The sequence below is a fragment of the Neolewinella agarilytica genome (assembly GCF_900110645.1).
In the GTDB taxonomy this organism is placed as follows: domain Bacteria; phylum Bacteroidota; class Bacteroidia; order Chitinophagales; family Saprospiraceae; genus Neolewinella; species Neolewinella agarilytica.
The window spans coordinates 1-57,671 of sequence record NZ_FOFB01000003.1 but is presented as its reverse complement, the minus strand read 5'-3'; the positions used below and the strand labels follow the sequence as shown (position 1 = coordinate 57,671).

The 57,671-nt window shown below is 52.7% G+C and carries 49 protein-coding genes (1 of these 49 running past the window's edge); 38 read left to right on the top strand and 11 right to left on the bottom strand.

Annotated elements, in window-relative coordinates; translation table 11 throughout:
* From BM123_RS03725 to rlmB, 9 genes are all read left to right on the top strand, one after another.
* Positions 1-33: the 3' portion of a hypothetical protein gene (locus BM123_RS03725; protein ID WP_090165482.1), read on the top strand. It extends 360 nt beyond the left edge of the window; only the last 33 of its 393 coding nucleotides appear in the window; the start codon falls outside the window, past its left edge; its stop codon occupies positions 31-33.
* Between the two features lie 62 nt (positions 34-95).
* Complete coding sequence (locus tag BM123_RS03720) at positions 96-1,475, top strand: sigma-54-dependent transcriptional regulator (RefSeq protein ID WP_090165481.1); 1,380 nt, start codon at positions 96-98, stop codon at positions 1,473-1,475.
* A 109-nt stretch (positions 1,476-1,584) separates the two neighbouring features.
* Positions 1,585-2,004, top strand: a complete 420-nt coding sequence (locus tag BM123_RS03715; RefSeq protein WP_090165480.1) for an element excision factor XisH family protein — start codon at positions 1,585-1,587, stop codon at positions 2,002-2,004.
* On the top strand, positions 1,992-2,333 hold the full coding sequence (locus BM123_RS03710) for an element excision factor XisI family protein (RefSeq protein WP_090165479.1): 342 nt from the start codon (positions 1,992-1,994) through the stop codon (positions 2,331-2,333). The genes BM123_RS03715 and BM123_RS03710 overlap by 13 nt, the downstream gene beginning before the upstream one ends.
* 9 nt (positions 2,334-2,342) lie before the next feature.
* Positions 2,343-3,626, top strand: a complete 1,284-nt coding sequence (locus BM123_RS03705) for a sensor histidine kinase (RefSeq protein ID WP_090165478.1) — start codon at positions 2,343-2,345, stop codon at positions 3,624-3,626.
* Positions 3,627-3,732: 106 nt separating this feature from the next.
* Positions 3,733-4,242 carry a lactoylglutathione lyase family protein gene (locus BM123_RS03700; protein WP_090165477.1) on the top strand — a complete coding sequence of 170 codons (510 nt, stop codon included), beginning with the start codon at positions 3,733-3,735 and terminating at the stop codon, positions 4,240-4,242.
* Between the two features lie 176 nt (positions 4,243-4,418).
* Positions 4,419-5,630, top strand: coding sequence for a hypothetical protein (locus tag BM123_RS03695; protein ID WP_090165476.1), 1,212 nt, complete (start codon positions 4,419-4,421; stop codon positions 5,628-5,630).
* Positions 5,631-5,662: 32 nt separating this feature from the next.
* Positions 5,663-7,120 (top strand): hypothetical protein, encoded by a 1,458-nt coding sequence (locus BM123_RS03690; RefSeq protein ID WP_090165475.1) that lies wholly within the window; start codon positions 5,663-5,665, stop codon positions 7,118-7,120.
* A gap of 120 nt (positions 7,121-7,240) precedes the next feature.
* Positions 7,241-7,990 (top strand): 23S rRNA (guanosine(2251)-2'-O)-methyltransferase RlmB, encoded by a 750-nt coding sequence (rlmB, locus tag BM123_RS03685; RefSeq protein ID WP_090165474.1) that lies wholly within the window; start codon positions 7,241-7,243, stop codon positions 7,988-7,990.
* A gap of 96 nt (positions 7,991-8,086) precedes the next feature.
* On the opposite strand, the gene BM123_RS03680 is transcribed toward rlmB, so the two are convergent.
* Positions 8,087-8,593: a hypothetical protein gene (locus tag BM123_RS03680; protein ID WP_090165473.1), complete on the bottom strand. Its 507-nt coding sequence runs from the start codon at positions 8,591-8,593 to the stop codon at positions 8,087-8,089.
* 238 nt (positions 8,594-8,831) lie between these two features.
* Here BM123_RS03680 and der point away from each other — a divergent pair, with 238 nt between their 5' ends.
* A complete protein-coding gene (gene der, locus BM123_RS03675; RefSeq protein WP_090165767.1) occupies positions 8,832-10,136 on the top strand; it encodes a ribosome biogenesis GTPase Der in 1,305 nt (434 codons plus the stop codon).
* Between the two features lie 156 nt (positions 10,137-10,292).
* The gene (locus BM123_RS03670) at positions 10,293-10,973 is read left to right on the top strand and encodes a uracil-DNA glycosylase family protein (protein WP_090165472.1); all 681 of its coding nucleotides are present in this window, start codon (positions 10,293-10,295) and stop codon (positions 10,971-10,973) included.
* Positions 10,974-11,080: 107 nt separating this feature from the next.
* Here BM123_RS03670 and BM123_RS03665 read toward each other — a convergent pair whose 3' ends face one another.
* Positions 11,081-11,278 (bottom strand): hypothetical protein, encoded by a 198-nt coding sequence (locus BM123_RS03665; RefSeq protein ID WP_139211750.1) that lies wholly within the window; start codon positions 11,276-11,278, stop codon positions 11,081-11,083.
* A gap of 71 nt (positions 11,279-11,349) precedes the next feature.
* Between BM123_RS03665 and bcp the strand changes: the two genes are divergently transcribed.
* From bcp to BM123_RS03585, 16 genes are all read left to right on the top strand, one after another.
* Positions 11,350-11,811 carry a thioredoxin-dependent thiol peroxidase gene (bcp, locus tag BM123_RS03660; RefSeq protein WP_090165470.1) on the top strand — a complete coding sequence of 154 codons (462 nt, stop codon included), beginning with the start codon at positions 11,350-11,352 and terminating at the stop codon, positions 11,809-11,811.
* 12 nt (positions 11,812-11,823) lie between these two features.
* Positions 11,824-12,468 (top strand): LysE family transporter, encoded by a 645-nt coding sequence (locus tag BM123_RS03655; RefSeq protein WP_319922090.1) that lies wholly within the window; start codon positions 11,824-11,826, stop codon positions 12,466-12,468.
* Between the two features lie 133 nt (positions 12,469-12,601).
* Positions 12,602-13,957 (top strand): ArnT family glycosyltransferase, encoded by a 1,356-nt coding sequence (locus BM123_RS03650; RefSeq protein WP_090165468.1) that lies wholly within the window; start codon positions 12,602-12,604, stop codon positions 13,955-13,957.
* 86 nt (positions 13,958-14,043) lie between these two features.
* A complete protein-coding gene (locus BM123_RS03645; RefSeq protein ID WP_090165467.1) occupies positions 14,044-14,505 on the top strand; it encodes a hypothetical protein in 462 nt (153 codons plus the stop codon).
* Between the two features lie 147 nt (positions 14,506-14,652).
* On the top strand, positions 14,653-15,645 hold the full coding sequence (locus tag BM123_RS03640) for a M28 family peptidase (RefSeq protein WP_090165466.1): 993 nt from the start codon (positions 14,653-14,655) through the stop codon (positions 15,643-15,645).
* Positions 15,646-15,794: 149 nt separating this feature from the next.
* On the top strand, positions 15,795-17,636 hold the full coding sequence (locus BM123_RS03635; RefSeq protein ID WP_090165465.1) for a stage II sporulation protein M: 1,842 nt from the start codon (positions 15,795-15,797) through the stop codon (positions 17,634-17,636).
* A 270-nt stretch (positions 17,637-17,906) separates the two neighbouring features.
* The gene (locus tag BM123_RS03630; protein WP_090165464.1) at positions 17,907-19,211 is read left to right on the top strand and encodes a citrate (Si)-synthase; all 1,305 of its coding nucleotides are present in this window, start codon (positions 17,907-17,909) and stop codon (positions 19,209-19,211) included.
* A gap of 76 nt (positions 19,212-19,287) precedes the next feature.
* Entirely contained in the window at positions 19,288-19,677 is a 390-nt protein-coding gene (gene gcvH, locus BM123_RS03625; protein WP_090165463.1) for a glycine cleavage system protein GcvH, read from the top strand.
* A gap of 5 nt (positions 19,678-19,682) precedes the next feature.
* Entirely contained in the window at positions 19,683-20,126 is a 444-nt protein-coding gene (locus BM123_RS03620) for a VanZ family protein (protein WP_175489236.1), read from the top strand.
* 20 nt (positions 20,127-20,146) lie between these two features.
* A complete protein-coding gene (locus BM123_RS03615) occupies positions 20,147-21,079 on the top strand; it encodes an energy transducer TonB (RefSeq protein ID WP_090165461.1) in 933 nt (310 codons plus the stop codon).
* A gap of 135 nt (positions 21,080-21,214) precedes the next feature.
* Positions 21,215-22,360, top strand: a complete 1,146-nt coding sequence (purK, locus tag BM123_RS03610) for a 5-(carboxyamino)imidazole ribonucleotide synthase (RefSeq protein WP_090165460.1) — start codon at positions 21,215-21,217, stop codon at positions 22,358-22,360.
* A gap of 403 nt (positions 22,361-22,763) precedes the next feature.
* Positions 22,764-22,955, top strand: coding sequence for a cold-shock protein (locus BM123_RS03605; RefSeq protein ID WP_090165765.1), 192 nt, complete (start codon positions 22,764-22,766; stop codon positions 22,953-22,955).
* A gap of 355 nt (positions 22,956-23,310) precedes the next feature.
* The gene (locus BM123_RS03600; RefSeq protein WP_090165459.1) at positions 23,311-25,893 is read left to right on the top strand and encodes a DUF5686 and carboxypeptidase regulatory-like domain-containing protein; all 2,583 of its coding nucleotides are present in this window, start codon (positions 23,311-23,313) and stop codon (positions 25,891-25,893) included.
* A gap of 34 nt (positions 25,894-25,927) precedes the next feature.
* On the top strand, positions 25,928-26,245 hold the full coding sequence (locus BM123_RS03595; protein ID WP_217642086.1) for a hypothetical protein: 318 nt from the start codon (positions 25,928-25,930) through the stop codon (positions 26,243-26,245).
* Between the two features lie 622 nt (positions 26,246-26,867).
* Positions 26,868-27,332 (top strand): hypothetical protein, encoded by a 465-nt coding sequence (locus BM123_RS03590; RefSeq protein WP_090165458.1) that lies wholly within the window; start codon positions 26,868-26,870, stop codon positions 27,330-27,332.
* 583 nt (positions 27,333-27,915) lie between these two features.
* Positions 27,916-28,263, top strand: a complete 348-nt coding sequence (locus BM123_RS03585; RefSeq protein WP_090165457.1) for a nucleotide pyrophosphohydrolase — start codon at positions 27,916-27,918, stop codon at positions 28,261-28,263.
* A 134-nt stretch (positions 28,264-28,397) separates the two neighbouring features.
* Here BM123_RS03585 and BM123_RS03580 read toward each other — a convergent pair whose 3' ends face one another.
* The 7 genes from BM123_RS03580 to BM123_RS03550 form a co-directional block, all read right to left on the bottom strand.
* The gene (locus BM123_RS03580) at positions 28,398-29,009 is read right to left on the bottom strand and encodes a hypothetical protein (protein WP_090165456.1); all 612 of its coding nucleotides are present in this window, start codon (positions 29,007-29,009) and stop codon (positions 28,398-28,400) included.
* 49 nt (positions 29,010-29,058) lie between these two features.
* Entirely contained in the window at positions 29,059-29,925 is an 867-nt protein-coding gene (gene tatC / locus BM123_RS03575; protein ID WP_090165455.1) for a twin-arginine translocase subunit TatC, read from the bottom strand.
* Between the two features lie 228 nt (positions 29,926-30,153).
* A complete protein-coding gene (locus tag BM123_RS03570) occupies positions 30,154-31,026 on the bottom strand; it encodes an SDR family oxidoreductase (protein ID WP_090165454.1) in 873 nt (290 codons plus the stop codon).
* 87 nt (positions 31,027-31,113) lie between these two features.
* Positions 31,114-32,979: a tRNA uridine-5-carboxymethylaminomethyl(34) synthesis enzyme MnmG gene (gene mnmG, locus BM123_RS03565; protein ID WP_090165453.1), complete on the bottom strand. Its 1,866-nt coding sequence runs from the start codon at positions 32,977-32,979 to the stop codon at positions 31,114-31,116.
* A gap of 327 nt (positions 32,980-33,306) precedes the next feature.
* Entirely contained in the window at positions 33,307-34,389 is a 1,083-nt protein-coding gene (recA, locus tag BM123_RS03560; protein ID WP_090165452.1) for a recombinase RecA, read from the bottom strand.
* 314 nt (positions 34,390-34,703) lie between these two features.
* On the bottom strand, positions 34,704-39,563 hold the full coding sequence (locus BM123_RS03555) for a T9SS type B sorting domain-containing protein (RefSeq protein ID WP_090165451.1): 4,860 nt from the start codon (positions 39,561-39,563) through the stop codon (positions 34,704-34,706).
* A 216-nt stretch (positions 39,564-39,779) separates the two neighbouring features.
* A complete protein-coding gene (locus BM123_RS03550) occupies positions 39,780-40,244 on the bottom strand; it encodes a TonB family protein (RefSeq protein ID WP_090165761.1) in 465 nt (154 codons plus the stop codon).
* Between the two features lie 99 nt (positions 40,245-40,343).
* Here BM123_RS03550 and BM123_RS03545 point away from each other — a divergent pair, with 99 nt between their 5' ends.
* The 9 genes from BM123_RS03545 (at position 40,344) to BM123_RS03505 (ending at position 52,506) form a co-directional block, all read left to right on the top strand.
* Positions 40,344-42,050, top strand: a complete 1,707-nt coding sequence (locus tag BM123_RS03545; RefSeq protein WP_175489235.1) for a SulP family inorganic anion transporter — start codon at positions 40,344-40,346, stop codon at positions 42,048-42,050.
* 272 nt (positions 42,051-42,322) lie between these two features.
* Positions 42,323-43,666, top strand: coding sequence for a fasciclin domain-containing protein (locus tag BM123_RS03540; RefSeq protein WP_090165449.1), 1,344 nt, complete (start codon positions 42,323-42,325; stop codon positions 43,664-43,666).
* 191 nt (positions 43,667-43,857) lie between these two features.
* Positions 43,858-44,328 (top strand): LSm family protein, encoded by a 471-nt coding sequence (locus BM123_RS03535; protein ID WP_090165448.1) that lies wholly within the window; start codon positions 43,858-43,860, stop codon positions 44,326-44,328.
* Between the two features lie 3 nt (positions 44,329-44,331).
* Positions 44,332-45,711 carry a transcription termination factor NusA gene (nusA, locus tag BM123_RS03530; protein ID WP_175489234.1) on the top strand — a complete coding sequence of 460 codons (1,380 nt, stop codon included), beginning with the start codon at positions 44,332-44,334 and terminating at the stop codon, positions 45,709-45,711.
* Positions 45,712-46,042: 331 nt separating this feature from the next.
* A complete protein-coding gene (infB, locus tag BM123_RS03525; protein WP_090165447.1) occupies positions 46,043-48,967 on the top strand; it encodes a translation initiation factor IF-2 in 2,925 nt (974 codons plus the stop codon).
* Positions 48,968-49,162: 195 nt separating this feature from the next.
* Positions 49,163-49,837 carry an SOS response-associated peptidase gene (locus BM123_RS03520; protein ID WP_090165446.1) on the top strand — a complete coding sequence of 225 codons (675 nt, stop codon included), beginning with the start codon at positions 49,163-49,165 and terminating at the stop codon, positions 49,835-49,837.
* Between the two features lie 125 nt (positions 49,838-49,962).
* Positions 49,963-50,508 carry a GNAT family N-acetyltransferase gene (locus BM123_RS03515; RefSeq protein WP_090165445.1) on the top strand — a complete coding sequence of 182 codons (546 nt, stop codon included), beginning with the start codon at positions 49,963-49,965 and terminating at the stop codon, positions 50,506-50,508.
* Between the two features lie 57 nt (positions 50,509-50,565).
* Positions 50,566-51,018, top strand: coding sequence for a D-aminoacyl-tRNA deacylase (gene dtd, locus BM123_RS03510; protein ID WP_090165444.1), 453 nt, complete (start codon positions 50,566-50,568; stop codon positions 51,016-51,018).
* Positions 51,019-51,069: 51 nt separating this feature from the next.
* A complete protein-coding gene (locus BM123_RS03505) occupies positions 51,070-52,506 on the top strand; it encodes a T9SS type A sorting domain-containing protein (protein WP_090165443.1) in 1,437 nt (478 codons plus the stop codon).
* 2 nt (positions 52,507-52,508) lie between these two features.
* Here the strand turns inward: BM123_RS03505 and BM123_RS03500 are convergent, their stop codons facing one another.
* Both BM123_RS03500 and BM123_RS03495 read right to left on the bottom strand, forming a co-directional pair.
* Positions 52,509-53,315 (bottom strand): tRNA pseudouridine synthase A, encoded by an 807-nt coding sequence (locus BM123_RS03500; RefSeq protein WP_090165442.1) that lies wholly within the window; start codon positions 53,313-53,315, stop codon positions 52,509-52,511.
* Between the two features lie 110 nt (positions 53,316-53,425).
* Positions 53,426-53,950, bottom strand: a complete 525-nt coding sequence (locus BM123_RS03495) for a hypothetical protein (RefSeq protein ID WP_090165441.1) — start codon at positions 53,948-53,950, stop codon at positions 53,426-53,428.
* Positions 53,951-54,215: 265 nt separating this feature from the next.
* Here BM123_RS03495 and BM123_RS03490 point away from each other — a divergent pair, with 265 nt between their 5' ends.
* The gene (locus BM123_RS03490) at positions 54,216-55,598 is read left to right on the top strand and encodes an NAD(P)/FAD-dependent oxidoreductase (protein WP_090165440.1); all 1,383 of its coding nucleotides are present in this window, start codon (positions 54,216-54,218) and stop codon (positions 55,596-55,598) included.
* A gap of 51 nt (positions 55,599-55,649) precedes the next feature.
* Complete coding sequence (locus tag BM123_RS03485; RefSeq protein WP_245748414.1) at positions 55,650-57,530, top strand: 4Fe-4S binding protein; 1,881 nt, start codon at positions 55,650-55,652, stop codon at positions 57,528-57,530.
* Positions 57,531-57,671 lie beyond the last annotated feature (141 nt).

Below are 57,671 nucleotides of genomic sequence, written 5' to 3'. Positions count from 1 at the left end.
CCTCCGCCGCCACCACCAGGGATAAATAAGTAGTTACCTTAACGATTGCATTAAGCCGGGGCATACCTTAGCCTGCCCAAAACCTTAGCCATCAAATGAATCACGCCATCCTGATTATCGACGACGACACCATGGTCGCCACCAGCCTCGAACTTCTTCTGAAGCGGGCGGGCTACCGGGCGTTCAGCGTTAATTATCCGGATGATGCCCTTCCGGCGGTAGAAGAGCACAAGCCTGCCCTGGTCTTGCTGGATATGAACTTCAGCATCGACACCAGCGGCCGGGACGGCATGAGCCTGCTACGCAAATTGCTCGCCGCTTACCCTCGCCTGCCCATCATCCAGATGACCGGCTGGGCAACCGTTCAACTCGCCGTGGAAGGAATGAAAGCCGGAGCGCGTGACTTCATCGCGAAGCCCTGGGACAACCGGGAATTACTCAATGCCGTGTCGATTCAGATCGACAAGCTGCCTCCGGGTTTCGGGCATGGGGGCGCAGCCGCAGGTGCGACGGAAGGCTCGGAGAAAGCAGGGGAAGTTGACACTTTCTCGGGCATAATCGGGCAGTCCGAAGCTCTGAACAAAGTCCTTGATCAGGCGCGGCGCGTAGCCGCCACCCAGGCCTCCGTGCTCATCACCGGAGAAAGCGGAACGGGTAAAGAGCTCGTCGCAGAGGCCATCCACGCAGCGAGCCGTCGAGCGGGTAAGCCCTTCGTCGCCGTTAACCTCGGCGGGGTACCCGCCGGGCTGTTCGAGAGCGAACTCTTCGGCCATAAAGCCGGTGCTTTTACTGACGCCCGGGCCGACAGAAAAGGCCGCTTCGAAATGGCCGAGGGCGGAACCCTCTTCCTGGACGAAATCGGAGACCTCGCCCCCGCCGCCCAGGTCAAACTACTACGCGTATTACAGGAACGACAGTATGAGCGGCTGGGAGACAGCCGCGTCCGTAAAACCGACGTACGCATCCTGTCGGCCACCAGCAGAGACCTCCAATCTATGGTCACCGCCGGCACCTTCCGCGAAGACCTCCTCTACCGGATCAACCTGATCCACCTCCACCTGCCGCCGCTGCGCGAGCGGCCCGAAGACATCCCCCTGCTGGCCGAACACTTCCTCATCAGTGCCCGTAAGCGCTACGAACGGCCGAAGCTAAAGCTAGGTCCCGACGCCATAAAATGGTTGCGCCGGCAGCCCTTCGCCGGCAACATCCGCCAGTTACAAAACCTGATGGAGCGCACCGCTATTCTGGCTCCGGCGACTGTCATCCAGGTCGAAGACCTGGACCGTAACACCAGGCCACAGCCCACCAACGAGTCCGCCACCCCCAGCGGCATGACCCTGGAAGAGATGGAGATCAAAATGATCAAGGCGGCCCTGGGCCGCAGTGGTGGCGAAATTGCCGCTACGGCGCGGGAATTGGGACTTACGCGGGCTGCCTTATACCGACGGCTGGAGAAGTATGGGATTGGGACGTGAGGGAACCTATAGAATGCAGTATCTTACGACGGCAAGCAAACTACAGCAGTGAATATTTACTAATCCCGAGCAGAAAGGTTTTTCCTTTCTTTTCACTGACTACATTTTCATGCCTAAAAAGGACACCTATCATAATCAGTTTCGAAGAGCTTTAGAAAAAGATGGGTGGAAGGTGACCCATGACCCCTTCTATCTAAGAATTGACAGTAAGGGCGTTTACATTGATTTGGCGGCCGAAAAAAGTGAAGGAGAAGTAACTAATACTCCTCTAAAAATCGCTGCCGAAATCAAAAACTTTATCAGTCTCAACGACATGAGCGAGTTGGAAAAAGCATTAGGACAATATATGATGTATGAAGCCGCCCTTGATATTTCAACAGAAACACGAGAGCTCTTCCTGGCCATTCCAGATTTCTTCTATGAAGAAATAACCCTGACCAAGCTTTATTCATCAGTTATAAATAACCTTAAAGTAAGAATTGTTGTTTTCAATGTCGAAGAAGAAATAATCACGAAATGGAGAAAGTAACACAGCTCAAAAAGCAACTGCGCAAATACTTGCAGGACTGGGTAGACTACCATCCGGACGAGCAAACCGGCGTGCCACTTTCAGTGGTAGAAAGTGAGTCTGATGGGCACTTCTTCTTATTGGAATATGGTCAGGGTACGGAAGGTTGGGTCCACTTCCTGATGGTACACCTGCAAGTAACGGACACGGGTAAAATAGTTTTACTTCAAAATAATACTGATATTGAACCTCTCAGGGAGTTAGAAGAATATGGGGTTATGCCCAAAGATTTAACTATTGGCTGGGCTACTGAAAAGAAAGTAGGCACAGAACAACAAAAAGCCGCCTAACCTTCCCCATTGTCCTCTTCTCTAAAATACATCCTCTATTTAGCCGCCATTCACCTGGCCCTGATCATACTGGTCTTCAACCAACTGAAAGGGTATAAATACATGGTATTTGTCGGGGAAGCCGCTTTGATGCTGTCAGCCTACATTGCTTATCGGATTTTCCGTTCCTTAATCTCGCCCCTTCGTCTGCTGGCACGTGGCGCGGATGCGCTGGCCGACCAGGACTTCACCGTCAAGCTCATGCCCACCGGCAGCCTGGAAATGGACCGCATCGTGAACATCTATAACCGGATGATTGATCAACTGCGGGACGAGCGGGTAAGTAGCCGGCAACAAGAGGAATTCCTGGACCGGCTGCTGGCCGCAGCGGAGATCGGGGTGGTGATTCTCGACTTCGACGGGGAGGTAGAAAGCATGAACAACTGGATGGAAAAGCTCTGCCGCGAAGAGGTCTTTCGCACGGCTGTCCTGGAACCTTCTTTGCACCTGCGTCCGCGCCAGAACAGTACTGCGGCCATTGACACTTTTACCGGTCCCGGCAACCGCCGTTACCACGTAGAGCGGGCCACTTTTGTGGACCGGGGGTTTGAACGGGGCTTCCTGGTGGTTCAGGATGTGACCAGCGAAATCATGGCCGCTGAGCGGGAGGCCTACGGCAAAGTCATCCGGATGATGGCCCACGAAGTAAACAACTCCAATGCCGCCGTAGTGAGTGTGCTCCGCAGTCTGCTGGAAGCCGCCACGGAGGAAGAAGAAGGGCTGGGGCAGTTGAGCAAAGACTACCTGCCGGCCGTCATCAACCGGGCGGAGAACATGACGTCCTTCATGCGGCATTTCGCCAAGGTCGTCCGCCTGCCGCCGCCCGATAAAAAACGGATCGACCTTAACGCCATGCTCCACCGTACTGGCGAGGTAATGGAAACTGTGCTGCGGGAAAAGAACATTGACTTACGCTATGATCTTCACCCCGATGGGGTCTGGGTAAAGGCAGACGCCGCTCTGCTCGAACAAGTCGTCGTCAATGCACTCACCAACGCCCGGCAAAGCATCAACCAGGACGGCAACATCCGCATTTCCTCCAGTGCCTTTCCGAATGGATTCATCATCGCTGATGACGGCCCCGGAATTCCGGAGGAGGTTGCCGATAAAATATTCACCCCTTTTTTCAGCACCAAGCCCACTGGCCAGGGCGTAGGCCTTACCCTCACCCGGGATATTCTGGAAGCCCACGACGCCAGCTACCAACTCCAGACGGAAGCCGATGGATGGACGAGGCTGCGGGTGGAGTTTTAAAGTGGGAAGAGGTTTAACCGTAGAGTGTACCGCTAAATGAGCCCATCATCCTGTTTGTGGCAATAGGTTAAACTTCCCTCTGGCTCGTATGTTCCGTCTCCAAAACATGAAAGACGCAAAGTACCCCAGATCCTTCTCCCACATCGGGATAACCGTTCCGGACATTCACAAGGCGGTTGATTTTTACCAAAACGTTATGGGATGGTACGTGGTGATGAAGCCATCCACCGTTCACAAAGAAGCAGAAACTGCCATTGGGCAGATGTGCATCGATGTTTTCGGGCACGACTGGGAAACGTTTGAAATTGCTCACCTATCGACTTCCGACGGTATCGGAATCGAACTATTCTCTTTTCCCCACGGCGTAAAAGAAGCTCCTGAATTTAACCCTTTTAATACCGGGCTCTTCCATTTCTGCGTACAAGACCCTGACATTGAAGGCCTAACGAAGAAAATCGTTGAAGCAGGAGGAAAGCAAAGAATGCCGATCCGAGAGTACTACCCTAACGAAAAGCCCTACAAGATGGTGTACGTCCAGGACCCTTTCGGAATAGTTTTTGAAATCTACACCCACAGCTACGAACTAACCTATTCATCTGGAGCCTACCAGGAATAAAGAGACCTGGCAAAGCGCCGAATTTAACAAAGTGCTATCGCCTACCCACCCCACCGGTTCATTTGTATTCGTTACTCCTCCTTATTTCACATCTGCCCAAATCCAGGGGAATCGCTTTTGCCAATCATTTACGTCCGTCCCCGTTAATCCCCCCAGAAATCTATCTTTGCGGTCCGATGAGCAAAAGCTACCAACTCCACCCCGTTACTGGTTTCAAGCAATTCCACGCTGTGCTGGACGAAGTCTATCGTGGCAATAAGCAGTACATCTATCCACTGCGGACGGACATTGAGGGCATCCTGAGCGACAAAAACAAGTCTTTTACGGGAGACAACCTGCGGAAATGGGTCGTGTTGGCTGACGGAAAGCGGCCGGTAGGCCGCATCGCAGCCTTTATCGACGAAACGCGAAACGAAGAACTGGACATCCCCGTAGGTGGTATCGGTTTCTTTGAAAGTATTGAAGACGATGAAGTGGCCGAGCTGCTGTTCTCCGCCGCCGAGCAATGGCTTACGGACAAGGGGATGAAAGCCGTCGACGGACCGATCAACTTCGGCGAACGGGATAAATTCTGGGGCCTGTTAGTGAGGGGTTGGTACCGCCCACTCTATCAGGAGACATATAACCCGCCCTACTACCAGCGGATGTTCGAAGAGCGCGGCTACCGGGCCCATGAACAGTGTCTGACGATGCGGGGCATCGTTTCTGAATTTCCCGGCGACCGACTTGCGGGCCTGGCCAAGCGCGTCCGGGATCGCTACGGGCTGTACACCAAACAGATCGATAAAAACAACCTGGTGCAGAGCTCGCATGACTTCGCCCAGGCCTACAACTCGGCCTTTAACCACTGGCCCTACTTTCAGCCGCTGAGTGGCGAAGATATCCTTCCCACCTTCCAGCAGATGAAGCCCATCATGGATCCTCACCTGACCTGTCTGGCCTACGATAAGGACGACCAGCCGATCGGGCTGGCGGGCCTCATCCCCGACATCAACTGCTTCATGCAGGGCGTGAACGGTAAGATGGACTGGAAGGGCCTGCCCCGCTTCCTCTACCGGCTCAAGTTTCAGAAGAAGCCGCGCAACTGCAAGGGAGTCGCCTTCGGCATCGTGAGTGAATACCAACGAATGGGCGTGTATCCGCTGATGGTGGATGCCATGTTCCAGAGCGGCAACCGTCACACCAGCCGGACCTACCGCTACGTTGACATGGCCACCATCCGGGGCCACAACGAGGTGATGGTTAAAACCTGCCGGAAGATGAATACAGACATTCACCGGGTGCACCTCGCTTACCGGAAGGCGCTTACGCCGGACGCCAGCTGGGAGGCTTTCGAGCAGATGGATGTTTCGGGCGTGGAGATGGGGGAATACAAGTCTAAGGGCTAGTTCACCAACTCCCCAGCTTTTATATTTGCTTTATGCAAGACAGCAAAGTAGTGCGGCAAATTGCGGCCATGGATGGCCGGGAGCGCGAGCGCCTGCGGCAGTTCGTGGCCAGCCCCTACTTTAACCGGCATGAGGCGACGGAACTGCTGCTTAGTTTCATTCTGAAGGAACTGGGTAAAACACGGCCGAAGCTGGACGAGGCGCGGGCGCAGGATGCAGTGAAGGTTGCGGGCAGCGGGCAATCGCTCTCCAGCCTGCAGTCATCGCTCATGAAGCTCGTTAATCGCTTCCTGGCCGTAGAGCAATTGCAGAGCGAAGCCTTCCGCGAAGAGGTCCTCACGCTGAAGCGCACGAAGGAACTGCAGCGTTTTCGTCTGCTCGAAAACCGGGGTAAACGGCTGGATCGCATGGTAGAAAAACACCAGTACCGCGACGGCGACACCCACCTGGCCGCCTATGAATGGAAGGCCATCAATGGCTATTATCAGGGTAACCTCAAGCGCTCAGACACGCGGGAGATGCAGGCCATGCTTGACCATCTCGACCGGTTTTTCATCGTAGAAAAACTTCGCCACGCCTGCCAGCTCACCGCTAACATGATGGTGATGAATACCCATTATGAGTTCCTACTGCTGGAGCCCGTGCTGGACTTTTTGAACGGAGAGGCAGGCAGCCAACTACTCAACGAAACGGTAGAACCCAGCATCGACTGCTACTACCACATCCTGATGAGCCTGCGGGAGCCCGACGACGTAAGCCACTACGAACGGATGCGCTTTTACCTCGATGAAAGCTTCGACCGCCTACCCTACGACCACCAGAAAGACCTCTACGGCTTCGCGTCCAACTATTGCATTCAGCGGATTATGACCGGACACGCAGATTATCGCGTGGAGCTTTTGAGCCTTTACCGCCGGGGGCTGGACACGGGCATCATTTACAATAAGGATATCATCAGTGAGTGGGACTATAAAAACATCGTAACCCTCGGCTCCGCCACCGGGGAACACGAATGGACCGAGCGCTTCATTGAAGATAACCGTGAGCGCCTGCCCGAACGCGAACGGGACAATGCCTACGCCCTCAACAAAGCCCAATTCCTCTACAGTCTCAAGCGCTACGACGAAGCGACTGACCTGCTCATCACCGTTTCCGACTCCGACGTAAAGGTGCACCTTGCCCGGGTGCTGCTGGAGGTAAGAATCGCCTACGATCAGGCGGACCAGGAATACGCCCTTAATTTGCTGGAGACCTTCCGTCTTTATGTCCGTCGCAATAAGAATATCAGCGTTAAAGACAAGCGCAGCTATACCAACTACGTCCGCTTTACGAAACAACTCGTCAACCTAAAACATCAGGCCGACTTTATGGACCGGAAGAGCTACGACAAGAAACTCTCCTCCCTCCACCAAACCATCGGGGAAACGGATCCGCTGGTCGCGAAGCAGTGGTTAATGCGGGAGAGTGTGGGGGTAGACGGTAGTCGGTAGTTTGGTAGACGGTAGTCGGTAGTTTGGTAGTCGGTAGTCGGTAGACGGTAGAATCCTTCTTTTTACATTTCTACCGTCTACCGTACTACCGTCTACAACTCTACAGTCTACCTTTGCCCCATGGCAAGAGAAAGAGAAGATCTCATTTATGGTCGCCACCCGGTGCTGGAGGCTTTACAGTCTGGTAATCCGGTCGACAAAGTTTTTCTGCAGCAGGGAACCCGGGGCGAATTCGAGAAAGAGTTACGCAATCTCTGTAAGACGATGGAGGTCCCCTTCACGATCATCCCCCAGGCGAAGCTGCAACGGATGGTGAGAGGTAACCACCAGGGCGTGGTGGCCCAGTTAGCGGCAGCTGCCTACCAGAAAACGGAGAACCTGCTTCCCATGATCTACGAGCAGGGAGAAACGCCCCTGTTGTTGTTGCTGGATGGTGTGACGGATGTACGCAACCTGGGGGCCATTGCCCGCTCGGCCGAGGTATGTGGCGCTCATGGCATCATCATCCCCCAAAAGAATAGTGCCGGCCTGACGCCGGACGCCGTAAAAAGCAGCGCCGGGGCGCTGCTGCGACTGCCGGTCTGTCGCGAGAAAAGCCTGGTCAACACCGTAGAGACCTTACAGATGAGTGGGGTAAAAGTCATCGCCAGCGACCTGAAAGCCGATAAAATGCTGCACGAGCTGGAGCTTACCGAACCGCTCTGTATTGTGATGGGAGCGGAGGGGGAAGGTATCTCCACGGGCGTAGCCCGGGCGGCGGATGAGACCTTCAAAATTCCGCAGGCGGGCACACTCAACAGCCTTAACGTGAGCGTGGCGGCAGGAATTCTGCTTTATGAGACGATGCGAAAGCGGATGGGGCTGGGGTAGTAGTGTAGTAATGTAGACGGTAGTAATGTAGTGGCTACCGCAATTGGAAGGAGGGAGAATGTGACGGGTTGCCGCATGTGGGAGGGCGGGAAAAGTTCACCACTCAATACCGTACTTTTTGATGACGTGATCGATCTGTTCAGCATCCAGGTAGCGGCAGCGGAAGGCGCGTTTGCCGTTCATGTATTCCTTGAATGGAATTTTATCCCGCAGAAAAAAACTGGTTAAGCGCCTTATCTCTTCTTCTTTGAAGACAAAAGGGATTTTCACCTTCCTCGGAAACTTGTTAAAAGTAATCCAGGAATTATAAGGGCTGTCAGGTTTAGCGTTCTCAGGTGTTCTGTAGTGTATCTCAAGATCCCGCCAGGTGTACGACTCGTACACCTGACGCCGCCGGTAAGGGTCCCGGACGGTCACTCGTCCTCCTGAAAAGACAATACTTCCCTGTGCTCCAGTCACCCATTCGTCAGGTGAGCGCAGCGCATGGCTGAATACGGCTGTTAACCGCCCTATTGATTCCTGCAAGGGGTTGGCGTATACCGAACCATTCCACCAGGCCTTCCACCCAATGGGGGCATTACCTTTCCTTTTGTCAGAAGACATCGGTGAAGGTTTAAGAAATATACCCTGGAGTTCGTATTTCATGAAGTGACAAAAGTGTAGCTAATGTACTAAGCGACGGGCCTGTTCCCTCCCTGCTATCCAACAAACTTTTGCACCTGCGGCCGCGCCTCTGCTGAACTTGCCGGAAGTGCCCCTCAATTCCCTGCTGCTTAACCCGTACCTTTGCGGCCGCAACCAAGGGAGTCTCCCGGTGGTTGTATTTTACCAAGCCTTTTACATTATGGATATCGTAGCCATCGTCGGCCGGCCGAACGTCGGAAAATCAACGCTTTTCAACCGATTGATCGGGGAAAAAGTCAGCATTGTCGATGACCAGAGTGGGGTGACCCGCGACCGGCAGTATGGACAATCTGACTGGAACGGTAAAGAATTTGCCGTGGTAGACACCGGAGGCTTCGTGCGCAACAGCGACGATGTTTTCGAGGCTGCCATCCGTGACCAGGTAGAAATCGCTATTGACGAAGCCACCGTCATTATCTTTATGGTAGACGTAGCTACTGGTCTTACGGACCTCGACGAGCAAGTAGCCCGTATGCTTCGTAAGGCAAAGAAGCCCGTCATTCTTGCCGTCAATAAAGTGGATAACCACGCACGGCAGCTGGAGGCCAACGAGTTTTGGTCTCTTGGTTTTGAGGAAACCTTCTTCCTCTCTTCCGTTACCGGCTCTGGCACGGGCGATTTGCTGGATGCGGTAGTGGAACACGTTACTAACCACGTGGAAGAACCGTCGACCATTCCTCAAATTGCCATCGTTGGCCAGCCTAACGCTGGCAAATCAAGCTTCGTCAACGCCCTGCTTGGCGAAGAGCGTAATATTGTGACGGACATCGCCGGCACCACCCGCGATAGCATCAACAGCTACTACAATAAATTCGGGCACGAATTTAATCTGGTCGACACGGCCGGCATCCGTAAGAAAGCCAAGGTTTACGAAAACCTGGAGTTTTACTCCGTCATGCGCGCCATCCGCGCCATCGAAAAAGCGGACATCATTGTGCTAATCATTGATGCGACCGACGGGGTGGAAAGTCAGGACCTCGCCATCTTCCGGATCGCTCAGAAGCGAAACAAAGGAGTGGTTATTGCCGTCAACAAGTGGGACCTGGTAGAAAACAAGGAGACCAATACGGCCCGGGATTTCGAGAAGACGATTACCGAAAAATTCGCGCCTTTCAACGATCTCCCCGTCATATTTATGAGTGTGCTGGAGAAGCAGCGGATCATGAAAGTAGTGGAAGCCATCGGGCAGGTACACGAAAACCGAAGCCGCCGCATCCCTACCAGCCAGCTTAATGACGTTATGCAACGCGTCATGAGCCGCTATGCCCCCCCCAGCTACCGTGGCCGGGAGATTAGCATTAAGTACGTCACTCAACTGCCGATAGCTTACCCGGCCTTTGCTTTCTACACTAATCATCCGCAGCACATCAAAGAAAGCTATAAGAACTACCTGGAGAATAAAATCCGGGAAGAATTTGACTTTACGGGCGTGCCGATTTCTTTGTTCTTTAGGAAGAAGTAGGGTTGGTTCTTTAGTATTTTGGAGCTACCGCGCGTCGGAGGCGTCGGAGGCGTCGGAGGCGAACAACGTAAATTGGCTTTAAACTAAGCACACATTGCCATCTGTAATACGCGGCAATGCCAAAGAACCAAAAGACTAAAGAACTAAACTAACAGCATGTCCTTCTCTCAATCCGTCCTGGATTTCCACTTCAAAACCCTGACGCCCGACTGGAAACTCCCCAAAGGCGTGGAGCTTCTTTTCCCGTTCGACGGAGAAGACACCCAGGCCTGCATGACGGCCTTTTACGAGAAGTATTTTGACGACGACAATCCCAGAATTTTCGTGGCGGGCATCAATCCTGGCCGCTTCGGTGCCGGTGTGACGGGTGTTCCCTTTACCGGACCCAAGATGTTAAGAGAAGAATGTAGCATTGAGCATCCTTTCACCAGCCGGCCGGAACTGAGCGCGGATTTCATCTATCGCTGGATCAATGCCATGGGCGGACCGGAAGCCTTCTACAAAGACTTCTACATCACCTCGGCCTGCCCGCTGGGCTTTGTCAAAAACGGTAAAAACTACAATTACTACGACGATAAAAAGCTGGAGAAGGCGATCCGTCCGCGGATCATCGAGAACTTCAACACCCAACTGGCTTTTGGCAGCAGGACGGACTTTCTGCTCTGTCTCGGAGAGGGAAAAAACTATAAATTCCTGAAGGCGCTCAACGACGAGCAAAAATGGTTCGGGGAAGTCATTCCGCTCTCCCACCCGCGTTTCGTCATGCAATACAAACGCAAAAGCCTGGATACTTACCTGGAGGATTATGTGGCGAAAAGCCAGCGGGCGCTGGGGTAGCCTGGTGGTCCTTGTAGTCTGGTAGGCTGCCGCATGTTGGAGGCGTTGGAAGCGAAAAGTAAACGCTTTCTGTATAGCTCTGAATTTCTTATTAAACGCTTAGAGCCTTACACCCGGAACCGGCTCCTGAGCAGTAAATAAATGATTGGGCCGAATAGTGGCAGCAGCAGAACGGCGTAGAGCATACCGTTGCCCAGGCCTGCATTGGCGCGGTCGGCGATGTCCTTACGGGCAATCCGCAGAATTGGCCAGTAGATGGCTACCGCAACGGCAAGAATACAGAGAAGAATGAGTGTATCTTTCATATCGGGTAAAGTTACAACGATGCTGACGGGCGCCTCGTTCAACTACTCTGCCACTTCTTCGTTTAGTGGGCATGACAAGCTTACAAAAAGGCGATGCCGCCCCCGACTTTTCCGGTACCCTCCACGATGGCAGTACCGTTTCTCTGGCTGATTATGCTGGCAAGAAACTCATCATTTTCTTTTATCCTAAAGACGACACGCCCGGCTGTACGGCCGCGGCCTGCTCCCTGCGTGACAACTTCGGGGAACTAAAGGCAAAAGGTTATGAACTGCTGGGCGTTAGCCCTGACAAGCCGGCGAAGCACCAGAAATTCATTGACAAGCACTCCCTGCCGATGCCCTTGCTGGCCGACGAAGAACACAAAATGATGGACGCCTACGGCACCTGGGGGCCGAAGAAATTCATGGGCCGCGAATACGATGGTGTGCTACGCACTACCTTTGTGATTGATGAAAACGGCATAATTGACCGGGTGTACACCAAGGTAAAAACCAAGGTACACGCGGAGCAAATTATGGCCGACGAAGCGTAACCTACCTAATTAATCTCCCCAATCGGTCAACTAAGCTTTATACTGGAAGGTATCCGTGCCGGTCTGCTACTGGCACTGCTGGTGGGGCCACTGCTGGTACTATTATTGCAAATGAGTTTGCGGCGAGGCACACTGGCAGCCTTCACCGCAGCTTTAGGTATTTGGGTAAGTGACATCTCATTGATTGCCGTCACTCATTACGGAATTGGTGGCCTCTCTTCTGTTCTTAACACCAGTTACTTTGAAGAAATGGTGGGATCCATCGGCAGTGTAATTCTGCTGATCACCGCTGCAATTATGTGGTTCAGGGACCCGCCGGACTTGTCAGAGGAACGGGAAATACCCAGCAAAAGAGGGCTCTTAAGTGCCTTTGCGCAGGGCTTTGCGATCAATACTTTCAACCCCTTCACCATCGGCTTTTGGTCCTTGTTCACCGTTACCCAGGTGCACGATCGGGGCCTCAACGACGCCAATGCCTGGGCCATTTATGGCGGCATATTACTGACGATCGTTATTACCGATTCCATCAAGGTGCTGGGCGCCCGTAAACTGCGGGACATGCTTACCCCGAGGGTCATTCTGCAGGTACAGCGCCTGGGGGCGCTGGCGCTGGGGGCATTTGGAGTCGTGCTGGGGGTAAGGGTTTGGTTGGGGTAGCAATACGTTGTCAAATGGGGCGCGGGACCGCAGGTGCAGGGGAAGAGGTCTTTAAAAAGCAGTGCCTGAAGTACCACCCCCTCCTACTACCTTACCTGTTTTTTGAGCCAATTGCTTTAAATTAGTTGGGCGAATGACCTCCAAAGCCCTGTTCCTCCTACTAATTCTTATTGCCAGTATTTTCTGCGCCATCAACATCGGCTCGGCGGAAGTACACGCCTGGGACGAAGCCCGCCGCGGCATCAATGCCCTCAGGATGCTACAGACCGCTGACTGGTGGAACTACCGTTTTCTGGACCAGACTGACAGCTTCAACACTAAGCCTCCCCTCTTCACCTGGGTACTGGCCTTAAGCTTCAAATGGTTTGGAGTAAATATCTGGAGCCTTCGGTTGCCCTCTTTATTTGCGATGCTCGCCTATCTGACCTACCTGTGGTTATGGATAAGAAACTGGCAAAACGGCCAGCTAGCTAACACAGTCCTCGGCATCCTGATTTCCGTCAATGGCATCATTGGCTTCCACGTCGCTCGTGCGGGAGATACGGACATGCTCTTCCTCCTCTTTCTTACCATTGGGCTGGGCGAGCTTTTCCGGTATCTCAACGAAGCAAAAGCCATTCGGCTGTATTATGCGCTCGGAGCAATCCTGTTGGCTTTCCTCACCAAAGGAGTAGCCATCGCACTGATTATCCCCGGTGCAATGGCCTACGTTTGGCGAAGAAGAGCGGTGTGCCAACAAAAATTTCGCCCAGTCTTACTCGTGCTCGGAACTGCCATTGCAGCGGGTTTTCTGGCTTATTTACTCTGCAGCCAGTTTGGCCTGGCAACTGATTATGCGAACGGGCAAAAAAACCTGTGGCAAGCCATGTTCCTGACCGACGGAGTAGAGCGCTTCAGCAACTCCGAATTTGAATCTGGTTATCATTGGGATTTTCTCCTGGTAGCCCTCGACCTCGGTTTCGGTCCGTGGATCTACCTTTTGTATGCCGCACTAATTCTCCTTCCAATCACCATTGGCTGGAAAGCCTTCTACCGTTGGGTGAAAAAAGACGAGCTTCTCGTTTTTAGCTTCCTCCTTTTTTGCTCGGTCGGGTTTCTGTTGACGATGAGCCAAAACAAACATCAATGGTACCCCGCTCCGGTTTATCCCTTTTTAGCCTACGCCTTGGCAAGGGCTATTCATTTCCTGTTTGAGTGGAAACGTTTTTTGGTTTATCCCATCTTATTGATATGGCTGGTGCTCATCGGTTTTAAAGTCAGGCACCACTATCATGACCAAGACGCAATAAGACCACTAACGAAAAGCTGGGAAGACGAGCTGCTGAACAACGCCTCCGTAGCGGTACCCAACAATGTTCCCCAGCAACTACTCTTTCATTTGTACCTCCGTAACCCCAGACTCCAAATCGTAACGGGAGAGGCGTCAGCCGACCTATGGTTACAAAAAGGAGATTGTCAGGATAAAATCCTGGGCTATTGCCTCGAATAAGTCCCTGCTCTTTATTTTAACACCCTCTTATGCATCCACTTATCCGTTTTCACGTTCCTATCTTTGCAAACTCAAGCCAAACTACTATGCGCACGCTGCTACTTACCCTTGCCTTTGTTTTCGTTGCCGGAGCCAGCCTTCAGGCACAAGACACGAATCTTTGGAAGACACTCTCCAAAATTACCTACGAGAAAAAGTTCGATGAGCTACTCGGCTTCAAGGTGGATGTGCCCGTGTTCAGCGAAGGCATTCAGGCGCTGGAAGGAGAGATGGTGGAAGTAAGTGGCTACATCGTTCCCGTTGAAGGATATAAGAGTCATACGGAGTTTGTCTTCAGTGCTTACCCCTACAACATGTGTTTCTTCTGCGGCGGGGCTGGCCCCGAGACAGTGATGGAGGTCACCAGCACCGAACCTGTGAAGTACAGCACCGAGCGCATCAAACTACGCGGCAGGCTGGCGTTGAACAGTGACGACATCAACCGACTGATGTATGTGCTGACGGAGGCGACGGTTATTAAGGGTAGCGACGAAGGGGCGGGGAAGTAGGTCCTTTTTTCGGGTACAAGTACAGATGTACCCGAAAACCAAACCTTCGTATCTTGGGTACATCTGTACTTATACCCGAAAACCATCTGACTTCCCCCTTTAGGGTACAACTGTAGATGTACCCGAACCGCCCAAACTCCTTTCCCCTTGCGCCCACATTCAGCCTTCCGCCCATTACTTAGCCTCCTGTTTATCCTTCTGCTTACCGCCTGTGGAGAGGATGCTGCCGTAGACACGCCCTCTGCACCTGCGGCCGCGCCTGCGCCAAAATCAGAAGCCAAGCCCGTACCCGCCTTCAACCGCGACAGCGCCTACGCCTACGTCGCCCGCCAGGTGGCCTTCGGCCCCCGCATGATGAACACCCCGGAGCACGACGCTACCGGGGAATGGCTCGCCGGCAAACTGAAAGAATTCGGCGCCGTCGTTGAACTGCAAACCTTCACCGCCAACGGCTACAAGGGCACCAACATCATTGGTCGCTACAACCCTCAGTCAACTGACCGGCTTCTGCTGGCCGCTCATTGGGACACCCGCCACGTAGCCGACAGCCAACTCGAAGACGACCCCACCGCCATCGTCATGGGTGCCGATGACGGTGCCAGCGGCGTCGGCGTCCTCCTCGAAGTAGCCCGGCAACTCGGCCTCTCCACTCCCGATATCGGCGTCGACATCATCTTTCTCGACGCAGAAGATCAGGGCGACTCCGGTAATGCTGACAGCTGGGGCCTCGGCGCCCAGCACTACGCCAAAACCGTGAAAGCCCCCAAACCACGCTACGGCATTTTGCTCGATATGGTCGGCGCACGCAACGCGCGATTCGCCATCGAAGGTTACTCCAAAACCAACGCTCCCGAAGTGGTAAAGAAAGTCTGGAACATGGCTGCAGGAATGGGCTTCGGAAGCTATTTCCCAAAGGAAGACGGAAGCCCCGGAGTAACTGACGACCACTTTTTTATCATGCGGGATGCAGGCATCCCCATGGTGGACATCATCAATCACCGCCCCGAAACTCAAAGTGGTTTCGTCGCCCACTGGCACACCGGCGATGACAACATGGATAATATCGACAAGCGCACCCTACGCGCCGTCGGCCAGGTCGTCCTCGCAGTAGTCTATAATGAGGCGGCCGGGAAGATATGAGAGTGAATGCAGGAATGGTCGAATGAAAGAATATGACGTACATTCACTTATTCATTCTCTCATTCTCTCCTTCCCCCATTCTCTCATTCTCTCCTTCCCCCATTCACTCATTCTCTCCTTCCCCTATTCAATAATTCACCCATTCGTACATGCGGGAAACCGAATTCATAGAAAAGAACCAAAAGAAGTGGAAACGCTACGAGCGTGCCCTGGACAACGACGAGCAGGACCCCGAACTGCTCAACCAATTGTACGTCCACACCACGGATGATCTTTCCTACTCCCGCACCTTCTATCCCAACCGTTCGGTTCGCGTTTACCTCAACGGACTGGCACAACGGACCTTTCTGCACATTTATCGGGGCCGACGGGGAGAAACCAGTCGCTTTTTCACCTTCTGGACGGACGAACTACCCCGGGTAGTTTTCGCCCAACGCCTCCCGCTCCTGATCTCACTGGGCGTTTTCGTCTTGGCCATGCTCATCGGCATTGTGAGTTACCGCATTGATTCGGGCTTCGCCGAAACCATCCTCGGGGAGTACTACATGGACATGACCCGGGAGAACATCCAAAGCGGAGACCCGATGGCAGTCTACAAGCAGATGTCTCCCTTCAACATGTCTTTACGGATCACGTTGAACAACATCTTCGTAGCCTTCATGACCTTTATTGCCGGGGCTTTCTTTGCCGTTGGCACCATCGTACAGTTGATCCGCAACGGGGTTATGCTGGGCGTTTTTCAGTATTTCTTCTACGATCAGGGGATTTTTCAGGAAAGCTTCCTCACCATCTGGATCCACGGTGCGCTGGAGATCAGCAGCATCGTCATTGCCGGCGGAGCCGGACTGGCCATGGGCCGGGGCTTGCTTTTCCCGGGCACCCACTCCCGGCTAACGGCCTTCCGCAACTCCGCCCGCGACGGGCTCAAGATCATGCTCGGCACCGTGCCGCTGTTCATCATTGCTGGCTTTCTCGAAGGCTACCTCACCCGGCATACGGAGCTGGCCGATGGCATTCGGGCGATGTTCATCATTCTCTGTTTCGCCTTTATTCTCTGGTACTACGTATTCTACCCGCGCCGCGTTGCGGCGAGGCCGCGGCTGGAGGAAGAAGCCGTTGCCAGAGTAGCAAGGGTAGACACGGAGAAGGTGAAGCTGAAACAGATCCGTACATCAGGAGACAACCTCACGACCGTCTTCAGCATGCTGCGTTCCAATGCAGGCTTACTCTTCGGCGGTATATTTGTCATCACCCTGGGTTTCTGCTTACTCTCTTTTTACTTCTACGGCTCCAACTCCAGCACCCGCTATATTTTTGACGGCAGCTTCCTGGGAGATTTTCATAACGTACATGAGCTGACCACCAGCTTTTCCCGGGATCGTGGTTTTCTTTATCTGCTACTCGTGGCCGCTGGATTTTACGGATTGCTTCGCTTATCATTCGAAATCTTCTGGAAGTCAACTGACATCGAGCTGCTTCCCGCCAGTTGGCGATCCGAAGCCTTCCTCTATCTGGTTTGCACAGCCATCGCCGTAGGCTTTGCATTCAGCGGAACCATTGCCGGGCTGTTTGCCTTTCTCCTACTCCCCTTTCTGATGACCTTCGCCTATGCGGGCTATTCCGGGCTAGCGTCTCCGCAGGAGACTTTTAAGTTTGTGTACACCAACATTCTCTCGGCCTATTCCAACTTTTTGCTCATCATCATTATGGCAGTACCCTGCATGTGGCTGCTGGACACCACAGTAGGCAGCCTCATTTTTGCCTTCCTCGATTGGATCTTTTATGCCGACAGCATCACGATCGACAACGCCAACGTTGTCTTGCAGGCCATTAGCTACTGGTTCTTGTTTGGCATCGTATTCTGCATTTGGGCGCTGTCCTTCTCGCTGAACTTCTATCACCTCCGGGAAGTGGAAAGAGCTGATGGACTATTGGAACGCATCGAGAGTGTTGGGACTAAGCGCCGCATCCGGGGGATGGAAATGGAATGACCTGTGCTAAAAGAGCTCCTTTTGGGGCGCCCCGCGCAGGTGCAAAGGGAGTTTGTAGCTGGCAATGAGCACCCTACAAACAATTATTTGGCAACAGCAAGGATTTTCCAGCTGAAAAGTACGTTTAGGCGACGTAAAATCACGTTATTTGCTCGCTGTTAAGTAATCCTCGAACCGAAGGTGCCCGTTGGCGTTACCCAAGGTAAGAATGAATGTAAGTGCATTCACTGACTAACCAACAAAACAAAGCTTTTAAAGATACCCGATCAGATGGAATCCCTTAAGAAAAAATTTGCCGCTAAGGCACTTGCCCTTTACACCGAAATGCGTGCTATTAATAAAGAGCACGGTGAACGAAAAATGGACGAGGTAGTGTTGCGGCAAATCACCGGAGGTGCCCGCGGCATAAAAATGATGCTCTGGGAAACCAGCCAACTCGATGCTAATGAAGGCATTCGTTTCCGGGGTTATTCCATTCCTGAAATCAAGAAGCTATTGCCCTCCGGCCCACAAGGAGAGCCAAAGCCCGAAGGCTTATTCTGGCTCATGCTCACCGGAGAGATTCCAACCGCAGAAGAAGTAAACGACCTGACTAAAGACTGGCAGAGCCGCTCCGATCTTCCACAGCAGGTTATGACCAGTCTTGACGCGCTACCCGATGATGCTCACCCGATGACACAGTTCACGATCGGCATCATGGCTATGCAGTCTGACAGTATTTTCAGCCGTCGCTACGCCGAAGGCATGAGTAAAACTGATTACTGGGATGCCTGCTACGAAGACAGCATGAACCTCATCGCCCGTCTGCCCCGCGTAGCGGCCTACATTTACCGCCGGTCATTCCACGGCGGAGATCATATTCCGGCCGACAAGAGCCTCGACTGGGCAGCCAACTTCGCTCACATGCTGGGCAACGACGATGAAGACTTCCGCAGCCTCATGCGTCTTTACCTCACGATCCACGCTGACCACGAAGGTGGTAACGCTTCAGCGCACACTGTCAATCTCGTTGGCTCTACGCTTAGTGACCCCTACCTGTCTTTCAGCGCAGGCATGAACGCCCTGGCCGGCCCGCTTCACGGCCTGGCCAACCAGGAAGTCATCAAGTGGATCTTCGAAATGATCGAAAACCTCGGTACCAAGACGCCCACCAAAGAACAGATTGCCACCTACGTGCAGGAAACGCTGGACGCAGGTAAGGTTATCCCGGGTTACGGCCACGCCGTTCTTCGCGAGCCTGACCCCCGCTTCACGGCGCAGCGTCGCTTTGCTGAAGAGTACATCAAAGGCAGTGACCTGATCGAAACCGTCTGGAAGATTTTTGATACCGTTCCTCCCATGCTTCAGGCACTTGGCAAAGTCAAAAACCCCTGGCCTAATGTTGATGCTCACTCTGGCGCCTTGCTCGTTCACTACGGCATCAAGGAATACAGCTACTACACCGTCCTCTTCGGTGTGAGCCGCGCCCTGGGTGTACTCGCCGCGGGCATTTGGAGCCGCGCACTGGGAATGCCGCTGGAGCGACCAAAATCCGTTACCAGCGACTGGATCAAGGCTCAGCTCAAAGACGCATAATTTCACCGTCAGGATTTGCGGCGGCTGCTTACCTTACCGCCGCAAATCCTAACCGTTTTACCATATTCTAACCATAATGAACGTTCCAGACCATCTCTTCTACACCGAAGAACACGAGTGGGTCCTGATTGAAGGAAACACGGCCACCATCGGCATCACCGACTTTGCCCAGGAAGCCCTGGATGAGCTCGTCTATGTTGAAGTAGACACCGTTGGCGAAGATCTCGACCGTAATGACGTTTTCGGCACCGTTGAAGCCGTCAAAACAACCAGTGAGCTCTTCCTCCCCCTACCCGGCAAAGTCCTCGAGTTCAACAGTGAACTCGACGAAAACGAAGGGGACAACCCAACGCTGGTCAACGAAGACCCCTACGGCAAGGGCTGGATCATCAAATTAGAGCTGGCTGACGCTGATGATCGCGACGGACTACTCACCGCGGAACAATACCAGGAACTTATTTCCTGATTTTTTTGCGCACTCCCCCACCAAAAACAAAAAGCGAGGCATCTAGCCTTAACAACCGCCGTTTACAACGGTTTGCGGCGGTAGCATACGGTCTTTTGCTGGCTTATGTTAGTCTTGCCCCTGGCACGAAACTACCGGCAATTCCCGACTGGAGTACGCTTTTTTCGCCCGACAAGGTCGCTCATTTTGGTGCTTACGCCATTTTTGCGTTATTATTGTCGGTCTTATACTCCGAACGCGGAGCAAAAGGCATCCTTTTCGCTGTTTTCATCGCTGCGGCCTACGGCACTTTGATGGAGTTTTTACAGGCAGTGGCAGGTACCGGAAGAAGTTTTGACCCCGTTGATATGGTCGCTAATCTACTCGGCGCAATACTCGGCGGTTTGCTCTTTTTCCTTTTCTATTATTTCAAAAATAAAATCTCTGCTCCGGCGGAGATTAACGAATAACTTTTTTAAACCCGATAGTCATGGATATCTCAATCTCGGGAGGTGCACTGGCTATCACTCTGGCAGTAATGCTCGCCGCTTTTATCGGCATGATCTTCTTCATGAGATCTGTCTATAACAAGCGAACCGAGAAAGCGCTCCAGGGTGATTACCAGGAAGCTGACAACGCTAACAAATCTTACATCGCTAACCGTGCGAAGTACGAACGCTTAGACGTTTTTGGCCTCAGTTCCACCTTCTTCAACTTTGGCCTGGCGCTTGCCGTCGGTGTCTCACTGCTAGCCTTCGGCTGGACGCAGTACTCCAAGGAAATTTATATTCCCGATGGCGCTCTCGAACTCGAAGAAGAGATCGAAGTAGAGCCGCCACGTACTGCAGAACCACCCCCACCACCACCGCCGCCACCACCGCCGGTGATTGAGGAAGTTCCCGAAGAAGAGTTGATTGAAGAAGATCCACCGAAATTCGAGGATATGACTGCGGAGGAAGATATGGCTAATAATGAGCCACCGCCGGAAGTGAAGGAAGAGAAGGCTCCGCCTCCACCCCCACCACCACCGCCACCACCACCAGCTCCGAAGGTGGAAGAGATCTTTAAGGTCGTAGAGCAAATGCCGCTCTTCCCCGGTTGTGATGACCTGGGCAGCTACGCTGAAAAGAAGGCTTGTGCTGACAAAAAGATGCTCGAATTCATCTACGGTAACATCAAGTACCCCGCCATTGCCCGTGAGAACGGTGTTGAAGGTATGGCCGTTGTTTCTTTCGTTGTAGAGAAAGACGGTAAGGTAACCGATGCTAAAGTAGTGCGTAACCCCGGTGCAAAAACCGGTGAGGAAGCATTGCGTGTAGTAGAACTCATGAATACCAAGGGCCTGAGATGGACGCCTGGTCAGCAGGGTGGACGTAACGTACGCGTACAGTTCAACCTTCCCGTAAAGTTCAAGCTCGAGTAATCGCGCTTAGCTGATAAAAACAGAAAGCCGGTGTTTCCCGAAAGGGAGGCGCCGGCTTTTTACGTTGGCCCGTATTGGCCAATCTTTATACCTTCGCTACTATCATACTCTCACTACTACCATACTACAAATACTATGTCTTTCCCTCGTTTAGGAATTCTTGGCGGCGGCCAGCTCGGAAAAATGCTCTGTCAGGCCGGTGCGGATTGGCACCTGCCCATTCATGTCCTCGACCTGAACCATAGCTTCCCGGCCGCTAATTACGCCACGAAGTTCACCTCCGGTGATTTCCGAAACAAACAGGACGTGCTGGAATTTGGCCGCAGGATGGACGTTGTCACCATTGAGATTGAGCATATTGATACTGCCGCTTTGCACCAGCTCGTGGAAGAAGGGATTAAGGTATACCCCCAGCCACACATCATTGACCTGATCAAAGACAAAGGGCTGCAGAAACAGTTCTACGCCGAAAACGACATTCCTACCTCTGACTTCAGGCTTTACAATGATGCTTCGGAAGTATCGTCCGCAGTAGCGGCGGGCCAGCTGGCCTTGCCCTTTGTGCAAAAAGCGCGAACGGGAGGTTATGACGGTCAGGGCGTTGCCGTGATCCGGAATTCGGAAGACTTAGAGACGAAGTTACTCGACGTTCCCTGCCTCGTGGAAACGATGGTTGATATTGACAAAGAGTTAGCCATCATTGTTGCCCGCTCGCCCTCCGGCGAGATGCGGGTGTTCCCGACAGTAGAGATGGAATTTCACCCAACTGCTAACCTGGTAGAGTTTCTCGTTTGCCCCGCGGCCGTAGACAGTGACACCGATGCGCGGGCTGCGGCGCTTGCCCGGCAGGTAACGGAGCAGATGGGCATTGTTGGCCTGCTGGCCGTTGAGCTATTCCTTACGCCGGAAGGAGAGATTCTGGTAAACGAAGTCGCACCGCGGCCGCACAACAGTGGCCACCACACCATCGAGGCCTGCGTTACCAGCCAGTATGAACAACATCTCCGGGCCGTATTGGACCTTCCGCTGGGGGCTACGGACCTCCTTCGTCCGGGGGCGATGATCAATTTGCTCGGTGCAGAAGACCATAGCGGGCCAGCCGTGTATGAGGGTTGGGAAAAACTCCTGAGCCTCCCCGAAGTATACCCCCACCTCTACGGCAAGGCAGATACCCGCCCCTTCCGGAAGATGGGCCACGTAACCGCTCTGGGTGACACCGTAGAGATGGCCCGCCAGCGGGCCGCCGCCGCCAAGGAGGCCGTACGAATCATAAGCCGATAGCTCCTCCCGGAAATAACTGCATGATTTTCTTTTACTCGGAGTACCCCTTTCCCGCCGGAAACGCTGGGGATGGGCGGGGAATGCCGTATGAATAGGACCAATAACAAGCATGATTCAGGGGCGCTGCCGCAGGTGCGAAGAGAGCGTTGAGAAAGCAGAGTGGGATCATTCAGGGCGCTGAGCGCCCGTTTTCCAGAACAAATGAGAATTATTTTCATTTTTTTTCTACTCCACTTAAAACCAGCTAAATCTGCTATAAGTCAACAAACAAGGGGTCTTTCAGACGATTAATGAATGTTCGAACATCTTTTATTCGTGACAAACGATCCCGCCCGGCGTCAAAAAAACCAACGCTGGGTTTAAAGAAGTATCTTTGCCCGCTAAGTTTTTAAATTTTTCCATTATGAAAGAAGGAACAGTAAAGTTCTTCAATGAGACCAAGGGATTTGGTTTCATCGCCCCGGATGACGGCGGCAAAGACGTTTTCGTTCACGCCAACGGCCTGATCGACGACATTCGCGAAGGCGACAAAGTAAGCTTCGAAGTAGAAGAAGGTCGTAAAGGCCCTAATGCTGTCAACGTAAAGGTTGTCTAAGTTTAACTTAATCCAAGAATAGAGAAGGCCGGCTTTCGGGTCGTGCCCCATCTTTTCGCAAGACGGTGCCTAGTAGCAGCAATCACTGATGGCAAGCACCAGCCATCCGGTTACCTCCAAGGTGATATGCCCGGAGTAGTTCTCTTCTCCCCCCCTTCCCCCAAGCGCTTTTGCCCTTGCTTTGAAAATTACCTTTTCCCCTTTAACACGCTCCCCTCCCCCGCCAGTCCATACGACTTTACGTCTGATTTCTGCTCCCTTCGTCGATCCTGGCAGGGTTTACTTATAAAGTTTGGTTAAGAAATGGTGCAGGTCGCGCAGGTAAGACTAATTTGGTGGCCTTAAGCCACTTCCCATGCGATTCCTTACCCTGCTTTTATTAACCTTTCTCTGCACCTGCGTCAGCGCCCAAAGCCTCTCCGGCAGAATAACGGACGCCGAAACCGGAGATCCTCTGCCCTTCGCTTCCATCTACGTACAGGAAACCCAGAGCGGGGCCGCCAGTAATGCTGACGGCTACTTCCAGGTAAAACTCAAGGGCGGAAACAACACTGTCGTATTCCAATACCTGGGTTACCAGACCCAGGTGAAAAACATCTCGGGAAGCCGTACGATGGACGTTAAGCTCGTGAGTGAGGCTCTGGAACTGCAGCAGGTAGAAATCATTAGCGGTGGCGAAGACAAAAGTTACTCCGTCATCCGCCGGGCGATCTCTAAAGCAGACTATCACCGTAATCAGCTGGACAGCTATACCGCAGAAGTGTACATTAAGGGCACCGGGAAGGTCAACAAGATTCCAGGGCTGATACGCGCGATGGTTTCAAAAGAAGACAAAAAAGAAATTGATGAAACCCTGAAGCGGCCGTTCACCTCAGAATCCACCAGTAAAGTAAAGTACACCCGGCCGAACAATTATGAGCAGGAGGTACTCTCTAAACTTGAAGTAGGCGAGTCCGACTTTGACGCGGCCCAATATCTTTTCACCTCCTTTTACGATCCGCTCGTGGCAGGAGAGATCATCAGCCCACTTAATCCCAAAGCCTTTGGCTATTACAAGTTTGAGCTCGAAGGTGTTTTTGTTGACCGGGACGAGCTGATCAATAAGATCAAGGTTATTCCCCGCAGCCGGGGGGAAGATGTGTTTGAAGGCTACGTTTATATCGTGCAGGACGATTGGTCATTGCACAGCCTGGACCTGACAACCTATAAACTGGGGTTTCAGATCGACATTACCCAGAACTTTGCTGAAGTGGAAGAGCACGTCTGGATGCCCGTAACGACAACCCTCGATGCCGCAGGACAGATCTTTGGCGTTGCCTTCGAGTATCACTACCTCAGCACCGTAAGCGACTACCAGCTGGAGCTCAATGAAACGCTCGGGGGATACGTAGAGGTTATTGATGAAAAGACTCAGCCAGAAATTGCCCGGCGAACGAAAAAAGCTACCGAAGTATCCGATCTGGAAGCCCGGCTGGCGGACGGTGGTGAAATTACCCGGAAAGACCTGAGAAAGCTCATGCGGTCCTATGAGAAGGAAGAGCGGGAAAAATCCGAAGAACCGGAAGTTGTCAGTAATTACAGCTATAAAGATGACAGTACGGTCACCATTGTGACGGACACGGCTGCCTGGGCTAAAATTCGTCCGGTTCCGCTAACGGATCAGGAGAAACTCGCCTATTTCATTTCGGACAGTCTGGAACAGGTTGACCGGATCGCCAAGGTCGAATCCACCAATAGTGGAGAGTCAGAAATAAAGATCAAAGCGCCGGGAGATACCGGGAAGAAGAGAAAGAACCCTCACCTCCGGACCAGCTTTTTCCCCGATCCTTTTTTCAACCCCGTTGAGGGATATGCCTTAGGGGGAAGAATCGGCTTCAGAAATACCCGTAAGAAATACAGAATCGGCATTACGCCCCGCTACGGCCTGAGTTGGGAGCGGCTAAGTTTACAGGGAGACCTGAAAATTGGCAGAAGCGGAGGCGACAATAACGAGCCCAGGTTTCAGTTAACGGGCGGCCGCTTCCTGCGGCAGTTTGACAGCCGTCCGGCCATTGAGCCCTGGATCAGCACTTACACCAACCTCTTCAACGGGAAAAATTTCATCCGCCTCTATGAGCGCTCCTACGGGCAGTTTGACTACCGGAAGAACTATGGAGATGCTTTCCGGGCGGAAGTAACCCTGGCCTACGAAGATCGCAGGGCTGTAAGCAATACGAGCCAGCAGCGCTGGTTTGCCAAAGGGGAAGGAGCTTACGCCGCTAATGCACCCCTCAACGCCCAGTTGGGGACAGTAACGAACGTAAGCCCGGCCGCCACTGCCCGGCTCGGCTTCAGCTGGCGCCCGGGCCTCAGGTACCGGGTAGAAAACGGTAAGAAAGTGAAGATCGAATCCTCGGCCCCCACACTCTCCGCCAACATCAGAGCGGGACTGCCCGACATCGGAGAAAGTACGGCCGACTTCACGCTCCTGGAAGCGGCTTACCAGCATCGGTTCGACGTTGGCCGCAAAGGAAAAGTTGACCTGTTGATCAAAGGAGGTGCTTTCCTCAACAACGCCTCGGTTGACTTCCCGGACTTCCAGCACTTCTCCACCTCTGAAATTCTGCTCACCTCTCTGGACCCTATCGGCAGCTATCGCCTGCTGCCCTACTATCTGGAGAGCACCTCGGAAGAGTACCTCGAGTTTTATGGCCACTACCAATTCCGGAAATTCTTATTAACCCAAATCTGGAAACTCCACCTGCTGGGGCTAAAGGAGGATCTTTTCGTCAATTACCTGCATACACCTACCTCAGACAATTACACAGAGGTAGGCTACTCGATCGATAACATCTTCCGGATTTTCCGGCTTGAATTCGTAACGAGCTTTCGAGACCTTAAATATGATGATTTTGGCGTACGCCTAAGTGTTGCCAGTACTTTCGGGCGAAGCAACTAATGGCCTCCGTCAGCAGTTGTCAGGGTACATTATCATGGCAAGGAAAGGAAAAAATTATACGGACCGGATGAAAGGGCCGGTGGGTGAATGTGAACTTTGTACGCGGCAAAAGCCGCTGACGGAGCATCACCTGATTCCCCGCGCAGTTCACGGAAAAAAGTACTTCCTGAAATTATTCAGTAAGGAAGAAATGACCCATCGGCGTATTCGTATTTGCCGGCAGTGCCATAAGGGAATTCACCGGATCATCCCGGATGAAAAAGAGCTTGCCCGAAACTTCAATACTAAAGAAAGCCTTTTAGCGGATGAGCGGATTATCCGCCATGTGAGCTGGGTCGCGAAACAGCGGTAATGACAGGGCAATAGCAAGCTCCACGCAGGGACGCTACGAAGCCCCTTGAGCCAGGCTAAGCGGACCTCAAAGCGTCCCTGAAAGGACCTTCGAGCGTCCGCGTTATCCGAGTTTGCAATTGCCCTGGCGGTAATGGCTTTTGCCAGAACGCAAGTGTTCAATAAGAAAAGGCGAGCCTACCTGAGTAGACTCGCCCGAACATTAACCAAAAACCCAGCAAAAGACATGACCTTAGTTCTTGAGCATACCGTTTCACCAGGTGAAACGCTCGCAACGGAGGTATAATCGTCACTCGAAGGGCAGTTACTACAAGGAGCAACCACCTCGGTCTCACCGGGTGGTATGTTCGTTGTAGTAATTCGCTCGTCCCTTACGTAACTATGTTTTGGTTGTTAGAGCCAATAGCATTTTATTGCCTCTATTAATAAATAGCTTCTGAGGATAGGAATGTTCGGCCTGCACGCAAAAATTGAAAAGCAATTACAAACATGCCCGGGAGCCTTTACGTAATAGGACCAGACAACTCCGTGGAACTCCCCTTATCTTACGGGTAATCAAGTCGGCAGATACGGGTTCTACTCCGGTTGTCACATTAACCATTAACTACAAAAATTTTACCATTATGAAAGACACACTTCCTGCCATTAAAAAGAAGATCATTGCTCACCTTCTTGCTGAAAAGCAAGCTTCTTATGATAACATGATGAGTATGCAGAACTCGGAAATGTCCGGAGCTAAAAAAGAAAGTGAAGCTGACGGAGGTATGCTCAATGACGGCAAAAAAGATCAGGCGATGAACCGGATTGAAGCAAGGGCTTCCACCATTGACGCACTACAACGAGATATAAATGTCCTCAACGGTTTGGGCTCAATTGACCCTAATGAGGAGATCCAGTTGGGGGATGTCATCCAGACAGACAAAGGGAACTTCTTTGTAGCCGTTGCCGCGGATGAATTTCAGATAGACGGAACTTCCTATCGTGGTATTTCGACGGACAGCCCACTCTTTAAAGAGCTACAGGGTAAAACCGACGGAGACAAAGTAGAGATCAACGGTAATAGTTTTCAACTAATTTCCTCTTTCTAAGCAGTTTAGAAGCGATAAAAAAAGCCCCTCCGGAACCATAATCCGGTGGGGCTGCATCATAATCTCACGAAAAAATCTTAGATTGAAATTTGCCGGAGCGATGTTTCCGGACTATCTTTCGAATATCTTTAGTGCTTTTGTTTTGATCCCATGAATGTATTACAGCCGGTTCCCGATTGGGACCGGCTTTTTTATTGGGTGTTCTCAAAGTGTGTGCGTGTGTGAAAAAGGGGTCGTCCCAATCGAAAACCGGGACGACACCACTTACAAATCATAATCCCATGAACATAAATCTTGTCATGATGAAGCACGTTTACTCCCTCTGACATTACAAATGTGCATCCATTAGCTGCCGACAACAAGGACACATTTGCTTATTTGTGAAATAAAATACTTCATTTTCCAACATAAAATCCTGAAAAACAGAAAGATAAATACCAATAAGTGAATAAAAATAAGCAACACATTACGTTTTTCAGCTATGGATAAAGGCTTGTTTTTCTCTAAACCCATCCAAACTCCTTGCCATTTTATCGATTTTCGCTAAAATTCGATTTACTTAGCCCCACTAAAATCACCACCAATGACACTCGCCAAGGCCCAATCCACTGTAGATCATTGGATTAATACCGTAGGCATACGCTACTACGACGAACTGACCAACACGGCCATCCTGATGGAGGAAACGGGTGAAGTAGCGCGCTTAATGGCCCGGATGTATGGGGAGCAGTCTTTTAAACGGCCAGAAGACGCCGCCAGCGCTCCGGCCCAACTAGCGGACGAGATGGCGGACGTTCTATTCGTCCTCATCTGCCTGGCCAATCAAACGGGCGTGGACCTGGAGGATGCGCTAAAGAAAAACCTGGAGAAGAAAACGAAGCGGGATAGCGAACGGCATCGGAACAACCCAAAACTGAAGGATCATTCGTAGTCCAATGCGTTGTTATGGTACTGTTTCAGCTTCTGGCATCAGAAGTATGGCTCTCAAAAGCAAGTAGGAACGAAACAATTCTGCCACCTCCCCCTTTCGGCAGCCAACAAGACCAGAAGCACCACCAGACAACCTTACCGGTTCTTCGGCCGCCGGCGCTTATTGCCACGTGCCATCATACCGTGCCCCTGCTTACCCATTCGCTGAGCGGCTTTGACCTGACCGGACTGCTTGAGCGCCTGATCCATCATATCAATTTGTTCCCGGATTTGCGGGATCTTGATGTTGGCCTCCTTAGCCTTGGCGAGGTACTTCTTGGCAGCGGTGAAATTTTTACGCTGGTACTCGATCTGAGCCAATTGGAAGTGAAGGGTCGCTTTCTCCGTTGGCGTAGGGATATCGATCTGCTCTGCCTTACGGAGCCAGGCCTCCCCGCCATTGATGTCTTTACGTGCCAGAGAGATGTTACCTTTCATCATGTAATAGAAGGCGCGGTTGGCGCTGTAGAGCCACTCAGGCTTTAGCGTCAGATTGAGCAGCTTTTCAGCACCATCGAAGTCTTGTACCTGGATGGCTTTAGCCGCCGGTGCGACCGTCCCCAGCAGCACGTAACCAACGAAAAGGATAATCCCCGTAATGACGAAGAAAATACCGTACCAGACGCCCAGACTGGCCCAAAGAGCAATACCCCCGATCAAACAGAGGGCAATCAGGGCAAAACGTACGTACGGAGGAATGATAAACATGTAAAAGCTTTTGTGTCCGCAAAGATAGTGAAGTGGGGAGTGAATAAGTTTACTCCAGCCCCGCCTGATACTTCTTCTGCGCGCGTTTAGCGATGAAGACTGAGATTTCGTAAAGAACGTACAGCGGCAGGGCGATCAGCACCTGAGTAACCACGTCCGGAGGCGTCAGGATACTGGCCAGAACGAGTATACCGATAAAACTGTGTTTACGGTATTTGCGCATACTTTCGGCCGTTATCAGACCGAAGCTAGCCAGAAAATGAACGAGAACGGGGAGTTCAAAAATCAGGGCAGCGGGCAGGGTAAACATGACCATGTAGCTGACCATTGAGCCCATCTTCGGCTGGTTAACGGCCCCGCCAACTTCAAAGCCCATCAGAAAGTTTGTGCCGAAGGGCGCGATGACAAAAAAGCCAAAACAGACACCGATGAAAAACAACAGGGAGCAAATAAAGATAACGCCGCGCGTAGCCTTTTGCTCTTCTTTGTAGAGCCCCGGACGAATAAAAGACCAAATTTGATAAAAGACGTAAGGAAACGAAATGACGAAACCACCGATGAATGACATCTTCACTGCGGTAATAAAAGATTCGCCAAATTCGGTTGCCTGGATGATCACATTCGGGCCCGTCATACAGAGTGCTTCTCCCGTCCCAAGCCATTGACTCAGGTTGCAGAAAAACTTATAGCTGGGAAAATCGTCGTAATTCGTGCCAAATAAAACGTGCCGGAAGTACCAGTCATTGAAGATAAAAAGCACGATACCACACAGCACAATGGCGATCAATGACCGCATCACGTGCCATCTCAGTTCTTCGAGGTGATCTACGAAAGACATCTCTTTGTCCCCAGGTGGTTGGGGCTTTCCGTCTTCGTCGACTTCCCAGTCATCTACGTCCACTTGATCTAGTGCCATAAGGCGAAGGTAAAGATTGCGGGTTTAGTAGAAAAGGGGAAACGCAAACGTGACGGCAATTTGATAGTACGGGGGCGCAACTCGCAGGTGCAAAGCGGGGTAAAAGAGCAGAGAGTGCCCCGCCGCAAGCACGGTCTTTCCATCCAAAACGATTCTCCTGAGACGGAGGGTTGAGGCAGCAGCCACTGCTGTTATCAAGCAATTCCTTTGCACCTGCGGCCCCGCGCCCTACTCTTCCTCTCCCTTCAGGAAATCCGCTACGGCCTGCTCACTGTATTCCCACAGCCGGCGGGCCAGTTGCTCATTGCGGGCAATGCTCGATGGCTTTTGCAAGCACTGGTTTTCGTCAAAATACCGGCCGGAAACATCCTTCACCTCCGGGCTTGCCGCCAGGTAGACCGACGTATCCGCCCCCTTGTTTGGTTTGATGGCAAAGGGCTTGTACATAGACCAAACCGTACTCGTCAGCGCTCCGGCTTTCTTATTCGCCAGCCGGGTACCCACCAGACCAGGGTGCAGGCAGTTCGTCGTCAACTCCTGCCCGAAGCGTCGGTCCAGCTCCATCGTAAAGAGCACATTAGAGAGTTTACTCTGGGCGTAAGCTTTCGTACCGCTGTAGCTTTTGCCTGCGGCCTTCCCGTCAAAGGAACTAAAATCAAGCCCCCCCTTAAAGTGCAGCGCACTGCTCACATTAATGACCCGGCTACAGTTCCGGCAACAACGCAGGGCCGGCAGCAACAACATCGTCAGCAAAAAATGCCCGAGGTGATTGACGGCGAACTGTAACTCGTAGCCATCTTCCGTTATTTCCAGTGTATCGGTATATACGCCTGCGTTATTAATCAGCACATCAAGCTTAGGATGCTCGGCCAAAAACTCATCTGCTGCCGCCCGAACCGAGCGAAAGCTGCTTAAGTCCAACGGAAGGGTATCAATGCGATGGTTGCCCGTTTTGCTGGTAATAGCCTGGGCCGTCTGCTGGGCTTTCACTTCATCCCGGCAGGCCAGTACGAGGTGCGCACCCCGGGCCGCCAGCCGTTCAGCTGTGGCGCGGCCAATGCCGTCATTTGCTCCAGTTATGAGGATGGTCTTGTCTTCCATAGCCACTTCAGCTTGCTAACGCGGAAAGGGGGGGGAAGGGTTGAGTAAAAGCCAATTGCTTCCTCATCGAATATTGAAAAGGACTGCTTAGCGACCCAAATGCACCAACAAGACGCTCACGTCAGCGGGGCTCACGCCAGAAATGCGGCTCGCCTGACCAATCGTTCGCGGTTTTAGCTCATTGAGCTTCTGCCGGGCTTCCTTACTCAGCGAGGTGAGACTTTCGTAGTCGAAGGTATTGTGCAGACGAATACCCTCCAGGCGGTTCATTTTATCTACTGCCGCCTGCTCCCGCTCGATGTACCCTTCGTACTTCAGGGTTACTTCGGCCAGGTTGATTGTCTCCGCATCATATCTTGACAGGAAGCTCTCCAGAGCGGGCACGGCCGTAGCCAGCCCCTCAATGGTAACACCGGGACGGGTGAGCACGGAGAGTAGCTTTACACCCTGCTTCAGTGGGGTTTCTCCCTTCGAGGCCAGAAAATTGTTCAGCTGATCCGGCGTTACACTGTGATTGCGTAACTCCCGCTGGATCGCCTCCACCCCGGCACGCTTGTCGTTTACCCGCGTCATCCGTTGCTCCATATTTTGTACGCCAAGGGCGTCGGCTACGGGGCTAAGTCGCAGGTCAGCGTCATCCTGCCGCAGCAAAATCCGGTACTCCGCCCGGCTGGTAAACATTCGGTAGGGCTCCTTGGTGCCCTTGTTGATCAGGTCATCAATCAGTACACCGATGTAGGCATCGCTGCGCTTCAGCACCAGTGGCTCTCGCTCCTGAACGGCCAGCGCAGCGTTAAAGCCGGCCATCATGCCCTGGCAGCCGGCTTCTTCGTAGCCGGTCGTACCGTTGATTTGTCCGGCAAAATAAAGCCGGGGCACAAGCCGGGTCTCCAGCGTCGCCTGCAACTGTGTGGGCGGGAAGAAGTCGTACTCAATAGCATAGCCAGGCCGGAACATTTTCGCGTTCTCAAAGCCAACGATCTTACGCAACGCCTTATACTGCACATCCTCCGGCAAGCTCGAGCTGAAGCCATTGACGTAAATCTCACAGGTATTTCTGCCTTCGGGCTCCACGAAGAGCTGGTGACGGTCGCGACCGGCGAAACGGTCGATCTTATCTTCAATACTGGGGCAGTAGCGCGGCCCCAGGCCGCGAATCCGACCGTTGAACATCGGGCTGCGATCAAAACCCTCCCGCAAAGTATCGTGTACTTCCTGGCTGGTGTAGGTGATGTGGCAGGGCATCTGATCCGTCAGCGGCGGCGTATCGGTGTAGCTGAAGCGGCCGGGGTTCTCGTCTCCGGGTTGTTCTTCCATCTTCGACCAGTCAAGAGAGCGACCGTCCAGGCGGGCGGGCGTGCCCGTCTTCATGCGTCCGCTCTCAAAGCCAATTTCTTCCAGCTGGGCGGTAAGGCCCGTTGCGGCGCGCTCTCCGGCGCGGCCACCACCAAACTGCTTCTCGCCGATGTGGATCGTACCGTTCAGGAAAGTACCATTAGTCAACACCACCGAATGGCCCGGGATCTCCAGACCAAGGCTCGTGTAGACACCCTTCGCACGACCATCTTTAATGATGACACCGGTAATCATCTCCTGCCAGAAGTCAACGTTAGGGTGTGCTTCCAGCTTCTGCCGCCAATTGAGGGCGAAGGCCATCCGATCGCTCTGCGCCCGTGGGCTCCACATCGCGGGGCCCTTACTCTTGTTCAGCATCCGGAACTGGACCATCGTCTCGTCGGTGATGATGCCGGAGTATCCGCCCATGGCGTCAATTTCTCGTACAATCTGCCCCTTGCCTACACCGCCCATAGCGGGGTTGCAACTCATCTGAGCGATGGTGTTCAGGTTCATCGTTGCCAGCAGCACCTTTGCACCGAGGTTAGCCGCAGCGATGGCAGCTTCACAGCCGGCGTGGCCGGCTCCGACAACAATTACGTCGTAGGTGGGAAACATATTGACTTTGGTTTGGAGGTATTACTAACGCCTGAAGGACAGGCAAAGTTACGGCGGAATGGGAAGATGAAAGCGTTTCGGTTGTTTGCCGGCATTTAAGCCAGCAGAGACCCGACCAGCATACATGCCCGTGAGCTATAGCTAACCAGCATCCGGCAGCTGCTTACCATGTAAATGCAAAACTCTGATACTAAGCCGTATCAGCTTTCAACGCAAAAAGAAAGGCCGGCCCCCAGCCCCACCTCATTGAGGTAATGCTGGACGCCGGCCTTCTGACCGTAACTCCCCGAGGAAGTCAGTGAGTATTGCCTAAGCAGGGCAAGCCATTTAGGCTTCTACTGCAGCATCTGCTTTCTTCCCCTTGCCGTTGCTGGCAGCGGGAGCTACTTCTTCTTCATCAATGCCCATGAGTTTAGCCTTGATTTTTGCTTCAATCTCGTCGGCCACTTCGGGGTTGTCCATCATGAATTGTTTGGCGGCTTCCCGACCCTGAGCGATTTTAGCATCACCGTAAGCGTACCAGGCACCAGATTTAGCGATGATGTCCTGATCAACACCCAGGTCGACAATTTCACCTCGCTTGGAGATACCTTCGCCATACATGATGTCAAACTCAGCGACCCGGAATGGAGCGGCCAGTTTATTCTTAGCCACTTTCACTTTCACGTGATTGCCAACAACATTGCCTTCTTTATCCTTGATGGCAGCACCGGAGCGGCGGATGTCCAAACGAACAGAAGCATAGAACTTCAGTGCATTACCTCCCGTAGTCGTTTCGGGGTTACCGAACATAACACCAATCTTCTCCCGGAGCTGGTTAATGAAAATACAGCAACATCCGGTCTTACCGATAGTACCGGTAAGCTTACGCATGGCCTGCGACATAAGACGAGCCTGCAGGCCCATTTTGCTGTCGCCCATTTCTCCTTCAATTTCTGCACGGGGAACAAGAGCCGCAACGGAATCAACCACCAAAATATCGATAGCGCCGGAGCGGATAAGGTTTTCTGCAATTTCCAGCGCCTGCTCACCATTGTCGGGTTGAGAGATCAACAGATTGTCCGTGTCTACTCCCAGGCTCTGGGCGTAGAACCGGTCAAAGGCATGTTCTGCATCAACGATAGCCGCAATACCTCCACGCTTCTGACATTCTGCGATAGCATGGATAGCAAGGGTTGTCTTACCCGAAGATTCCGGGCCATAAACTTCGATGATTCGTCCTTTAGGAAGACCTCCGATACCGAGGGCTACATCAAGCCCGAGAGAGCCCGTGGGAATAGCTTCTACATTTGCTGCCTGGCTTTCCCCCAGACGCATAATGGTGCCTTTACCATAAGCTTTATCCAGACGATCAATCGTCATTTGGAGTGCCTTTAGCTTGGCGGCGGTTTCTTTGTTAGTATCTGCCATTTTTGTTTTATTGAAAGTACTGCTTTTGTTTTGTTGTGACACAAATATAAACACAAGCAAACTACCGCGCAACACTTTATGTATAAAAAAGCAAAAATATTTTCACTTTATGACGATAAGTGCATTTTTGTAATCTTTTTGCGTAATGTTTTTGTTTGAAAAGTGTCTTCCTGAGCTCATTGCTCCATTTTCCTTCCCCTTGCACCTGCGTCCTGCGCCAAAAAAGAAGCGGCTGGCCAACGGTCATCAATCACTAAGGATTAATAAAGGTTGGCCAGCCGCAGGCTGTGTTCAAATGAACCACAAGCGTTCTTTTACCGAAGTACCGTAACGTCTCCGCGGTACACCAGCTTCACGTCATCCAGGAATTCCACCTCTACTACGTAAACAAATACGCCGGGGTTAACGGGCTTTCCATTCTGCCCTTCTCCTTCCCAGAGCTTGATGCCATCGAGGCAGTTAGGCTCAAAGTTGGTTTTAGAGAAGAGAAGTCCTCCCCAACGATCAAACACCTGAACGGAGTTGACGCGCCGGACGCCCTGACAGGCGAAAATGCGGAAGTCTTCATTTCTACCGTCCCGGTTCGGGCTGAAGACATTCGGGATGTAAACGTTTCGGTTAGCATCCACATCAACAAAGATGTCCGCAAATGCCTGACAACCGTTCATGTTGGTGACCTGGAAAGTATAGTCCCGGCTCTCAAAAGGAAACAGTAGCGGGTTGCGGACGGTATCAGAGCTGAGGAAATCCGCTGGCGTCCATAAGAATTCATAAATATCACCGGCGGGGCTGATGAGCGGATTGAGCCTGGTAAGGCTATCGCCCAACTCAACGGTAATTTCTTCGGGCAGGTCAATGATGATCTGCGGCGGCTGGTTGACACTGAAAGTTTGGTCGGCAGAACAGCCTACACTGTCGAAGACCGTAACGACCACCTCTCCGGCAAAGGCACTACCTGCCTGGCCGACGTTGATACGGAAGCCATCGTTGTTTACGGAGAAAGAGAAATCCTCGATGCCATTGGACGTACCTCCAAAGGCCGTATCAATCAACACGGGCGTCGTCTCTCCAAAGCAGAGCGGCTCCTCAATGGGAAGAACATTAAAGGTTATAGCCTCTGGCTCTCCGATGGTGTAGGAGACGCTGTCCTGGCAGCCTTCAACGTCCGTAACGGTAACCGAGTAGGTTCCCGGTGCAAGGTCACTGGCCAGCGGAGAATCCGCCGCAGCAACATTACCGGACCAGGAATAAGGATTCATCGCCAGGTCATTATTATTCGTACTGCTGATGAAGACGTTGATCCGACCATTCGCATCTCCGGCACACTGGACCGTTTCTGTTGATAGCGCCTGATCAACCGTAAGGGTGAGTGGGTCTGGCTCACGAATGATAAACGATTCTGCTGCGGGGGAGCAGCCGTTCATGTCGGTGATCTGAACCTGGTAGGCATTACTGGCAGCCAAATTACTGATACTATTATCCGTATCCGTTGAAGCTGCGCCCCAATCGAAAACGTAGCCGGGGGTACCACCGGTGACGATGGCGGTGGCCTCTCCGTCCGTCAATCCGTTACAACTTACTGGTTCTGTTTCCAGCACTACTTCAAAAGCGTCGGGGCTGCGAATAGTATCAACGAAAGATTCACTACAAACACCATCCGTAACCCGAACGGTAACGGGCCCGCGGGCGAGGTTGTCTTCGGTGTCCATCATTACTCCTGAAGCATTACCACCGGTGGCCGGCCAGATAAAGTCATAGGTACCCTGGGTACCATCGGAATAGCTGGCCGTGAAGGTAGCCGAGCCATCCATCACCATATCATCCGGACAGCTAACCGGCGTGAGAGCAAAAGTACCGGTAATGGCCGGCGGATCGACCAGTACGAAAGTGGTATCAAAAGCGGGCAGACAGCCATTCGCATCCGTAATCGTAACGGTGTAACTACCGGCTGTCAGGTTCGTGAAGGCCGGATTCTGCGTAGGTGCTCCAAAAGGATCGGTAGACCATACGTAATTGTAGGTTCCGTTAGCGTTCGGTGTTCCTCCCGCAGGGTCGAGGAATATGCTGCCGTTGGCGTCGCCAGGGCATTGGGGGTCGTTTGCACTAAATCCGTTTAAGAATACTTCACCCGGGCTGACCACAACACCGCGTGCGGCAATTGTACAGGAGTTGGAGGTTATCACCTGCACTTCGTAAACACCTACTGGCAGATTATCGTCTGTTGTAGCACCATTAGCGACTAGGCTGCCTAAGCTACCGTCAGCGTTGACCCGGAACCAGCGGAAACTGGTAATCGTTTCTCCCATGGGCGGGGTAGCCACTACCGTAAGTTGCCCGTCCGCATCTCCGGGACAGGAAATGAAGCTGGTATCAATGGGCATTAGTTGCGCGGCCGCAGGTGCATTGATGGTAAAACGAGCGGTGTCCGTACAACCGTTCCTGTCCGTCACGATGAGTATATAATTGGTGTCAGCGCTCAGGCTGGTCAGGGCCATTCCCGGCGTGATGGTGTCCATTGGCATATCGAGGCTATCGTTTACCCAACGATATTCATAGGGCATGGTGCCGCCAGCAACGGCGGCCGTAACCGTCCCGTCCATCCCCGTCGTACAGGTCTCATTGGTGATCATCAGGTCATCGTCAATCTCCAGTAAGTCGGGTTGCGTAATCCTGATGGTATCGGTCGTCTCACAGCCTGCAGGGTCTTCGTCCCGGAGTACGATCACGTAGGTTCCCGTATCCAAACCAGAGAAGGGGAAGGGGTCATTGTTGACAATTCTCTCCTCCGGCCCAACTACCGAAGTAGCCAGGTTCACAATTCGGGCGAAATAATCCCCAACGGGCGGAGCCCCCGTCACCGTACCACTGACGTTGATGACCGCATTCGCATCTCCGAAACAGGCGATGCTGTCAATCGTGAAATTGATGTCCAGTATTTTTTCTGCAGAAAGGGTGAAAACGGAGGTATCCGCACACCCTTCGCTATCGGTTACGAAGACCTCGTAATCACCCGGGAGGAGGTTGTCCCGGAAGGAAGTCGACACCCCCATGTCAGTCCCCAATGCTCCTGGCCACTGAATATCATAGGGACCAACGCCCCCCTGGGCACCGACGGCAATAGAGCCATCCGGTGCTCCGGAACAGGTAGCATCATCAATGTTCATGGTCGGAGTGGTTACCGGATCAGGGTCGCCCAAAGGACCAATATCCGTACTACTACAAATACCATTCGGAGCGGTAACCGTCACTTCATAGTTTCCTGCGGTCAGGTTACTCAGTACTTCGCTGGTTTCCGTGCTGTTCTCCCAGGCAAAAGTATAGCCTGCCGCGACGGGGTCCACTACGAGTACTCCGTTAGCAAATACATCAGCACGTACCTCCCCATCATCAAATCCGGCACAGGACGGGGCATTGTTTACCAGTACGATTACGTTGACGTCCAAACCGGACGCCACCTCAATTTCCTGCAAAACAACCGCTCCGTTTCCATCGACTACCCGGACTTCATAGGTTGCCGCCTCCAGGCTCGGGAAGGTGATGGTTGCGGGAACCGTGTTCTGGGTCTGTGAGGGTCTGAAGCCTGGCTCCAGCACCGGCATTATCTGGCGAAGAGAAAACTCAAACGGCCCCTCCGTACCGGAGGCCCGGACCATAATGCTTCCATCGTCACTATCGACACAGATTTCTCCTTCCGGATCAAGCTCCACCAGGAAGGCCTGATCGGTTACGGAGATAGCCCCCGGGCGACTCGTTGGCTCCCCTATTTCTCCAGAGTCTCGGGTATACTCAACACCAATTGTACCTGCTCCAGTATTAAAGTCCAGTGGGCTTTGATCGTCCAGATCACCAATAATGGTAAAGCATACATCAAAGATTTGCCCGCCTTGGGGAATCGTAGAAGGACCAGCAAAGTTATCGCTGTAAACTATTCGGACCGTTCCTTCACTAAGTGTGCCCCCACTGCTTACCGGGCCATTAAACGCGACACCGGCGACAAGGTCAGTACTAAAGTTGTTTAAGCTATCAAAACGAAGTACTGCAGGATCAAATCCAAGTTCAAACTGAAAACCAACAACGTCCGTAAAATTATCCACCGTTACGGGGAGACAGAAGCTTTCGCCCGGTAAGCCCGTACCGTAAGGGAAGGTAAAACCGACTGGCTGCGGGCAGCCATCCGTGTGCGTAATGGTCGTATTTTCCAGTGGGCAGCCATTAGCATCTTCAATGGAGATACGGTAAGTACCTGCAGCCGGCACCCGATAACGGATTACGGCGTTGTGCACTATCTGGTCTGATGGGGTAAGGATCGTTGCCCTTGCTCCCGTAGTTGTCTCTTCAATGGTGATATTATATCCCGTACCACCACGTAGCTCCGGGGTCCCCCCCCGAACATCAAACAGTCCTTCACAAGCGATGCCCGGATCAACGCCAAGGTTAGCCACATTGACTGGATTAAGGTAAGCCACCTGAAATCGTTGATCTATGGCAACATCGACACATTGGCCAATGGGGTTGCCTTCATAAACTGCCTCAAACGCAGTATCGTCAAAATCGTCAAAAGTGATGGGCGCCAGCGTCAACACTACCGGAGTTGGTTCTCCTCCAACGGGAAAAAGGCCGGGAATCGTAAATCCTCCTTGCAAATCATTAGCAACGATTAGCTTATAGTCTCCCGTAGCGTACCCTGTAGCATTAACGCCAACGGCCAGAGCATCAAAAGGAGTGAGACCGTTATCGGCTACACAGGCATCGGCACGAATATCCTGAATAGTTGGCCCGGTGACCGTTGGTGCACAGCGATAGAAAGCAAAGCCGACTCCTGGCGTTGTGGCCGGGAAGGGATCTCCGGAAAGATCTTCAGACCCCGGAACGATGTCTACCGTAAATTGATCATCAAAGCAAAGGAAGATAGTATCTGGTCGGTTGTTGAAGGGCCGAACATCAGTAGATTGAATATTGGTCCCAAAACTTGTACTCACCATTTGAAAGTCAGCGAACTCACTTACCTGGCCAGCATCATTACAGTCCATTTTTAACGGGAGAGGCAGTTTGTCCTTAGAAACATCAGGAATCTTTACCGCTACGGGCCGCTGAGCCAGCAGGCTCATTGGAGCCAGCAGGCAACAAAAGAAAAAAAGAGTAATGATGGAACGGAGCGTAGAGCCGTGTTGCATACCGAGCAAATTCAGTTCAAAGGGGGAGACGACAGTTTTGAAGCCACCTGATACAGTCTATTCCGGAGGTACATCCGGAAAAGACCGCAAAGGTACAGCCTTACCAACGTAGGTAAAGGGTTATAAAGTGCGAAGAGTGTATGTTAAAAGGACGTTAGCGCTAAGTGTTAGCCAACCTTTCGGCAAATCAAGTGCTCTCAAGTCCACAAAAGCGACTTACCTGAGCTTGAATTTTACGGGCATATTGTATTGTACACGGACGGGTTTTCGGTCCGGGCCAGCCGTTCCCGGGTGCCAGGGGCCGGTTTCTTCCGCTAGCAATTTCACTACCCTGAGCGCTTCCTCCCCCGTGCCGGCTCCCGGATCTCGGACGATCTTAAAGTCTTCTAATACGCCTGTTTCCGTAACTGCGAAGGAGATGACGGCCATACCTTCTACGCAGCTTTCCCGGGCAAGCGGAGGCCACTTCAGGTTACCATAAATAATTTTGATGATGTGCTCCGTCATACACTCCTTCCGTTCTGAGGGGTTTTTGAGGTAATCACACAAGGCCATCTCCGGCATCTTTTCCCAATGAGTAAACAGTTGATTCTCATCGATCGGGGGGGGTGGTGGGGGCGGCAGAATCGTGTCGTGGGCGGGCGCCATCAGAAAAGCACAGCAAAAAAGTTTGGTCAGCATAAGCACAAGATGCGCCAGGTGGCGAATCTGGCGGACGGGCCTAGCTTACCGATGCGTAACTTTGCTCTTGCTAACCATTCAAACCGGCCAACCTCCCCCATGCCAGCCAACTGGTTTCCCTTTCCTGCTGACTATCGCCAAGGTGGCTTCCTGTCCGATCTGACGGCTGGTTTCACCCTATGCATACTGCTCATTCCACAGGCAATGGCCTACGGAATGCTGGCGGGAGTAGACCCCGTTTACGGTCTTTATGCCGCCCTGGTCCCGATGGTAATCTATGCCCTGACGGCCAGCACGCCACATGTTTCGGTTGGTCCAACTGCCCTGGCATCCTTGCTATGCCTGAACGGACTGGCAGGACTGGCCGAGCCTGGTTCCGCCGAATATCTGGGTTATGCTGTTTTGCTCGCCGGGGTAACTGGTGCCTTACAGCTGCTTTACAGTATTCTGCGGCTAGGCGGTATTGCCAGCCTGTTGAGCCGGCCCGTACTTTCCGGCTTCGTCTCAGCAGCGGCAGTACTCATCATGGTTTCACAGCTAAACACCCTGATGGGAATCAATGCCGAGCGAGCCGGTTTTCTGCATAGCACCCTATTGAACCTATTTAATAGCCTGGAGAGTTTTCATTGGCCCACCGCCTTGCTGGGCGGAGGCACCCTGATCGTACTATGGCTGGGTAGTCGTTTTCTACCCAAAAAGTTTCCGACCTTTTTTCTGGTCGTAGCCATCTCTACGGTATTGGTCTGGCAATTAGGTCAAAGTTGGGATATTTCAACCGTTGGCTACGTCCCCTCCGGCCTGCCTTCCTTTTTGCTGCCCGAACTTTCGATGGCCTCCATTCGGGAAGTGCTGCCCGTGGCACTGGTCATTTCCCTGATCTCTTTCGTCGAAACTCTCTCTATCGGCAAGGCTTTCGCTCCTGATTACGAATATTACCGAGTCCGGCCTAACCGGGAATTGGCAGCTCTGGGCTTAAGTAAAATCGGGGGAGCTTTCTTCCAGGGCATTCCTACTTCGGCCAGCTTTAGCCGGTCTGCGGTTTTGGAAGGAGCGGGTGGCAGGAGCCCCGTCAGCGGAATCCTGTCTGCGCTGATGCTCGTTGTCGTACTCCTTTTCTTAACCCCTGCTTTTTATTACCTGCCCAAACCCGTATTGGCAGCTATCATTGTTTTTTCGGTCCGCAATTTATTTGACCTCAGAGAAATGAAACGGCTATGGTCGCTGGCCCCCAAAGAATTTTTCACCCTGCTATTAACTTTCCTCTTTACCCTGTTCGCCGGCTTACAATACGGTATTGCGGGTGGGGTTCTGCTTTCGCTGTACTTTGCCTTCGCGCGGGCGGCACGCCCGCACTTGGCAGAATTGGGAAGGGTGGAAGGCACTAATGCGTTCCGCAACGTAGAACGTTTCAAAGGCTCAGTATGTGACCCTACCGTATTGATCGTCCGTTTTGATTCTGAACTGTACTTCAGCAACGCCGATTTTTTTCGGGATGAGATGGAAGCCCTCGTGGCAAAAAAAGGAGACGCCTTACGGGCAGTTATCATTGACGGACACACCATTAACGACATCGATTCCAGCGGGATTTATGCGCTGACGCGCTTTCTCGAAGGTCTGGAGCGTCGGAACATCAGCCTATACCTTTGCGGCACCATCGGCCCGGTCCGGGATATGCTTTTTAAATCGGGACTAATGGAGCGAATGGGTGCTGATCGCCACTTTCTCTCCATTCAATCCGCGCTTGCCTACATCAATGATGCCTCCCGTGACCGGGGGTGGGACTCGCCGGCAGTGCAACACGGATAGTCCCCCTGAGAGCCACTGCCACTCCCCTGCTCCTCAATGCTCCCGCCTTGCACCCTGCGGCCGCGCCCCAAATAACTGACTTTCAAGGAGCTGGCGAAAATTGTTCACCAAAATCTGCACTTTAACAGTAGTTGGTTAAACGGCTGGCCAAGCGGGAAATGGCATGAACAAAACAATCGTTTCTTCTATTGTAACCATTGAATTTAACCCAATAACCCAGCGGGGAGTCATTAGTAAACTATCACCTTAATCTCCGCTACAATTCATACATTATGCTTACCAATCTATCAGGCAGATGGATAGCCATTCTTATGCTGTTTACCGTCGCTTTCACTTCTTGTGATGATGATGAAGATCGCCCGACTGTACCCGTTATCGGCACCATAACTGATATTGCCGCAGGAGATGACCAGTTCTCTACCCTGGTCTCCGCCCTGGAGCGTACCGGGCTCGACGCAACCCTGGATATTTTCACCGGGCGGTTCACCGTATTTGCGCCAACTAATGCAGCTTTTGCGGCCTCGGGCATTAATCTGGACGACCTTTCGGACGATGATCTTCGCAACGTATTATTGTACCACGTGATTTCCGGCAGCATTGTCCGTTCTGCTGATATTGCCGACGGAGAAACAGTCGTTGGTTCCGCCAATACCACTGGCCCGGGTTCCACCGCCCTGCCTCTGTTTGTAGAACGTTCCGGTGGTTCCATTACCGTAAACGACGCGACCGTCACCTCTGCAGATATTGAAGGTGTCAATGGTGTTATCCACGTAATCGACGCGGTCCTTCTTCCTCCCAGCATTGTTGACCGTGCCGTTCGTGACGGCCGCTTCACCACACTGGTAACGGCCCTGCAGCGGACCGGCCTTGATGCTACCCTCGCCGCCGCGGGTAACTTTACCGTCTTTGCCCCAACCGATGATGCTTTTGCAGACGCAGGCATCAACCTTGACGATCTTTCCGACGATGCACTCACCGAAGTACTTCTTTACCACGTTCTGGGTGCAGCCGTACCGGCAGGAGACATTGCTGACGGGCAGTCCTACGCCGCCAGCCTCAACACAAACGGCCCGAACGAAAGCGCACTCTCCGTTGGCCTGAAGAAAAACGCCGACGGTGTTTTCGTCAATGGCGAAACCCAGGTAGTTGTGGCTGACGTAGTAGCCAGCAACGGCGTCATTCACGCCGTTAATCAGGTTCTGAGCCCGCAGTCGATCGTAGAATTTACGGTAGCTAACGAAAATCTCAGTTCTTTAACCAACGCACTAACGGGCGCTAACCTGGTGGGTGCACTGAGTGGCACCGATCCACTGACCGTTTTCGCGCCAGACAACGACGCCTTTGAGGCAATAGCTGATGTAGTGGCGGACCTGAGCCCGGAGCAACTCACCCAGGTACTGACCTATCACGTAGTGGCAGGTAACGTACGGGCCGAGAACATTTCCCCTGGCTCTGTTCCAACGCTGAACACCGATGCTAACATCACGCTTTCTTTAGATGATGGCGCACAAATCATCGACGCCGCGGGTAACGTAGTTAATATTGTTACGACCGATATTCAGGGCACCAACGGGGTAATACACCTCATAGAGGCCGTACTTATTCCGTTTGAGTAAGTCACGGGAAACATATTTGGTGGGAAAGCGTTATCTTTGCCATCACAAGGCCGTAAAAAGCACCCGGAGGGAATCGTTTAGATTCCCTCTTTTTTGTGTCCCTACTCCTCAATTCAGATGAGGGCGCGGACGCAGGATGCAGGGGGAGGTTCTTTTGACAGCCATGTTTAAAACCAAGTATTTCTCAACCTATGGAGGAGAAGATCAAAGACATGTTGGAAACTTTCTTCGTGGAAAACGAAGAATTCTCTGATTGCTTCGTGGTGGACATCAACCACTCGAACACTAAACTGGAGGCTTTTGTCGACAGCGATTCCCCAATGACTTTCCGCCGTTGCCAACAGATCAGCCGCTTTATTGAAGCTTATCTGGACGAAGAACAGCCATTGGGCGAAAAGTACACGCTTAACGTCAGCAGCCCTGGTGTAGACCGCCCACTGAAGTTTCACCGGCAGTACCTCAAAAACGTGGGTCGCACGCTGGAAGTTACGACTACCGCAGGAGAGAAATTCAAGGGAGAACTAAAGACCGTAACGGATGAGAACATCGTCCTGACGGCAAAAGTCCGCCGCAAGGAGGGCAAGCGCAAAGTAACCGTCGTGGAAGATACCCCCATTGCATTCGACGACATCAAGAAATCAATTGTAAAAATAAGCTTCTAAGGCATGAATCTCGTAGATACCTTTAAGGAATTCAGCTCCGGAAAATCCATCGACAGCCCGACCATGGTACGGGTTCTGGAAGATGTATTCCGTACACTGATTAAAAAGAAGTTCACCACTGACGACAACTTCAACATCATCGTAAACGCCAACCGGGGAGACCTTGAGTTGTGGCGTGTACGCGAAATCGTACCAGACGGTGAGGTAACGGATGAACTGTCAGAGATCTCTTACTCCGAGGCACTGGCCGTTGATGAAGATTATGAAGTAGGCGAAGAGTGCTACGAGCAGCTTTTCCTCGAAGATTTCGGCCGTCGTTCCATCATGGCGGCCCGTCAGACGCTGATCAGCCGGATCATGGATCTGGAGAAAGACGAACTCTACAAGCAATACACTGAGCGTGAGGGCGAGTTGGTACTCTGTGAAGTTCAGCAGATTCTTAAGCGGGAAATTCTCGTTATTGACGATGCTAACGGCCGCGAACTGGTGATGCCACGGGTGGAAACCATCCGGGGGGATTACTTCCGTAAGGGAGACATGGTGCGCGGTATCATCAAAGAAGTCGAAATGCGCAACAACAATAACCCTGTGGTTATCGTATCGCGTACGGATGAACGCTTCCTGGCCAAGCTTATGGAGCAGGAAGTCCCTGAAATCGAAGACGGCCTGATCACCATCAAGGGCATTGTCCGCATCCCTGGCGAACGGGCCAAGGTATCCGTTGAGAGCTATGATGACCGGATTGACCCCGTTGGTGCCTGTGTAGGTATGAAGGGATCTCGTATTCACGGTATTGTCCGGGAGTTAAACCAGGAGAATATTGACGTGATCAACTTCACCAACAATACCAATCTCTACATCCAGCGATCATTGACACCCGCGCGCGTATCAAATATTGAACTGGACATGGAAACCCGGCGCGCCAAGGTCTATCTGGAACCCGATCAGGTAAGCCTGGCCATTGGTAAAGGCGGAACGAATATTAAGCTGGCCAGCCGGTTGGTGGAATTCGAAATCGATGTTTACCGGAACAATGAGGTGGAAATTGACGATGTCGACCTCGAAGAATTTAAGGACGAAATCGAAATGTGGGTGCTCGACGCCTTCAAATCAATTGGCTGCGACACCGCCCGTTCGGTGCTTGAACTCAGTGTTGAAGAGCTGGTTCGTCGTACTGACCTGGAAGAGGAAACGGTTCGCAATGTTGTCAATGTACTTGCCGCTGAGTTTGACGATGTAGAGGTAGCCAGTGCTGCCGCAGCAGCCGCTCCGGCAGCAGAAGCTCCCGCTAAAGCTGCGGCTCCCGCAGTGGAAGAGGAAGTAAAACCCGCTCCTGTTGCGGAAGACACTCCCGCCCCGGAAGCAGCCGCAGAGGAAGAGTAAATCTTCCTGTCTTTTCACTTTCTTAAGCGCCGTGTTATGACTCGTTCATAACACGGCGTTTTAGCTGAAAAACGCCGGTCTTAAGGCCATCATTCCCCGAACGCAACTTTCAGCGGGAGAGGGATGTTATCAAAGACGAAGCAGGATAAGGCCGTTGCTTCCCTCTGGAATCCAGTTTTGTCTTATCTTTGCATCGCTTCCGGAAATTGTTCCGGATTTTTTCTGCCTAACGCGGTATTGTAAAGCAGGAAACCCACGGCTATTTAGGGCAGTTCTAAATCGCCCCGCGTCAGCACAACGCGGTTAAACATCGGCGTGCTTAAAAGATCGAATGAGTAAACGACTAATTGTAGTAGCGAACGAACTTAATGTGGCGACCTCCCGGATCGTCGAGCATCTCTCTGGAAAGGGGTTTGACGTCGAGAATAAACCGACGGCAAAGCTTACTCCGGAGATGGAGAATGCTGCGCGTGAAGAGTTCGCGAAAGCCCTTTCGGATAAGCAGAAGGCGGATGCCCTGGAATTCAACACCAGGCCAACGGCTGTACCCAATGTGCCGCCTCCCCCACCCCCGCCTCAGGTGCCTGGTCGGACTTTACCGCCCCCGCCTCCTATTGCGGGCGGAGCTGTACCTCCACCGCCTCCACCGCCCAAGCCCGTGGAAGCTCCGGCCCCGGCTCCTAAGCCGGCACCCGCTCCGCCACCGGCCCCGGCTCCCGCGCCCGCTGCTAAAAAAGAAGAAACGCCACCGGCTGCTCCGGCACCGGCTCCTAAGCCGGAACCCGCAAAGCCTGCGGCGGAGAAAACAGCGCCAGCCCAACCGGCGGCACCTGCTAAAGAAGAACCGCCCAGGCGTAAGGTTCCGGGTCTGAAAGTACTCGGTAACATCGACCTCGAGGCGGCGAAGCGTGCAGCTAAGCCTTCTGGCAAGAAGTCCGGGCCGAAGAAGCCTGCTCCAAAGCCTGCTCCGGCACCCGAGAAAAAACCTGCGGCACCTGCGCCTGCGCCCGCAGCGGAGAAGCCAGCCGCAACTCCGGCCAAAGGAGGCCCTGCAAGCGACACAACTCCGCCTGCTACGCCACCAAAGCCTGCTGGCCCTAAGGTAATCGAAGCCAATGCTCCCAACCTGCGAGGGTTGAAAGTAATGGGTAAGATTGAGATCAAAAAGCCAGAACCCAAAGACTCTGACGGAAACCGTCGGAAGCGGAAGCGTAAAAAAATCACGACCGGACCACCACAGTCTGGTGGCGCCCGTGGTCGTGCAGGCAGTGGCCCCGGTAACCGCTCAGGCGGAAACCGTCGGGGAGGAAGCCGAAACGATGAGCCCCGTGAAGTTTCCGCTAAGGAAATCGAAGATAAGATCAAAGCAACCATGGCCCGCCTTCAGGGCGGCGGTGGCAAAAAGAAACGTCAACGTCAACGTCGGGATAACCGCGAGCGTATCCGTGAACGCCAGGAAGCCATTGAGGCCGAACGCACCACTGACAAGCTGCAGGTAACCGAGTTCATCACGGCCCAGGAATTGGCTAACATGATGGACGTAGGTGTCGGAGATGTTATCATGGCCTGTATGAACGCCGGCGTGATTGTTTCGATCAACCAGCGTCTTGACGCAGAGATCATTGAACTCGTCGCCGAAGAATTCGAGCACGAAGTAGAATTCATCTCCGCCGAAGAAGACGTTGAAGAGGAAGAAGAGTGGGTTGATGATCCGGAAGACCTTCAGGAGCGTCCACCAATTGTTACCGTTATGGGTCACGTTGACCACGGTAAGACCTCTCTCCTTGATTACATCCGTAGTGCCTCCGTTACCGACGGCGAAGCCGGGGGTATCACGCAGCACATTGGTGCTTACGAAGTGAAAACTAAAGAAGGCAAACGGGTTACCTTCCTGGATACACCGGGTCACGAAGCCTTTACGGCTATGCGTGCCCGTGGTGCTAAAGTGACGGATATTGCCGTCATTATCATCGCTGCCGATGATGACATCATGCCCCAGACGAAGGAAGCCATCAGCCACGCAGAAGCGGCCGGTGTGCCGATGATCTTTGCGATCAACAAGATCGACAAAGCAGGTGCCAACCCCGACAAAATCAAAGGTGAACTGGCCTCCATGGGCTACCCCATTGAAGAGTACGGTGGCAAGTATCAGTCACAGGACATCTCCGCCCTGAAGGGAATCGGCATTGAAGATCTGATGGAAAAGATCATGCTGGAAGCAGAAGTGCTGGAACTGAAGGCCAACCCCGACCGTCCTGCGGTTGCCACCATTGTGGAGGCATCCCTGGAGCATGGCCGCGGCTACGTAACCAAGATTATCGTCAACCATGGTACCCTGAAGATTCAGGACATCATCGTCGCCGGTGAAAACAGTGGTCGTGTTAAGGCCATGTTCAACGAGCGCAATAAGCGCGTCAAAGAGGTCAGACCTGGCAGCCCAACGCTGCTCCTTGGCCTCAATGGTGCCCCGCAAGCCGGTGAGATGCTCAAAGTGATGGAAAGCGAACAGGAAGCCCGCCAGCTGGCCGGTCGTCGCGCCCAAATCGCCCGTGAGCAGGCTAACCGTGCCAGCAAGCGTATATCTCTGGAAGAAATCGGACGCCGTTTGGCATTGGGTAACTTTAAGGAGCTCAACCTCATCGTTAAAGGTGACGTGGATGGTTCCGTAGAAGCCCTGTCTGATTCCCTGATCAAACTCTCTCAGGAGACCGTTCAGGTAAACGTTATCCACAAGGCCGTTGGTCAGATTATCGATTCCGATATTTTGCTGGCAACGGCTTCAGACGCCATCATCGTTGGCTTCCAGGTCCGCCCCAGCGGTTCGGCCCGGAAACTGGCAGAACGCGAAGGAGTGGAGATCAAAACCTACTCGGTTATCTACCAGGCAATCGACGAAATTCGGGATGCCATCGAAGGTATGCTTGAGCCGACCAAGGAAGAACGCAATGTTTGCCAGGTTACCGTTCGGGAAACCTTCAAGATTTCCAAGATTGGTACCATTGCCGGCTGTTACGTCGATGAAGGTAAGATTACCCGCAACACCCTCATCCGGATCATCCGTGATGGTATCGTCGTCTTCCCGCTTAAGGAAGGTGCCGTTGGTGAGCTGGCCAGCCTCAAGCGCTTCAAGGACGACGTCAAGGAAGTCCGCGCCGGTATGGAGTGTGGTCTTAACATCAAGAACTTCAACGACATCAAAGAAGGTGACGTAATCGAAGGATACGAAATCGTTGAGATTGCGCAGAAGATGAAGTAACGCTCGTCTGCCGCTCAAAAAAACAAGCCCCGTTCGACGTAATTGTCGGGCGGGGCTTTTGTTTTGGCAAAACAGCGGATGGTCAAAAGCGGCAACCTTGCTGCTTTTTCACCCCACCATTGCACCTGCGCGCCGTCGCAAAAAACGATCATGCCCGTTCCAACGTTACGACTTCAGACTAACTGATCAAATCCTATGTGCGGACGCTACAGCATCGTCATCGACGAAAAGAAACTACGGGAACAGTTTGGCCGGCAACTCCAGCTCCCCGTGGAAGGGCTGCCAACGAACTACAATGTCGCTCCTACCCAAAAGGGGCTGGTTATCACCGGCAAAGAACCTGATCAGCTCAACCTCTTCCGCTGGGGGCTCGTCCCGTTTTGGGCCAAGGATCTGAAGATTGGTGCCCGCATGATCAACGCCCGTAGCGAAGGCATTGAGGATAAGCCCAGTTTCAGAAAACCGATCCGGGAGCGGCGCTGCCTGGTCTTAGCCGACAGCTTTTACGAATGGCAGCGCCACAAAGGCGGGAAAACTCCCATGCGGATCATGCCCACCGACGGCAGCCTGCTCGTCATGGCCGGCATCTGGGAGAGCTGGCGCCCGAAAGACGATCCGGAAAGCCCCGTCCACACCTTCTCCATCATCACCGGTGCCCCCAATGCCGAAATGAGCCCGGTGCACAACCGGATGCCGATGCTACTCGGCAACGAACAGACCCAAAGCAACTGGCTGGACCCGGACCTCCCGCTTGACGATGTTCTCGGCCTGCTGAAAACACCCCCCGACGGAAGCCTGGAGTATTACCCCGTCTCCGCTGCCGTGGGCAACGTGCGGAATAATGGGCCGGAATTGCACGAGCGGGTTTGAGGGTTACCTTCGGAGGGCTAGCCAAACGCCTACGTCGTAATTTCCGGTCGACGAACTCAAGCGTCCCATTTCAAAGGAAATTATAATCTTTGCCACCCTACGGCTAAAGCCGTGGATACATCAACATGGCTGACTACCGCATTCAACCCGCCACTCCGGCTGACTTCCCCATCATCCAGTCCATCGCCCAGCGAACCTGGCCGGACACCTTTGGAGATATTCTCTCTCCGGAACAGATCACCTATATGCTGGACATGATGTACAGCATCCCGGCGATGACCGAGCAAATCGGGAAAGGCCACACCTTCCTCTTACTACTGGAAAAGTCCGCTGAATCTGCGAATTACCCCGAAGCGGCAACCCACCGGTATACGCCCGTAGGCTACGTCAGTTATCAGTTTGATTATCTGGAAGGGACGACCAAGATCCACAAACTCTATCTACTGCCGGCCACACAGGGGCGGGGTTATGGCAAGGCCCTCATCGAGGAGGTTGACCGTATTGCCCGCCGGGGGGGGCAGCAAAAACTCCGGCTCGACGTCAATTACCAGAACAAAGCCGTCAGCTTTTATGAATACCTCGGATTTGAAAAAATTGGCCGGTTCAATGCCGACATTGGCAACGGCTATTTGATGGAGGATTGGCAGATGGAAAAGGAATTGGTTGATTAGTCTTTTGGTTCTTTGGTATTTTGGGCCTGAAATTATTGTCCACTAAAAAGAATCTTCATGCGCGCGCTTCTCCAAAGAGTTACTTCTGCTTCCGTAACGGTCAACGATAAAGTGACGGGCCAGATAGAGCAGGGCCTGCTCATTCTGCTTGGCATTGAAGAAGCCGACGGAGAGGAAGACATCGACTGGCTCTGCAATAAAATTGCGAATATGCGCATCTTCAGCGACGAGGATGGCAAAATGAATCACAGCGTGATGGACGTTGACGGCGGGCTGCTCGTCGTTTCTCAGTTTACGCTTTTTGCCAGCACGAAAAAGGGTAATCGCCCCGGATTCACCCGTAGCGCGAAGCCACCGATCTCCATTCCACTTTATGAGCAATTTGTAAAAAAGCTATCCTTTACCGCCTTACGACAAGTGGAAACGGGCGAGTTTGGTGCAGACATGCAAGTGGCCCTGGTCAACGACGGACCGGTGACGATTTGGGTGGACTCTAAGCAAAAAGAGTAGTTATATTTGGGTTATCCACCTTGCCAAAGGTCAACACTAGTCTTATTAACTATGAAACACCTTTTACTTACGATCATCATTTTTTCGCTTTGTGTTTCGTCCTTAACGGCACAGTTTGATTATCAGCTTTTTCGGCCCGGTGTGCAGTATCTCTACGAAAGGTATTCTTTAGAGCCTGAGAATTATCACGACTATCCCTTTTTCATCGAATCTCCCATCGTTGGCATGAAGACGGATGCGCGGACTTGCCAGCCATTGTTTGAAAGCTTTTATTCGTCGCACGATTGCGGTCCCGGGCCTTCATTCGCGGGTTATGCAATATGCCAATCTTCGGATTCTACTATCATGCATATGGGCGGCAGTGAATATTTCCGCCTTCAGACCCAAGACCAGATCGGCAGCAGTTGGACGGCGGGCCGAATTGGCGGTGTAGTAGCCATAGGTAAAATAACGTCCATTGACACTATGAGCTTTCTGGGACTAATGGATACAGCAAAGACCATTACCTTCCACCATCCGGAAACGGATACTCTACTGGGTCCCCCCATCATCATTAGCAAAAATTATGGCCTGATTTCAGCGGCTTGGTTCGGCAGAATGGAGGATAACCGCTCGATGCCACTGCGGGGTCTGAGCAACCCCAAAGTTGGCTTGCAAAATTTTACGGACGAAGAGGTTTTCGATATTAGCGCAGGGGATGTTTTCCACTTCACGATTGATGATTGGTTTTCTCCTTTTGCCCGTCTGGCGGTCTCAGTGACCTCCGTCGAGAAAACGGAAAGCTTCGTGAAAATCAGCTACACTGGATCCAGAATTGACTCCCAAACGTTTTATCGAAATGGAGAAATGATTGACACCTTCTACCTTAGAGAGGTCAATAGCAACTGGTATTTCGGAAAGCAAATACTCGACATGCTACGCAAACAACCAGGTGAATCCTATGCTCCAACCGGGGGCCATTATCACACGGCACATTTGTTCCGGACGGATGGTTGCCGGGAACTGGCCAAGCGACATAGCGTAGAAATGAAACCTCTGGGAGAAGGCCGATGCTATTTGAACGGCAGTCAATATGACGCCACGCCCAGTTTATTCTTCTTTCCAGGCTTTGCCGGAGCTTTCGGCGAGTCTACATTTTTCCTCCCATTTGGAAGAGAACTTATTTATGCCAATACAGCAGCTGGTGAGTGCGGAACTCCCCTTAACATTGAGGAAATTTTATCCGGACTACGGGCTGACGAAAGCGAGGAAACGATAGCCTTTCAGGTCTATCCTAATCCGGGACGAGAAGCCGTCAACCTAACGTTACCAGAAACTGAGTTAGTGGACCTCCAGCTGATAGATCCACTCGGACGAAAGGTATTTTCTCAAGCTGGCGTTCGAGGAAGTTTAAGGATTGACACCAGCAAACTTCCTGCAGGAGCTTTTTTACTTCTACTGCGTAAGAACGGTCGGGTAGTTGGCAGCAAGCGCCTTATTCTGCGGTAACTTCAAAGAGCGATCCACTCCCCTCTCCCACTCACCGGCAGCACCGCTTCCTGGTCGATGTAAGGATAGCGAACGCCCGTGAGAAAAAGCCCCTCCGGCGGAGCGAGACGGAAGTGCGGTTTCCGCTCACCGGTTTGCAGCATCCGCTCGAAGTCGGTGGCGGAGAGTTGGCCCTTACCGACCATAAGCAGGTCATTGACCAGCAGACGGATCATCCCGCGTAGAAATCGGTTGGCAACGAAGCGGAGCCGGTAGCGATCACCTGTGGGGTTCCGGAAGAGCGTCGCTTCCCGAAAATGTACCAGGGTCGTATTGTGGCGATCGGGGGTTTTGCAGAAAGCGCGGAAGTCGGTGTATTGCAGCAGTAAGGGAAGCGTTTGGGCGCTCACCGCAGGTGCAAAGGAGGATAAATCGAGCAGGGAGCTGTAGCGATCCAGGAAGGCATCGGGCTGGCCGTGAAAGTAGTAGTCGTAAGTCCGCTCCGTAGCATCGTAGCGGGCCTGGGCTTTGTCGGACACCGGGATGGCTTCGCGCAGCGCGATGCCCTCCGGCAGCCGCTTATTCACGATGAAGACGTAGTTGTCGTTCAGCGCCTTCTCCGTACGCAGGTAAGCGTAGTACTGGCTGGCGTGTACGCCGGCGTCCGTACGGCCACAGCCGCCGAGAATGACTTCCCGGCCGTGGATTTCGCTCAGGGTTTCCTCCAGGCTTTGCTGCACCGTGACGACGCCTCCGGGCTGGCGCTGCCAGCCCCGGTAAGCCGTACCGTCATAGGTAAGTGAAAGAAAATAATGATGGGTCGTTGACACGGGCCGAAGGTACGGCTTACGTGGGGCTTAGCGGACCTCGAAGCCTCCTGGAAGGACCTTCAAGCGTCCCGTGTTACTCCAACGAGTGACAAAATCCCCCCGGCCAGATATCAAATCAAAGGCACGGCCTCAAACTCTATCAGGTCTTCCGCAGGAGGCTGTAGCCCACTGAACACAATGGTGCCGTTGACCAAGTAGGAAATCCGCAGATCAAGATACTCCGCCCCGGCAAAGTTTTGCGTCAACCATTCCTGCAGGCGGGGAGCTTCTTTTTCGTCAAAGGATAGCTCGATGGTCTCCCGCCAATTACGAACGGGGGCGTGCGCGAGAGCTTCCTCAATCGTCATTTTTCCGGAGACCCCACCCTTCGTTAGAAAATCAAGATCAAGTTCGCCTTTATCATTGAGGTAAAAACGCAGGTCTTCACTGCCGTAATCTTCCAGGTCCACCAGATTTCCTTCTTCGAAAAGGCCAAATTCGACCATAAAGCCAGTTAGGTCAGCGAAGTTTTGGGCGTCCAGTACTTTGCCCTCCGGCTGAGGGACAAGCTCGGTAGCCACCTGAGTAGGGTCTTCGGTACAGGCGAAGAAGCCAATGGCCATAAAGAGGAGTAAAAGGAGGTAGATGGGTTTCATGCTGTGGGTGATTTTGTGAGGGAATTGGGTAAAGCGCCCAAACACATGACTACTTTAACCCGCTAATGGTTCGATGCAACGCCACCTTGCTCCTAAACAGCCCCTTTGCCCCTGCGGTGAGCGCCCTAAAGCCAGGTTATGTAGAAATTATCACCTTTTAATAAACTTGTCCGCAAGTGTCTTCATCGGTCAAGAAAATGCTTTTTACATATACAAACTGCCTCTAAAAGTGTAGTTTACAGCAGATTTAAGAAACCCACTTACCATGCACGTCGCCATTATCGGTAACGGCATCGCCGGAGTTACGGCAGCCCGCTGGCTGCGCAAGCTCGACGATGACGTTAGAATCACGCTCATTTCTGCTGAAACGGACTACTTTTTTTCCCGTACGGCCCTCATGTATGTGTACATGGGCCACCAACGGATGGAAGATCTGATGCCCTACGAACCCTTCTTCTGGGAGAAAAACCGGATCGACCTCAAACGCGCTTATGTGGAACGGGTGCATACCGGAGAGCAACAACTCCAATTCGGTGACGGCACTACCATGCCTTACGACAAACTCGTGCTCGCCACCGGCAGTAGCTGGAATAAGTTTGGCTGGCCCGGGCAGGACCTGGAGCGCGTGCGGGGCATGGTCTCCGCCCAGGACCTCGAATATCTGGAAGATCATACGGATGAGATTAAGTCTGCCGTCATCGTCGGCGGCGGGCTCATCGGCATTGAACTGGCCGAAATGCTGCATAGCCGTCACATTCCCGTCTCTCTGCTCATTCGCGAAGGTTCCTACTGGAGCAACGCTCTGCCTCCGGAAGAAAGCCGGATGGTGAGCCGCCACATTAAGAGTCATCATATTGACCTGCGGGAAAACACCGAGCTGGACACCATCCACGACGACGGAAACGGCGCCGCCGGTGCCATCACCACCAAAGACGGAGAGCGCATCGAATGCCAGTATGTGGGCCTCACCGCCGGTGTACACCCCAACATCGATTTTCTGCGTGATGCTGAAGGGCTTGAGTTGGGGAGAGGCATAAAAGTCAATAACTACCTGGAGACCTCCGCGCCCAACGTTTACGCCATTGGCGACTGTGCCGAAGTAAGGGAACCCAAGCCCGGCCGCCGTGGCGTGGAAGCTATTTGGTATACCGGCCGGATGATGGGCGAAACCGTTGCCTATAACATCATGGGCCGCAAAGTCGGCTATGACCCCGGCATCTGGTTCAACTCCGCTAAATTTCTTGATCTCGAGTATCAGGTATACGGCGAAGTGCCCGCCCACGGCCGGGAAGGCCTTGCCTCCCTCTACTGGGAACACCCTGATGGTGAGAAGGCCGTTCGCATCAACTACGAAGAAAGCGACGGGACAATCAAAGGCTTCAATCTGATGGGGATTCGTTATCGCCACGAAGTCTGTGAAAAGTGGATTCAAGACAAAAAACACGTCGAAGACGTCCTGCAAGACCTTGGCATGGCCAACTTCGACCCGGAATTTTACGAAGAATACGAGCAAGACGTTGTCGACCTCTACAACAAGCAGTCCGGTAAAAGTCTACAGCTGAAGAAAAAGCGGGGACTGAGTGCCGTACTGAATTATATCGGCTTTGGGAAGAAAGGCTCCCGGGCTTTCGTACGACCAGAAGGCTAATCCGACAGCCACCCACCGACACACCAAATAGCAACGAATTAAAAGACCGACATGTCTTCTACCTCAACCAAAAAGTCTCCTCTCCAGTACATCGGCCTCGCGCTCTTCGCGGTTGCCATGCTGATCTTTACCGCCATGCTGGGGCTGGACGATTACACCTTTACCCAGGACGCCATTACCGCCCCCTTCGAAACTTCTGATGAGAGCAAGCAGGGCATTGCCGCCATGCATCAGGGAGCGCTCATCGTAGCTGGTGAACAGACTGGTTTATTCGAAAATACTTATTCCACCACCTTCGCCGCCGAAAAAGCCCTGAAACAGACTTTCTACACGGCCAAAAGCCTGGTGGACCAGCAGATTAAAGCTGACGGTCTTCCCGAGGGCAAGCAGCAATGGGAGGTTGAACTTCCGGAATGGCAGTTCAAAAATCAACGTATGGGCTGGATTCAGGGCGGTGCCGGTGGCCCGGTAAGAAACAATCCCTGGTTATTCTTCTGGCTAACCTTCGGGCTGGGTGCACTGGGAGGCCTGCTCTACATCATCCCTAAGTTCCGGGCTAAGCCCGGCATCAAGAACGACCACATCTTCCACAGCCCCCTCACGAAGGGGCTTGACCTGGGGTGGCGCTCCCTGTTCCTGACCATGGCCATCCTGGGTATTCTGGGATACGGCTTTTACTATATGGACGACAAGTTTTTCTGGCCCGCCGTCACCGCCTTAATTGCCATTGTCATCATTGCTCTGGTGATGTTCGCCCAAAACTCCTGGGGCAGGGATGCGCGAGACGCCAGCCCCGAAGGCCTGAGCGGTTACCTCGGCATTTTCGCGGGTGTCTATTTCATTGGCTTTTACCTTTTGCTCTACTGGGCCAGCCATCACATCGTGGCCTGGGTGGCCATGGTGAGTCCTATCAGCGAAGGCATTTATCAGTTTTTCTCCGGCAAAGAGGAAGGCGGGCAGGCCAGCCAATGGTTCCTCTACGGCTTCATGTATTGTACCATTATGGTCGTTATGGGCGTGCGCATGATCTCTAAATACCGACACAATAAATACCAGATCTTCCGGACGATCTCCGTGCTGTTCTTTCAGCTGGCCTTCGCCTTTATGATTCCCGAAATTCTGGTAGCCCTCAACAAGCCCTGGTATGACTTTAAGAACATCTGGCCGCTGGATTACGACTTCTTCTTCAGCTGGTCCATCGATGGCTTCCTGAACACCCCCGGCAGCCTGGGACTTTTCATGCTTGGCTGGGGTATTATGCTCATCATCATCGGTGTCCCACTGATGGTCCACTTCCTCGGCAAACGCTGGTACTGCAGCTGGGTCTGTGGTTGTGGCGGCCTGGCCGAAACAATGGGCGACCCCTGGCGGCAGCTATCGGATAAAAGCCTGCGGGCCTGGAAATTTGAACGCTGGATCATTCACGGAGTATTAGCTGCTGCCATCATCATGACGGGCATGACGCTCTATAGCTATTCCACGGGTACCCAGGAGCTATTCGGCATTCAGACGAGTGGCATCCAGAAGTGGTATGGCTTCCTGATCGGAGCAGGCTTTGCCGGCGTGGTCGGCACTGGTTTTTACCCACTGATGGGTAACCGGGTCTGGTGTCGCTTTGGCTGCCCGCTCGCCGCTTACCTCGGTCTGGTACAGCGCTTCCAGAGTCGCTTCCGGATCACGGTCAATGGTGGCCAGTGCATCAGTTGCGGCAACTGTTCGACTTACTGTGAGATGGGCATCGACGTGCGCTCTTACGCACAAAAAGGGCAGGACGTAGTAAGGGCCAGCTGCGTTGGCTGTGGTGTTTGTGCGGCGGTCTGCCCACGGGGCGTTCTACGCCTGGAAAACGGTGCGGAAGACATCAGCCAGCGTACCGTTTCCGAGCGGGTAATTCACATCTCCGAAGAGAATGGCATTCAGTTAATGGAGTAGTGGGCAGAACGGTAGTCGGTAGTATTGTAGGCGGTAGAATGGTAAATGGAGCTCCTCACGAAAGTAGACAGTGACTTCTGATTGAATAGGTTGCTACCTTTAAACTACTCAACTCGATCCAATGTCGAAAATCAGGAAGAA

Coding starts and splice junctions, on each gene's coding strand:
- BM123_RS03720 (WP_090165481.1), top strand. CDS start 96: ATGAATCACGCCATCCTGATTATCGACGACGACACCATGGTCGCCACC.
- BM123_RS03715 (WP_090165480.1), top strand. CDS start 1,585: ATGCCTAAAAAGGACACCTATCATAATCAGTTTCGAAGAGCTTTAGAA.
- BM123_RS03710 (WP_090165479.1), top strand. CDS start 1,992: ATGGAGAAAGTAACACAGCTCAAAAAGCAACTGCGCAAATACTTGCAG.
- BM123_RS03700 (WP_090165477.1), top strand. CDS start 3,733: ATGAAAGACGCAAAGTACCCCAGATCCTTCTCCCACATCGGGATAACC.
- BM123_RS03695 (WP_090165476.1), top strand. CDS start 4,419: ATGAGCAAAAGCTACCAACTCCACCCCGTTACTGGTTTCAAGCAATTC.
- BM123_RS03690 (WP_090165475.1), top strand. CDS start 5,663: ATGCAAGACAGCAAAGTAGTGCGGCAAATTGCGGCCATGGATGGCCGG.
- rlmB (WP_090165474.1), top strand. CDS start 7,241: ATGGCAAGAGAAAGAGAAGATCTCATTTATGGTCGCCACCCGGTGCTG.
- BM123_RS03680 (WP_090165473.1), bottom strand. CDS start 8,593: ATGTCTTCTGACAAAAGGAAAGGTAATGCCCCCATTGGGTGGAAGGCC.
- BM123_RS03670 (WP_090165472.1), top strand. CDS start 10,293: ATGTCCTTCTCTCAATCCGTCCTGGATTTCCACTTCAAAACCCTGACG.
- BM123_RS03665 (WP_139211750.1), bottom strand. CDS start 11,278: ATGAAAGATACACTCATTCTTCTCTGTATTCTTGCCGTTGCGGTAGCC.
- bcp (WP_090165470.1), top strand. CDS start 11,350: ATGACAAGCTTACAAAAAGGCGATGCCGCCCCCGACTTTTCCGGTACC.
- BM123_RS03650 (WP_090165468.1), top strand. CDS start 12,602: ATGACCTCCAAAGCCCTGTTCCTCCTACTAATTCTTATTGCCAGTATT.
- BM123_RS03645 (WP_090165467.1), top strand. CDS start 14,044: ATGCGCACGCTGCTACTTACCCTTGCCTTTGTTTTCGTTGCCGGAGCC.
- BM123_RS03635 (WP_090165465.1), top strand. CDS start 15,795: ATGCGGGAAACCGAATTCATAGAAAAGAACCAAAAGAAGTGGAAACGC.
- BM123_RS03630 (WP_090165464.1), top strand. CDS start 17,907: ATGGAATCCCTTAAGAAAAAATTTGCCGCTAAGGCACTTGCCCTTTAC.
- gcvH (WP_090165463.1), top strand. CDS start 19,288: ATGAACGTTCCAGACCATCTCTTCTACACCGAAGAACACGAGTGGGTC.
- BM123_RS03615 (WP_090165461.1), top strand. CDS start 20,147: ATGGATATCTCAATCTCGGGAGGTGCACTGGCTATCACTCTGGCAGTA.
- purK (WP_090165460.1), top strand. CDS start 21,215: ATGTCTTTCCCTCGTTTAGGAATTCTTGGCGGCGGCCAGCTCGGAAAA.
- BM123_RS03605 (WP_090165765.1), top strand. CDS start 22,764: ATGAAAGAAGGAACAGTAAAGTTCTTCAATGAGACCAAGGGATTTGGT.
- BM123_RS03600 (WP_090165459.1), top strand. CDS start 23,311: ATGCGATTCCTTACCCTGCTTTTATTAACCTTTCTCTGCACCTGCGTC.
- BM123_RS03595 (WP_217642086.1), top strand. CDS start 25,928: ATGGCAAGGAAAGGAAAAAATTATACGGACCGGATGAAAGGGCCGGTG.
- BM123_RS03590 (WP_090165458.1), top strand. CDS start 26,868: ATGAAAGACACACTTCCTGCCATTAAAAAGAAGATCATTGCTCACCTT.
- BM123_RS03585 (WP_090165457.1), top strand. CDS start 27,916: ATGACACTCGCCAAGGCCCAATCCACTGTAGATCATTGGATTAATACC.
- BM123_RS03580 (WP_090165456.1), bottom strand. CDS start 29,009: ATGTTTATCATTCCTCCGTACGTACGTTTTGCCCTGATTGCCCTCTGT.
- tatC (WP_090165455.1), bottom strand. CDS start 29,925: ATGGCACTAGATCAAGTGGACGTAGATGACTGGGAAGTCGACGAAGAC.
- BM123_RS03570 (WP_090165454.1), bottom strand. CDS start 31,026: ATGGAAGACAAGACCATCCTCATAACTGGAGCAAATGACGGCATTGGC.
- mnmG (WP_090165453.1), bottom strand. CDS start 32,979: ATGTTTCCCACCTACGACGTAATTGTTGTCGGAGCCGGCCACGCCGGC.
- recA (WP_090165452.1), bottom strand. CDS start 34,389: ATGGCAGATACTAACAAAGAAACCGCCGCCAAGCTAAAGGCACTCCAA.
- BM123_RS03555 (WP_090165451.1), bottom strand. CDS start 39,563: ATGCAACACGGCTCTACGCTCCGTTCCATCATTACTCTTTTTTTCTTT.
- BM123_RS03550 (WP_090165761.1), bottom strand. CDS start 40,244: ATGCTGACCAAACTTTTTTGCTGTGCTTTTCTGATGGCGCCCGCCCAC.
- BM123_RS03545 (WP_175489235.1), top strand. CDS start 40,344: ATGCCAGCCAACTGGTTTCCCTTTCCTGCTGACTATCGCCAAGGTGGC.
- BM123_RS03540 (WP_090165449.1), top strand. CDS start 42,323: ATGCTTACCAATCTATCAGGCAGATGGATAGCCATTCTTATGCTGTTT.
- BM123_RS03535 (WP_090165448.1), top strand. CDS start 43,858: ATGGAGGAGAAGATCAAAGACATGTTGGAAACTTTCTTCGTGGAAAAC.
- nusA (WP_175489234.1), top strand. CDS start 44,332: ATGAATCTCGTAGATACCTTTAAGGAATTCAGCTCCGGAAAATCCATC.
- infB (WP_090165447.1), top strand. CDS start 46,043: ATGAGTAAACGACTAATTGTAGTAGCGAACGAACTTAATGTGGCGACC.
- BM123_RS03520 (WP_090165446.1), top strand. CDS start 49,163: ATGTGCGGACGCTACAGCATCGTCATCGACGAAAAGAAACTACGGGAA.
- BM123_RS03515 (WP_090165445.1), top strand. CDS start 49,963: ATGGCTGACTACCGCATTCAACCCGCCACTCCGGCTGACTTCCCCATC.
- dtd (WP_090165444.1), top strand. CDS start 50,566: ATGCGCGCGCTTCTCCAAAGAGTTACTTCTGCTTCCGTAACGGTCAAC.
- BM123_RS03505 (WP_090165443.1), top strand. CDS start 51,070: ATGAAACACCTTTTACTTACGATCATCATTTTTTCGCTTTGTGTTTCG.
- BM123_RS03495 (WP_090165441.1), bottom strand. CDS start 53,950: ATGAAACCCATCTACCTCCTTTTACTCCTCTTTATGGCCATTGGCTTC.
- BM123_RS03490 (WP_090165440.1), top strand. CDS start 54,216: ATGCACGTCGCCATTATCGGTAACGGCATCGCCGGAGTTACGGCAGCC.
- BM123_RS03485 (WP_245748414.1), top strand. CDS start 55,650: ATGTCTTCTACCTCAACCAAAAAGTCTCCTCTCCAGTACATCGGCCTC.